Source organism: Streptomyces sp. NPDC048258, from assembly GCF_043201995.1.
Classification (GTDB): domain Bacteria; phylum Actinomycetota; class Actinomycetes; order Streptomycetales; family Streptomycetaceae; genus Streptomyces.
This window is the reverse complement of record NZ_JBICZH010000001.1, coordinates 426,129-482,625: the sequence shown is the minus strand read 5'-3', so window position 1 is coordinate 482,625 and position 56,497 is coordinate 426,129. Positions and strand designations below refer to the sequence as shown.

The 56,497-nt window shown below is 72.0% G+C and carries 52 protein-coding genes and 2 pseudogenes (2 of these 54 only partly in view); 26 read left to right on the top strand and 28 right to left on the bottom strand.

Annotated features, from left to right (window positions below):
• On the top strand, positions 1–645 hold the 3' end of the coding sequence (locus ACGFYQ_RS02290) for an ABC transporter ATP-binding protein (protein WP_393739011.1). The gene continues 1,278 nt to the left of window position 1, outside the view; only the last 645 of its 1,923 coding nucleotides appear in the window; the start codon falls outside the window, past its left edge; it ends in the stop codon at positions 643–645.
• 75 nt (positions 646–720) lie between these two features.
• Here the strand turns inward: ACGFYQ_RS02290 and ACGFYQ_RS02285 are convergent, their stop codons facing one another.
• The 5 genes from ACGFYQ_RS02285 to ACGFYQ_RS02265 form a co-directional block, all read right to left on the bottom strand.
• The gene (locus ACGFYQ_RS02285; protein ID WP_393739009.1) at positions 721–1,851 is read right to left on the bottom strand and encodes an RNA polymerase sigma factor; all 1,131 of its coding nucleotides are present in this window, start codon (positions 1,849–1,851) and stop codon (positions 721–723) included.
• A 148-nt stretch (positions 1,852–1,999) separates the two neighbouring features.
• On the bottom strand, positions 2,000–4,141 hold the full coding sequence (locus tag ACGFYQ_RS02280) for a molybdopterin oxidoreductase family protein (protein WP_393739007.1): 2,142 nt from the start codon (positions 4,139–4,141) through the stop codon (positions 2,000–2,002).
• Positions 4,142–4,165: 24 nt separating this feature from the next.
• Positions 4,166–4,309: a hypothetical protein gene (locus tag ACGFYQ_RS02275; RefSeq protein WP_393739005.1), complete on the bottom strand. Its 144-nt coding sequence runs from the start codon at positions 4,307–4,309 to the stop codon at positions 4,166–4,168.
• A gap of 266 nt (positions 4,310–4,575) precedes the next feature.
• Positions 4,576–5,400 (bottom strand): glucose 1-dehydrogenase, encoded by an 825-nt coding sequence (locus ACGFYQ_RS02270; RefSeq protein WP_393739003.1) that lies wholly within the window; start codon positions 5,398–5,400, stop codon positions 4,576–4,578.
• 14 nt (positions 5,401–5,414) lie between these two features.
• Positions 5,415–6,029, bottom strand: a complete 615-nt coding sequence (locus ACGFYQ_RS02265) for a vancomycin high temperature exclusion protein (protein WP_393739703.1) — start codon at positions 6,027–6,029, stop codon at positions 5,415–5,417.
• A gap of 452 nt (positions 6,030–6,481) precedes the next feature.
• Here ACGFYQ_RS02265 and ACGFYQ_RS02260 point away from each other — a divergent pair, with 452 nt between their 5' ends.
• The 4 genes from ACGFYQ_RS02260 (at position 6,482) to dnaG (ending at position 11,885) form a co-directional block, all read left to right on the top strand.
• Positions 6,482–7,201, top strand: coding sequence for a sirohydrochlorin chelatase (locus tag ACGFYQ_RS02260; RefSeq protein ID WP_393739001.1), 720 nt, complete (start codon positions 6,482–6,484; stop codon positions 7,199–7,201).
• Between the two features lie 36 nt (positions 7,202–7,237).
• A complete protein-coding gene (locus ACGFYQ_RS02255) occupies positions 7,238–8,563 on the top strand; it encodes a deoxyguanosinetriphosphate triphosphohydrolase (RefSeq protein ID WP_393738999.1) in 1,326 nt (441 codons plus the stop codon).
• A gap of 93 nt (positions 8,564–8,656) precedes the next feature.
• Positions 8,657–9,931 (top strand): NAD(P)/FAD-dependent oxidoreductase, encoded by a 1,275-nt coding sequence (locus ACGFYQ_RS02250; RefSeq protein WP_393738997.1) that lies wholly within the window; start codon positions 8,657–8,659, stop codon positions 9,929–9,931.
• Positions 9,932–9,965: 34 nt separating this feature from the next.
• Positions 9,966–11,885: a DNA primase gene (dnaG, locus tag ACGFYQ_RS02245; RefSeq protein WP_393738995.1), complete on the top strand. Its 1,920-nt coding sequence runs from the start codon at positions 9,966–9,968 to the stop codon at positions 11,883–11,885.
• Between the two features lie 51 nt (positions 11,886–11,936).
• Here dnaG and ACGFYQ_RS02240 read toward each other — a convergent pair whose 3' ends face one another.
• Positions 11,937–12,383 (bottom strand): gamma-glutamylcyclotransferase family protein, encoded by a 447-nt coding sequence (locus tag ACGFYQ_RS02240; RefSeq protein ID WP_393738993.1) that lies wholly within the window; start codon positions 12,381–12,383, stop codon positions 11,937–11,939.
• A gap of 423 nt (positions 12,384–12,806) precedes the next feature.
• On the opposite strand from ACGFYQ_RS02240, the gene ACGFYQ_RS02235 reads away from it, so the two are divergent.
• The gene (locus tag ACGFYQ_RS02235) at positions 12,807–13,349 is read left to right on the top strand and encodes a hypothetical protein (protein ID WP_393738991.1); all 543 of its coding nucleotides are present in this window, start codon (positions 12,807–12,809) and stop codon (positions 13,347–13,349) included.
• A gap of 318 nt (positions 13,350–13,667) precedes the next feature.
• The gene (locus tag ACGFYQ_RS02230) at positions 13,668–14,255 is read left to right on the top strand and encodes a class F sortase (RefSeq protein WP_393739701.1); all 588 of its coding nucleotides are present in this window, start codon (positions 13,668–13,670) and stop codon (positions 14,253–14,255) included.
• A 4-nt stretch (positions 14,256–14,259) separates the two neighbouring features.
• Here ACGFYQ_RS02230 and ACGFYQ_RS02225 read toward each other — a convergent pair whose 3' ends face one another.
• The 4 genes and pseudogenes from ACGFYQ_RS02225 to ACGFYQ_RS02210 form a co-directional block, all read right to left on the bottom strand.
• Positions 14,260–15,042 (bottom strand): sulfite exporter TauE/SafE family protein, encoded by a 783-nt coding sequence (locus ACGFYQ_RS02225; protein WP_393738989.1) that lies wholly within the window; start codon positions 15,040–15,042, stop codon positions 14,260–14,262.
• Between the two features lie 31 nt (positions 15,043–15,073).
• Entirely contained in the window at positions 15,074–15,304 is a 231-nt protein-coding gene (locus ACGFYQ_RS02220) for a hypothetical protein (protein ID WP_393738987.1), read from the bottom strand.
• 24 nt (positions 15,305–15,328) lie between these two features.
• Positions 15,329–15,691, bottom strand: a complete 363-nt coding sequence (locus ACGFYQ_RS02215; RefSeq protein WP_393738985.1) for a hypothetical protein — start codon at positions 15,689–15,691, stop codon at positions 15,329–15,331.
• Between the two features lie 526 nt (positions 15,692–16,217).
• A pseudogene (locus tag ACGFYQ_RS02210) lies at positions 16,218–16,481 on the bottom strand (ferric reductase); the annotation flags it as partial.
• Positions 16,482–16,823: 342 nt separating this feature from the next.
• Between ACGFYQ_RS02210 and ACGFYQ_RS02205 the strand changes: the two are divergent.
• The 3 genes from ACGFYQ_RS02205 to nirD are packed head-to-tail and all read left to right on the top strand — an operon-like array spanning position 16,824 to position 21,128.
• A complete protein-coding gene (locus ACGFYQ_RS02205; RefSeq protein ID WP_393738983.1) occupies positions 16,824–18,275 on the top strand; it encodes an NAD(P)/FAD-dependent oxidoreductase in 1,452 nt (483 codons plus the stop codon).
• 1 nt (position 18,276) lies between these two features.
• Entirely contained in the window at positions 18,277–20,799 is a 2,523-nt protein-coding gene (gene nirB, locus ACGFYQ_RS02200) for a nitrite reductase large subunit NirB (RefSeq protein ID WP_393738981.1), read from the top strand.
• A complete protein-coding gene (nirD, locus tag ACGFYQ_RS02195; RefSeq protein ID WP_393738979.1) occupies positions 20,796–21,128 on the top strand; it encodes a nitrite reductase small subunit NirD in 333 nt (110 codons plus the stop codon). Before nirB ends, nirD begins: the two co-directional genes overlap by 4 nt.
• 16 nt (positions 21,129–21,144) lie before the next feature.
• On the opposite strand, the gene ACGFYQ_RS02190 is transcribed toward nirD, so the two are convergent.
• On the bottom strand, positions 21,145–21,552 hold the full coding sequence (locus ACGFYQ_RS02190) for a VOC family protein (protein ID WP_393738977.1): 408 nt from the start codon (positions 21,550–21,552) through the stop codon (positions 21,145–21,147).
• A 113-nt stretch (positions 21,553–21,665) separates the two neighbouring features.
• Positions 21,666–22,133: a group III truncated hemoglobin gene (locus tag ACGFYQ_RS02185; RefSeq protein ID WP_393738975.1), complete on the bottom strand. Its 468-nt coding sequence runs from the start codon at positions 22,131–22,133 to the stop codon at positions 21,666–21,668.
• A 163-nt stretch (positions 22,134–22,296) separates the two neighbouring features.
• On the opposite strand from ACGFYQ_RS02185, the gene ACGFYQ_RS02180 reads away from it, so the two are divergent.
• Positions 22,297–23,457, top strand: a complete 1,161-nt coding sequence (locus ACGFYQ_RS02180; protein ID WP_393738973.1) for an alkaline phosphatase PhoX — start codon at positions 22,297–22,299, stop codon at positions 23,455–23,457.
• A gap of 65 nt (positions 23,458–23,522) precedes the next feature.
• Here the strand turns inward: ACGFYQ_RS02180 and ACGFYQ_RS02175 are convergent, their stop codons facing one another.
• From ACGFYQ_RS02175 to dusB, 3 genes are all read right to left on the bottom strand, one after another.
• Positions 23,523–24,575 (bottom strand): helix-turn-helix domain-containing protein, encoded by a 1,053-nt coding sequence (locus ACGFYQ_RS02175; protein WP_393738971.1) that lies wholly within the window; start codon positions 24,573–24,575, stop codon positions 23,523–23,525.
• Positions 24,576–24,962: 387 nt separating this feature from the next.
• Entirely contained in the window at positions 24,963–27,671 is a 2,709-nt protein-coding gene (gene ppdK, locus ACGFYQ_RS02170) for a pyruvate, phosphate dikinase (protein WP_393738969.1), read from the bottom strand.
• A gap of 364 nt (positions 27,672–28,035) precedes the next feature.
• The gene (gene dusB / locus ACGFYQ_RS02165; protein WP_393738967.1) at positions 28,036–29,196 is read right to left on the bottom strand and encodes a tRNA dihydrouridine synthase DusB; all 1,161 of its coding nucleotides are present in this window, start codon (positions 29,194–29,196) and stop codon (positions 28,036–28,038) included.
• A gap of 34 nt (positions 29,197–29,230) precedes the next feature.
• Between dusB and ACGFYQ_RS02160 the strand changes: the two genes are divergently transcribed.
• Positions 29,231–30,685, top strand: a complete 1,455-nt coding sequence (locus ACGFYQ_RS02160; protein WP_393738965.1) for an MFS transporter — start codon at positions 29,231–29,233, stop codon at positions 30,683–30,685.
• Positions 30,686–30,946: 261 nt separating this feature from the next.
• Here the strand turns inward: ACGFYQ_RS02160 and ACGFYQ_RS02155 are convergent, their stop codons facing one another.
• A complete protein-coding gene (locus ACGFYQ_RS02155; RefSeq protein WP_393738963.1) occupies positions 30,947–31,402 on the bottom strand; it encodes a MarR family winged helix-turn-helix transcriptional regulator in 456 nt (151 codons plus the stop codon).
• Between the two features lie 91 nt (positions 31,403–31,493).
• On the opposite strand from ACGFYQ_RS02155, the gene ACGFYQ_RS02150 reads away from it, so the two are divergent.
• The 4 genes from ACGFYQ_RS02150 (at position 31,494) to ACGFYQ_RS02135 (ending at position 34,422) form a co-directional block, all read left to right on the top strand.
• A complete protein-coding gene (locus ACGFYQ_RS02150; RefSeq protein WP_393738961.1) occupies positions 31,494–31,838 on the top strand; it encodes a DoxX family protein in 345 nt (114 codons plus the stop codon).
• Between the two features lie 63 nt (positions 31,839–31,901).
• Positions 31,902–32,936, top strand: coding sequence for an aldo/keto reductase (locus ACGFYQ_RS02145; protein ID WP_393738959.1), 1,035 nt, complete (start codon positions 31,902–31,904; stop codon positions 32,934–32,936).
• 20 nt (positions 32,937–32,956) lie between these two features.
• A complete protein-coding gene (locus ACGFYQ_RS02140; protein ID WP_393738957.1) occupies positions 32,957–33,550 on the top strand; it encodes a TetR family transcriptional regulator in 594 nt (197 codons plus the stop codon).
• A 137-nt stretch (positions 33,551–33,687) separates the two neighbouring features.
• Positions 33,688–34,422, top strand: coding sequence for a VC0807 family protein (locus tag ACGFYQ_RS02135; RefSeq protein WP_393738955.1), 735 nt, complete (start codon positions 33,688–33,690; stop codon positions 34,420–34,422).
• 75 nt (positions 34,423–34,497) lie between these two features.
• On the opposite strand, the gene ACGFYQ_RS02130 is transcribed toward ACGFYQ_RS02135, so the two are convergent.
• Entirely contained in the window at positions 34,498–35,880 is a 1,383-nt protein-coding gene (locus ACGFYQ_RS02130) for a glycine--tRNA ligase (protein WP_393738953.1), read from the bottom strand.
• A 154-nt stretch (positions 35,881–36,034) separates the two neighbouring features.
• On the opposite strand from ACGFYQ_RS02130, the gene ACGFYQ_RS02125 reads away from it, so the two are divergent.
• From ACGFYQ_RS02125 to ACGFYQ_RS02110, 4 genes are read left to right on the top strand one after another with little or no spacing between them, the layout of a single operon-like run.
• Positions 36,035–37,012, top strand: a complete 978-nt coding sequence (locus ACGFYQ_RS02125) for a metal ABC transporter substrate-binding protein (protein ID WP_393738951.1) — start codon at positions 36,035–36,037, stop codon at positions 37,010–37,012.
• 29 nt (positions 37,013–37,041) lie between these two features.
• Positions 37,042–37,833 (top strand): metal ABC transporter ATP-binding protein, encoded by a 792-nt coding sequence (locus ACGFYQ_RS02120; protein WP_393738949.1) that lies wholly within the window; start codon positions 37,042–37,044, stop codon positions 37,831–37,833.
• Positions 37,833–38,696 (top strand): metal ABC transporter permease, encoded by an 864-nt coding sequence (locus ACGFYQ_RS02115; RefSeq protein WP_393738947.1) that lies wholly within the window; start codon positions 37,833–37,835, stop codon positions 38,694–38,696. Before ACGFYQ_RS02120 ends, ACGFYQ_RS02115 begins: the two co-directional genes overlap by 1 nt.
• 51 nt (positions 38,697–38,747) lie before the next feature.
• Positions 38,748–39,176 carry a Fur family transcriptional regulator gene (locus tag ACGFYQ_RS02110; RefSeq protein ID WP_393738945.1) on the top strand — a complete coding sequence of 143 codons (429 nt, stop codon included), beginning with the start codon at positions 38,748–38,750 and terminating at the stop codon, positions 39,174–39,176.
• Between the two features lie 9 nt (positions 39,177–39,185).
• Here the strand turns inward: ACGFYQ_RS02110 and ACGFYQ_RS02105 are convergent, their stop codons facing one another.
• From ACGFYQ_RS02105 to ACGFYQ_RS02085, 5 genes are all read right to left on the bottom strand, one after another.
• Positions 39,186–39,746 (bottom strand): YcxB family protein, encoded by a 561-nt coding sequence (locus tag ACGFYQ_RS02105; protein WP_393738943.1) that lies wholly within the window; start codon positions 39,744–39,746, stop codon positions 39,186–39,188.
• Between the two features lie 37 nt (positions 39,747–39,783).
• Complete coding sequence (locus ACGFYQ_RS02100) at positions 39,784–40,605, bottom strand: isoprenyl transferase (protein WP_393738941.1); 822 nt, start codon at positions 40,603–40,605, stop codon at positions 39,784–39,786.
• An 11-nt stretch (positions 40,606–40,616) separates the two neighbouring features.
• Positions 40,617–41,363, bottom strand: coding sequence for a DNA repair protein RecO (gene recO, locus ACGFYQ_RS02095; RefSeq protein ID WP_030757462.1), 747 nt, complete (start codon positions 41,361–41,363; stop codon positions 40,617–40,619).
• Positions 41,364–41,485: 122 nt separating this feature from the next.
• Entirely contained in the window at positions 41,486–43,051 is a 1,566-nt protein-coding gene (locus ACGFYQ_RS02090) for a nucleobase:cation symporter-2 family protein (RefSeq protein WP_393738939.1), read from the bottom strand.
• A 589-nt stretch (positions 43,052–43,640) separates the two neighbouring features.
• Positions 43,641–44,336 carry a TerB family tellurite resistance protein gene (locus tag ACGFYQ_RS02085; RefSeq protein WP_393738937.1) on the bottom strand — a complete coding sequence of 232 codons (696 nt, stop codon included), beginning with the start codon at positions 44,334–44,336 and terminating at the stop codon, positions 43,641–43,643.
• 158 nt (positions 44,337–44,494) lie between these two features.
• Here ACGFYQ_RS02085 and ACGFYQ_RS02080 point away from each other — a divergent pair, with 158 nt between their 5' ends.
• Positions 44,495–45,253, top strand: coding sequence for an SDR family NAD(P)-dependent oxidoreductase (locus ACGFYQ_RS02080; RefSeq protein WP_393738935.1), 759 nt, complete (start codon positions 44,495–44,497; stop codon positions 45,251–45,253).
• Positions 45,254–45,317: 64 nt separating this feature from the next.
• On the opposite strand, the gene leuA is transcribed toward ACGFYQ_RS02080, so the two are convergent.
• A complete protein-coding gene (gene leuA, locus ACGFYQ_RS02075) occupies positions 45,318–47,081 on the bottom strand; it encodes a 2-isopropylmalate synthase (protein WP_393738933.1) in 1,764 nt (587 codons plus the stop codon).
• Positions 47,082–47,444: 363 nt separating this feature from the next.
• Between leuA and ACGFYQ_RS02070 the strand changes: the two genes are divergently transcribed.
• From ACGFYQ_RS02070 to ACGFYQ_RS02055, 4 genes are all read left to right on the top strand, one after another.
• A complete protein-coding gene (locus ACGFYQ_RS02070) occupies positions 47,445–48,521 on the top strand; it encodes a M4 family metallopeptidase (RefSeq protein WP_393738931.1) in 1,077 nt (358 codons plus the stop codon).
• 10 nt (positions 48,522–48,531) lie between these two features.
• Positions 48,532–48,801 carry a protealysin inhibitor emfourin gene (locus tag ACGFYQ_RS02065; protein ID WP_393738929.1) on the top strand — a complete coding sequence of 90 codons (270 nt, stop codon included), beginning with the start codon at positions 48,532–48,534 and terminating at the stop codon, positions 48,799–48,801.
• Between the two features lie 27 nt (positions 48,802–48,828).
• Positions 48,829–49,647: a GNAT family N-acetyltransferase gene (locus tag ACGFYQ_RS02060; protein WP_393738927.1), complete on the top strand. Its 819-nt coding sequence runs from the start codon at positions 48,829–48,831 to the stop codon at positions 49,645–49,647.
• A gap of 112 nt (positions 49,648–49,759) precedes the next feature.
• Positions 49,760–50,407 (top strand): class I SAM-dependent methyltransferase, encoded by a 648-nt coding sequence (locus ACGFYQ_RS02055; RefSeq protein ID WP_393738924.1) that lies wholly within the window; start codon positions 49,760–49,762, stop codon positions 50,405–50,407.
• A 49-nt stretch (positions 50,408–50,456) separates the two neighbouring features.
• On the opposite strand, the gene era is transcribed toward ACGFYQ_RS02055, so the two are convergent.
• The 4 genes and pseudogenes from era to ACGFYQ_RS02035 all read right to left on the bottom strand — a co-directional run bounded on the left by era (position 50,457) and on the right by ACGFYQ_RS02035 (position 54,952).
• Complete coding sequence (gene era, locus ACGFYQ_RS02050; protein WP_376678468.1) at positions 50,457–51,407, bottom strand: GTPase Era; 951 nt, start codon at positions 51,405–51,407, stop codon at positions 50,457–50,459.
• Positions 51,408–51,914: 507 nt separating this feature from the next.
• Positions 51,915–52,226, bottom strand: a pseudogene (locus ACGFYQ_RS02045) (WxL protein peptidoglycan domain-containing protein); the annotation flags it as partial.
• Positions 52,227–52,504: 278 nt separating this feature from the next.
• A complete protein-coding gene (locus ACGFYQ_RS02040) occupies positions 52,505–53,806 on the bottom strand; it encodes a beta-xylosidase (RefSeq protein ID WP_393739699.1) in 1,302 nt (433 codons plus the stop codon).
• Positions 53,807–53,914: 108 nt separating this feature from the next.
• Entirely contained in the window at positions 53,915–54,952 is a 1,038-nt protein-coding gene (locus ACGFYQ_RS02035) for a GlxA family transcriptional regulator (RefSeq protein WP_393738922.1), read from the bottom strand.
• A gap of 71 nt (positions 54,953–55,023) precedes the next feature.
• Here ACGFYQ_RS02035 and ACGFYQ_RS02030 point away from each other — a divergent pair, with 71 nt between their 5' ends.
• Positions 55,024–56,370 (top strand): MFS transporter, encoded by a 1,347-nt coding sequence (locus tag ACGFYQ_RS02030; protein WP_393738920.1) that lies wholly within the window; start codon positions 55,024–55,026, stop codon positions 56,368–56,370.
• 9 nt (positions 56,371–56,379) lie between these two features.
• Here the strand turns inward: ACGFYQ_RS02030 and ACGFYQ_RS02025 are convergent, their stop codons facing one another.
• A protein-coding gene (locus ACGFYQ_RS02025) for a cytidine deaminase (protein WP_393738918.1) crosses the window boundary here: on the bottom strand, positions 56,380–56,497 show its 3' portion. Its footprint extends 236 nt past the window's final position; only the last 118 of its 354 coding nucleotides appear in the window; the start codon falls outside the window, past its right edge; it ends in the stop codon at positions 56,380–56,382.

Sequence of the window (56,497 nt, the reverse complement as noted above, 5' to 3'; positions counted from 1 at the left end):
GTCGGCCCGACGGGCGCCGGCAAGACGACGCTCGTGAATCTGCTGATGCGGTTCTACGAGGTCACGGGCGGCGAGATCGCCCTGGACGGCGTGGACATCGCGAAGATGACGCGCGAGGAACTGCGCGGCGGCATCGGCATGGTGCTGCAGGACACCTGGCTGTTCGGCGGCACCATCGCGGAGAACATCGCCTACGGTGCCTCGCGCGAGGTCACGCGCGCCGAGATCGAGGAGGCGGCGCGGGCGGCCCACGCGGACCGCTTCATCCGCACCCTGCCGGACGGCTACGACACCGTACTGGACGACGAGGGCGCGGGCGTCAGCGCCGGCGAGAAGCAGCTGATCACCATCGCCCGGGCGTTCCTGTCGGACCCGGTGATCCTGGTCCTCGACGAGGCGACGAGCTCGGTCGACACCCGTACCGAGGTGCTGATCCAGAAGGCGATGGCGCGCCTGGCGCACGGCCGTACGTCCTTCGTGATCGCGCACCGGCTGTCCACGATCCGCGACGCGGACGTGATCCTGGTGATGGAGAGCGGCTCGCTCGTGGAACAGGGCACGCACGAGGAGCTGCTGGCGTCGGGCGGCGCGTACGCGCGGCTGTACGCGGCGCAGTTCGCGCAGGCGGTCGTCGAGGTCGACTAGGACTGACGGTGGATCGGGGATCGGGGGCGCCCTGCGGGGCGCCCCCTTTCCCGTTTCCGCCTCGGTCCTTCCGGATCAGTCCAGGTAGCCGCGGAGCTGGTCGGCGAAGGCGTGGTCGCGCAGCTTGTTGAGGGTCTTGGACTCGATCTGGCGGATCCGCTCGCGCGTCACGCCGAAGATCCGGCCGATCTCCTCCAGGGTGCGCGGGCGCCCGTCGGCGAGCCCGTACCGCAGCTGGACGACCTTCCGCTCGCGCTCGCCGAGGGTCGACAGGACGGCTTCCAGGTGCTCGCGCAGCAGGAAGAACGCGGCGGACTCCACGGGGGAGGCGGCGTCGCCGTCCTCGATCAGGTCGCCGAGCGCGACGTCGTCCTCCTCGCCGACCGGGGCGTGCAGGGAGACCGGCTCCTGGGCGAGGCGGAGCACCTCCAGGACCCGCTCGGGGGTCAACTCCAGGTGGGCTGCGACCTCTTCGGCGGTGGGCTCGTACCCGCGCTCCTGGAGCATGCGGCGCTGTACGCGCACGACGCGGTTGATCAGCTCGACGACATGGACGGGGACGCGGATGGTCCGGGCCTGGTCGGCGAGGGCCCGGGACATCGCCTGCCGGATCCACCAGGTGGCGTAGGTGGAGAACTTGTACCCGCGGGCGTAGTCGAACTTCTCAACGGCCCGGATGAGCCCGAGGTTCCCCTCCTGCACGAGGTCGAGCATGGTGAGCCCGCGGCCCACGTACCTCTTCGCGACGGAGACGACGAGCCGCAGGTTCGACTCGATCAGCCGGCGTTTGGCCATGCGCCCCATGACGACGAGCTTGTCGAGGTCCAGGGCGAGCTGGGAGTCGAGGTCGGGGGTGCTGCCGAGTTTCTCCTCGGCGAACAGTCCGGCTTCGACGCGCCGCGCGAGGTCCACCTCCTCGGCGGCGGTGAGCAGCGGGATCCTGCCTATCTCGCGCAGGTACTGCCGGAAGAGATCGGCGGACGGACCCGCCGCGGAGTCCGCCGCGGCCCGTTTGCGCGGTGCGGGCACCGGCTCGATCAGCTCAAGTACCTCGGGCTCTTCGGGCTCTTCGTCCACGGTTTCGGCCTCTGCGGGTTCCGAGGACTCGCTCACGTTCACGGTCACGGTCAGGATCCGGGTCTGCACGGGGGCGACCTCCAGGGCTCCGAGGACGGGGGCACCGCACTTCAGTGTGGGGTACGACACACCGCTGCCACGAGGGGCGTGCGAACACTTTCTGCGTCCGGTGCGTGACCGGATGGTTACCCCCCGGCGGGAACGCCGAAGCGGATCGGACTCATGTCCGATCCGCTTCCTGGGCCATCCGGAAGAAGACGGCCTGCCGGGGCTCAGGTCAACGCGCCGGCGGGGAGGAATCCGGCAGGACATGGTCTTCGGAGCCGGGCGCCCGGGGGGCCGGTTCGACGCGGACCGCGCAGACCTTGAACTCCGGCATCCGGGAGATCGGGTCGAGCGCCGGGTTGGTCAGGGTGTTGGCGCGGCCCTCGCCCGGCCAGTGGAACGGCATGAAGACGGTGTCCGCGCGGATGGCGTCGGTGATGCGGGCCGGGGCCACGGCGCGGCCGCGGCGGGAGACCACCGCCAGGGGGCTGCCGTCGACGGCGCCGATGCGGGCGGCGAGGCGGGGGTGGAGTTCCACGAACGGGCCGGGGGCGGCTTCGTTGAGCTCCGCGACGCGGCGGGTCTGGGCGCCGGACTGGTACTGGGCGACCACGCGCCCGGTGGTGAGCAGCAGCGGGTAGTCGGCGTCGGGGACCTCGGCGGCGTCCCGGTGGGTGACGGGGACGAAGCGGGCCCGGCCGTCCTCGGTGGCGAAGCGGTCCAGGAAGAGGCGGGGCGTGCCCGGGCTCTCCTCCGGGCAGGGCCAGAAGACGCCCTGTTCGGCTTCGATGCGGGCGTAGGTGATGCCCGAGTAGTCCGCCGGGCCGCCGGCCGAGGCGCGGCGCAGTTCGTCGAAGACCTCCTCGGGGGCGGTGGGGAAGCCCTTCTCGATGCCGAGGCGGCCGGCGAGGCCGTGCAGGACCTCCAGGTCGGTGCGGACTCCCGGCGGCGGGGTCAGGGCCCGGCGCCGGAGCAGGACGCGGCCCTCCAGGTTGGTGGTGGTGCCGGTCTCCTCCGCCCACTGGGTGACCGGGAGGACCACGTCGGCGAGGGCGGCGGTCTCGGAGAGGACCACGTCGGCCACGGCGAGGAAGTCCAGGGAGCGGATGCGGTCCTCGATGCGGGAGGCGTGCGGGGCCGACACCACCGGGTTGGAGCCCATCAGGAGCAGGGCCCGGACGTCCGTGCCGAGGGCGTCGAGCAGTTCGTACGCGCTGCGGCCCGGGCCGGGGAGGTCGGCGGGGTCGACGCCCCAGACCCCGGCCACGTGCGCCCGGGCCGCCGGGTCGGTCAGCTTCCGGTAGCCGGGGAGCTGGTCGGCCTTCTGGCCGTGCTCGCGGCCGCCCTGGCCGTTGCCCTGGCCGGTGAGGCAGCCGTAGCCGGAGAGGGGGCGGCCGGCCCGGCCGGTGGCCAGGCACAGGTTGATCCAGGCGCCTACGGTGTCGGTGCCCTTGGACTGCTGCTCGGGGCCGCGGGCGGTGAGGACCATCGCGGAGGAGGGAGCGCAGAACATGGCGACGGCCTCGCGGAGCTTGGGCACGGGGACGCCGGTGATGCGTTCCACCAGCTCGGGCCAGTGGGCCATCGCGGCGGCCCGGGCCTCCTCCCAGCCGGCGGTGCGGCCGGTGATGAACTCCTCGTCCGTGCGCCCTTCCGCCACCACGAGGTGCAGCATGCCGAGGGCGAGCGCGAGGTCGGTGCCGGGGCGCGGGGCCAGGTGCAGGTCGGCCTGTTCGGCGGTGCGGGTGCGGCGGGGGTCGATGACGATCAACGTGCCGCCGTTGGCCTTGAGCTCGGTGAGGTAGCGCAGGGCGGGCGGCATGGTCTCGGCCAGGTTGGAGCCGACGAGGATCACGCAGCCGGTGCGGGGGATGTCCTCCAGCGGGAAGGGCAGGCCCCGGTCGAGCCCGAAGGCCCGCTGGTGCGCGGCGGCGGCCGAGGACATGCAGAAGCGGCCGTTGTAGTCGATCTGCGAGGTGCGCAGGGCGACGCGGGCGAACTTGCCGAGCGCGTACGCCTTCTCGTTGGTGAGCCCGCCGCCGCCGAAGACGCCGACCGCGTCCGGGCCGTGGGCGCGGCCCGTGCGGGCGAGGCCCTCGGCGACGGCGTCGAGGGCCTCCTCCCAGGTGGCCGGTTCGAGCCGCCCGGCGTGGGTGCGGACGAGCGGCCCGGTCAGGCGCACCCGGGAGGAGAGCACGGCGGGGGCGGTGCGGCCCTTGCCGCACAGCGCGCCCCGGTTGACGGGGAAGTCCGGCCGCTCCTCCACCGTCACGCCCACGCCGCCGGCACCGCCCGGTGCGGGGCGGAGGTTCATGCCGCACTGCAGCGCGCAGTACGGGCAGTGCGTGGCGGTGACGGAGTCCGAGGTGTGCATGCACGCCAGCGTGCGTCGGCGGTGTTACGCCGGCCGCCGCCCCGCGTTACAGCCCGGGGTGCTCTGCCTCAGCGCCCTCCGGCGGCCGTGGTGAGGCCCGGCGCATCGGGGGCGGTCGAAGATCTCGACGTACTCGATCCGGCCGTCGACGACGTCGAGGATCAGCATGCCCCGCTCCGGAAGGACCGCGGAAGGAGGAGCGCATTGCGGCGGCCGGGGCCGTAGGGAGTGCCCGGTGTGTGGGCGCCGGTACGGACGCTCCGGCAGAAGTCGTCCCCGTAGCCGCACGGCCCGACCAGGCGCAGGTCGTACGCGCGGATGGCGAGATCGCGCTCGCCCTCCTCCTCCAGCAGGCGCGCGAGCTCGGCCGTCAGGTCGGGGAAGACGTCCCGTACGGGGGGGGTGCGGCGTCCTGTTCCATGGCCCGACCGGGATCACCGGCCCGTCAGGTGCTTCACCGTGAGGCCCGCGGTCCAGCCGCCGTCGACCGCGAGTTCGGCGCCCGTCATGTACCCGGCGGCGTCCGACAGCAGGAACGTGACCGCGGCGGCGATCTCCTCGGGGACGCCGACGCGGCCCATCGGGGTACCGGGGTAGTTGCCCTCGCCCGCCTGGATGCCGACGGGGGCGGTCATCGGGGTCAGCGTCATGCCGGGGTGCACCGAGTTGACGCGGATCTTCGCCTCGGCGAGCTCGACCGCGCCGATCTTCGACAGGCCGCGCACGCCCCACTTCGAGGCTCCGTACCCGGCGGTGAGCGCGAGCCCGGTCAGGCCGGCGGCCGAGGAGATGTTGACGATGGAGCCGCCGCCGTTCGCCCGCAGCAGCGGGATCGCGGTCTTGATGCCGATGAACACACCGACCAGGTTGATCTCCACGACCTGCCGGAAGTGCTCGACGCTCTCGTGCTCCAGGAACTGGCCGGTGGCTATGCCGGCGTTGTTCACCAGGCCGTCGACACGGCCGTACTCGGCGACGGCGTACTCCAGCGCCGCCTGCCAGTCGGCCTCGCTGGTCACGTCGTGCCTGAGGAAGCGCGCCGAGCCGCCGAGCCGCGCGGCCGTCTCCGCGCCCTCCGCCTCCAGCACGTCGGTGATCAGGACCTGGCCGCCGCCGTCCACGACGGCCCGCGCCGTCGCAGCGCCCAGGCCTCGGGCTCCACCGGTGATGACGACGACCTTGCCGCTCAGATCCACAACAGCCACGGTTCCACACCTCTGATCCTCGGACGGACAGACCGGTATATGACTAATAGTCATAAGCCGACGCCGCGTCAGTCTGCCAGAGCGCCCAGGGCCCGCGACACCCCCTGCTCCTTCGGCCCCAGGAAGTGCGGCGCGGGCTTGAAGGCCGCGTCCAGCGCCGCCTTGCCGGCCGCGAACACCTCGCGGGTCCCGCCGTAGTACCAGGTGGAGTCGTGCTCGTCGTCCACGCCGACGCCGTATGACTCCAGGCCCGCCGCCTGGCACAGGGCGACGGCCCTGCGTATGTGGAAGCCCTGGCTGATCAGCACAGCCCGCTCGACCCCGAATATCTCCTTGGCCCTCACGCACGAGTCCCACGTGTCGAAGCCGGCGAAGTCGCTGACGATCTGCCCGTCCGGAACCCCGTGCTTGGCCAGATACGCGCGCATCGCGTCGGGCTCGTCGTACTCCCGGCGGCTGTTGTCCCCGGTGACCAGCACGACCTTGACCTTCCCCGCGCGGTACAGCTCGGCGGCCGCATCGAGCCGTCTGGCCAGATAGGGCGTGGGCTGCCCGTTCCAAAGGCCCGCCCCGAACACCACGGCCACCTCGGCGGCGGGCGCGTCGGCCGTGCTCCGCAGCCGGTCCGCGGCCGCCGCATGCGTCCACGCCGAGGGCAGCAGCGCCAACACGCAGCCCGCCATCACCACCTGCACGGCCCGCTGCCGCGCCCGCACCCCGCGCGGCAGCCTCGGCCGCCACCCCGCCGGCACCGACACAGACGCCGACACCGACGCCGACACCGACGCCGCCGCCGACCGCACCCGCTCCGTGACCTTCATGATCGCCCCCCTTGCACCACACGTTCCACACATCGTTCGCACGGATTGACGAGCGGGCCCCGCCCTCCAGTTCCGCCCTCCCCGCCATTCACCCGCACGAATGACCGAGCGGGCGGGTGAGCAACCGGAAAACACCCGTCACCCCGGCGCAACGCAGCGGCAACGTGCGGCGCGCAGGATCGGTTCATGACGGAGCCGGTGCACCCTCCCGACACCCCGCCCCTCCCCTTCGACAGCGCGGCCGAGCTGCTCAGCCTCATCACCGTCCAGCTGGGCACGCAGCTCAGCACCTTGCGCCGACCCGGAGTCCGCCCATGCAGCCCACCCTCGTCGCCGTCGCGCACGGCAGCCGCGACCCCCGTGCCGCGCACACCGCCCGCGCGCTCCTCGACCGCGTCCGCGAACTCCGGCCCCGCCTCGACGTCCGGCTCGGCCACATCGAGCTGAGCGATCCTCCGCTCGACGACGTCCTGCGGGAGCTGCGCGGCGAGGCGGTGCTCGTCCCGCTGCTCCTCGGCCGCGGGTACCACGTCAAGCGCGACCTTCCCGCGGCGGCCGCCCGCGCCCCGCACCTGCGGGTCGCCTTCGCCCGGCCGCTGGGCCCGCATCCGCTGCTCGTGGAGGCCCTCTACGAACGGCTCCTGGAGGCCGGCTGGACCCCCGGCGACGCCGTCGTGCTCGCCGCCGCCGGTTCCCGCGACCCCGACTCGGCGCTCGACACCCGCCGCACCGCCGACCTGCTCGCCGAACGCCTCGGCGGCGTCGCGGTGGTCCCGGCCTACGCCTCCGCCGCCGGGCCGAGCGCGCCCGACGCGGTCCGGGTGCTGGCCGCCCGAGGCCACCGCCGGATAGCCGTGGCCTCGTACTTCGCCGCTCCCGGCCGGTTCGCCGCGCAGACCGCCGCGGCGGCGCCCGCCCTCGCCGCGGCCCCGCTGGGCGACCACCCGGCCCTCGCCCGGCTGCTGCTGCACCGCTACGACCAGGCCCTGCTCCTGCCCCGCGGCGTCTCACGGCCGGAACTCGTCTCCGCCTGATCCCGGTTTGTCAGAGGTTCCGGTTACCGTCAATTCATGGAAGGCACCACGCACGCCCCCGCAGACGACCTCTACGCCCTCTACGACGCGGCCGACACCGAGCGCTGGGCCGCCGAGCCCGACAAACGGCCCGGCCGGACCGCCTTCCAGCGCGACCGCGCCCGCGTACTGCACTCCGCCGCCCTGCGCCGCCTCGCCGGCAAGACCCAGGTGGTCACCCCCGGCACCCGCTCGTACGACTGGGACGCGAGCCCACGCACCCGCCTCACCCACTCCCTGGAGTGCGCCCAGGTCGGCCGGGAACTCGGCGCCGCGCTCGGCTGCGACCCCGACCTGGTCGAGGCCGCCTGCCTCTCCCACGACATGGGCCACCCGCCTTTCGGCCACAACGGCGAGGAGGCGCTCAACGAGTTCGCCAAGGACTGCGGCGGGTTCGAGGGCAACGCCCAGTCGCTGCGCCTGCTGACCCGCCTGGAGCCCAAGCGGTTCGTTCCCGATCCGGCGAGCGGCGAGCTCGTCAGCGTCGGCCTCAACCTCACCCGGGCCTGCCTGGACGCCGCGACCAAGTACCCCTGGGCGCGCGGGGACCACCCCACCGACCCTGGCTCGGTCAAGTTCGGCGCGTACGAGGACGACCTGCCGGTCTTCGAGTGGCTGCGCCGCGGCGCGCCCGCCGACCGCAAGTGCTTCGAGGCCCAGGTCATGGACTGGGCGGACGACGTCGCGTACTCGGTCCACGACTTCGAGGACGGACTGCACGCGGGCCACCTCGACCCCAACCTGCTGTTCTCCGAGCCCGAGCGCACCGCGATCTGGCGGGTCGCCATCGGCCGCTACGTGCCCGCCGACACCGAGCCGGAGGAGCTGCGGGACGCGCTCGACCGGCTGATGGAGCAGGAGTGGTGGCCGCACGGGTACGACGGCTCGGCCGTCGCCCAGGCCCGCCTGAAGGACGCGACCAGCCAGCTCATCGGCCGCTTCTGCCTGGCCGCCGAGGGCGCCACCCGCGAGGCGTACGGCTCCGGCCGCCTGACCCGGTACGGCGCCGAACTGGTGGTCCCCCGCGAGGCGCGCAACGAGTGCGCGGTCCTGAAGGCGGTCGCCGATCTGTACGTCATGCAGCGCGACGAGCAGGAACGGATCCGGGCCGATCAGCGCATCGTCCTGGCCGAACTCGCGGAGGCGCTCAGCGCCCGCGCGCCCGAGGGCCTGGACCCGCAGTTCCGGGCCATCTTCGACGCCGCGCCGGACGACAGGGCCAGGAAACGGGCGGTCGTCGACCAGATCGCGTGTCTTACGGACGCGGCCGCCCGCTCCCTGCACGCACGCCTCACCCGGCGCACCCGACGCGCCGAAGGGTGAGCTGATCGGGCCACTCCCCCTTCACGCGGCAGGCTCGGTGCGGGACGCTCGCATGTGGTCGCATGTGGCGGAGAGGTTATGAGGAGGCATCAGGTGGTCGACGCACACCGGACATTCGTCATCGTCGGCGCGGGGCTGGCCGGGGCAAAAGCGGCCGAAACGCTGCGGTCCGAGGGGTTCACGGGGCGGGTGATCCTGATCGGCGACGAGCGCGACCATCCCTACGAACGGCCCCCGCTGTCGAAGGGGTACCTGATGGGCAAGGACGACCGCGACAGCGTCTTCGTCCACGAGCCGTCCTGGTACGCGGCCTCCGACATCGAGCTGCACCTCGGCCAGCCCGCGGTCCACCTGGACCGGGACGCCAAGAAGGTGGTCCTCGGCGACGGCACGGCGCTGCACTACGACAAGGTGCTGCTGGCCACCGGCGCGGAACCGCGCCGCCTGGACATCCCGGGCACGGGCCTGGCCGGGGTGCACCACCTGCGGCGCCTCGCGCACGCCGAGCGGCTGCGGAACGTCCTGGCCACCCTGGGCCGGGACAACGGCCACCTGCTGATCGCGGGCGCGGGCTGGATCGGCCTGGAGGTCGCCGCCGCGGCCCGCGGGTACGGCGCGGAGGTCACCGTGGTCGAGCCGGAGGCCACGCCGCTGTACGCGGTGCTCGGCCCGGAGATCGGCCGGCTCTTCGGGGACCTGCACGCCGAGCACGGGGTGCGCTTCCACTTCGGGGCCAGGCTGACCGAGATCGTGGGCCACGACGGCATGGTGCTGGCCGCCCGTACGGACGACGGGGAGGAGCACCCGGCGCACGCGGTGCTCGCCGCGATCGGGGCCGCGCCGCGGACGGCGCTCGCCGAGACCTCCGGGCTGGCCCTGGTGGACCGGCAGCACGGCGGCGGGATCGCCGTGGACGCGTCCCTGCGCACGTCGGACCCGGACGTCTTCGCGGTCGGGGACGTGGCGGCCGCCCACCACCCGATCCTCGGGACCCGGCTGCGGGTCGAGCACTGGGCCAACGCGCTCAACGGCGGTCCGGCCGCCGCGCGGGCGATGCTGGGGCAGGAGGTCAGTTACGACCGGGTGCCGTACTTCTTCTCCGACCAGTACGACGTCGGCCTGGAGTACTCGGGGTACGCGCCGCCGGGCGGCTACGACCAGGTGCTGATCCGCGGGGACGCGGGCAAGCGGGAGTTCATCGCCTTCTGGCTCTCCGACGGCCGGGTGCTGGCCGGTATGAACGTCAATGTGTGGGATGTCACCGAGCACATCCAGGCTCTGATCAGGTCGAAGGCGCCCGTGGACCGCGACGCACTGGCGGACCCTTCCGTTCCGCTTGCCTCGCTGATCAAGGCCGAGGGGGCCTGACGGGTTTGTCGGCGTCCGGCCGTAGACTTCACGCGTGGCAGGACGGATCAACGACGACGACGTGAAGGCGGTACGGGACGCGGTCCCGATCGACGCCGTGGTCTCCGACTACCTCCAGCTGCGCAACGCCGGCGGCGGCAACCTCAAGGGCCTGTGCCCCTTCCACGACGAGAAGTCCCCGTCCTTCCAGGTCAGCCCCAGCAAGGGTCTCTACCACTGCTTCGGCTGCCAGGCGGGCGGGGACACCCTCGACTTCATCATGAAGATCGACCACCTCTCCTTCTCGGAGGCGGTGGAGCGCCTGGCCGGCCAGGCCGGCATCACCCTGCGGTACGAGGAGGGCGGCTACACCGCCGGCACCAGCGGCCGCGGCGAGCGCATCCGCCTGGTCGAGGCGCACAAGGCCGCCGCCCAGTTCTACGTCGACCAGCTCGGCGGCCCCGAAGCGGAGATCGGCCGCAAGTTCCTGGCGGAGCGAGGCTTCGACCAGGCCGCGGCCGCGCACTTCAGCGTGGGTTACAGCCCGGCCGGCTGGGACCACCTGACCCGCTTCCTGCGCGGCAAGGGCTTCAGCGACAAGGAACTGATCACCTCAGGGCTCGCCCAGGACAGCCGCAGCGGCAAGCCCATCGACCGCTTCCGCGGCCGGCTGATGTGGCCCATCCGCGACATCAGCGGCGAGGTGGTGGGCTTCGGCGCGCGCAAGCTGCGCGACGACGACAACGGCCCCAAGTACCTGAACACGCCCGAGACGGCGATCTACAAGAAGTCCCAGGTGCTGTACGGCATCGACCTGGCGAAGAAGGAGATCGCGAAGACCTCGCGCGCCGTGGTGGTCGAGGGCTACACCGACGTGATGGCCTGCCACATGGCCGGCGTCACCACCGCGATCGCGACCTGTGGCACGGCCTTCGGCGGGGACCACATCAAGATCCTCCGCCGGCTGCTGATGGACAACGCCACCGCCGAGGTGATCTTCACCTTCGACGGCGACGCGGCCGGGCAGAAGGCGGCGCTGCGGGCCTTCGAGGACGACCAGAAGTTCGCCGCCGAGACCTCGATCGCGATCACCCCGGGCGGCATGGACCCCTGCGACCTGCGCCTCGCCCAGGGGGACGCCGCCGTGTCCGGGCTGGTGGAGTCCCGTACTCCGCTCTTCGAGTTCGCGCTGCGGCACATCGTCGCCCGGCACAACCTGGAGAACCCGGCGGGCCGGGCGGCCGCGCTGGACGAGGCGGCTCCGGTCGTCGCCAACATCAAGAACATCGCGATCCAGCACGAGTCCGCGGTCCAGCTCGCGGGCATGCTGGGCATCCGCGACGAGCAGTTCGTGGTCAAGCGCGTCGCGCAGCTGGCGCGCTGGGCCCGCGAGCGCGGCGGCCAGGGCGACGGCCGGCCGCAGCGGGGCGGCGCCCGCCCGTCCCAGTCCTACGAGGCCTCCCCCGCGTCCGCCGCCCAGCAGTCCGGCGGCGGCCCCGCCCTGAACCTGCGCAGCCCGGCCCACCGCACCGAGCGCGAGCTGCTGAAGCTGGCCCTCCAGCGCCCGGCGCTGGTCTCCCCGGCCTTCGACGCGTACGGGATGGACGAGTTCACCGCCCCGCCCTACGCGGCCGTGCGCCAGGCCATCCAGGATGCGGGCGGCGCCTCGCTCGGCACCGAGGACTACCTCGCCCGCGTACGTGACGCGGCCCCGAACGACACCGTCCGCGCGCTCGTCACGGAGCTGGCGGTCGAGGCCATCCACGCGAAGACGGTGGACGAGATCTACGCCGGGGTCCAGCTGGTCCAGGTGCGGCTGCGCGCCGTCGACCGCCGGGTCCACGAGATCCAGGGCACCCTGTCCCGGCTGGGCCCGCAGGCCCCGCCGGAGCAACTGGCCGCGGTCCAGGAGGAGCTGTGGGTGCTCCAGCAGTACGGCCAGCGGCTGCGCAACCGCGGCGCCGAGGGCCTGTAGGACGACGGCGCCGTTGGCGCCGGGGACCGATCGCCCCAAGGACGGCGGGCCCTAGATCCGCTTCAGCCAGTCGCCGCCCGGTATCTCGGTGCCGGACTCCCGCAGGTCACGGGCGAGCAGCGGGGACGCCAGGTAGACCCAGGCGAGCACCGGCGTGCCGTCGGGGCGCAGGGCCTCGCGGGCGATCCGGTCGTAGACGTTCCCCGGGCGGCCCGGGCCCCCGTACTCCTCCAGCCGGTCCAGCGCGGCCAGCAGTTCCCCGTACGCGCCCGGCGCCGCGGTGACCAGCTCCCCGACGACGGTCGAGCCCGGGCCGTCGACCGCGAAGGGATAGCCGGGGCCGTCGTAGAGCGCCGCGTCCGGGAGGGTGGCGGGCTCCTCCGCGACGGTGCGGCCGCGCAGGAACAGGTCGTGGTTGACCTCACCCGGACGCAAGGTCCCGTAGACGAAGAACGGGAGCGGAGCGGTCGGATCTTGTGGCCGAACGACCGATGTCACGGGGCCCTCCCTGGGGTACGGCGGAACACTCCGCAGGCGGGACGAGAGTCCCGACTCGGCTGCGGGGCACCACCGTACGCACCGCTGTTGCACAACCTTCCGGTGCCCGTGACCCTCGCCGTCCGGCGTCGGACACCTCCCTCCCCCACCCCACGGTTCCGCCCCATGACGCCTTCGTCCCGCCGCCTGCCCGCCGCCCTGCGGCGCCGCGGCCACGGTGGTGCTTCCGGCGGTCTGACCGGCGCGCTGTCCGGTCACCCGGACGGCGCGGGCGGCCCGAATGGCGGTAATGGCGCCCTTGACCTGCGGAAACGACTGCGGGACGGGCCGCCCACAGGCGGACCTGACGGGACATCAGCAGGCGCGCGGCGGGCGGGCCGGGTTATCTCGGAAACACGACCCCGTTTCTCCAGGGAGAGTCCGATGCGCCGACGTACCGCCCACGCGCTGACCGCCGCCGCGCTGACCGGCGCCGCTTTCACCGGCCCGGTCGCCGGTGCGGTCGCCGCCGCGGATCTCGGCATGGTGAGTTTCGCGCCCGGCGACTTCGCCGCGCTGGAGGTCTGGCCCAAGTCCGCCGGCCCCGGCACGACGGTCACCGTGAACACCAACGCCTGCGGGCCGGGCAGTCACGCCGACGGGGACGCCACCACGGTGGGCGGCGGCCGGTTCAAGCTGGCCCCGGGCACGCACAAGGAGGTGGTCGTGGGGCAGTTCCAGGTCTCCCCCGGCACCCGCCCCGGCACCTACGGCATCGGGGTGACCTGCGCGAACGGCAAGTTCGCCACCGGCGACCTGACCGTCACCGAACGCGGCCCGCAGGGCCACGTCCACACCGGGGTGGGCGGTGGCACGACCACCACCACCGACCCCGCCAAGATCGCGGCGGGAGCGGCTGTGCTGGCCGCGACCGCCGCCGGCGGTACCTGGCTCCTGCGTCGCCGGGCGAGCGGCACGCGGAGCTGACGGACGCCCACCGCGGCTTCGGCCGCGGTCCGACCGGTACCGTCCCCCGTCGCCCGCCCCGCGAGGTCCCCCCGTTCGCGGGGCCGGGCGACGGCCAGTCACCCCGAAACGGAAGCCGAGGGGGTACGCATGGGTGGCGATTTCGGAGGTGTCCGGGGCCACGACCGGCAGCCCTGGCCCACGACCGGCCCTATCTCCGGCCCCGCCACCGGCTCCAGGACCGGCTCCACGGCCGGGGACCGCCGCGGACCGGGTGCCGTCTCCCCGGGCCGGTCCGGCCGCACCCTCCGCACCCCCACCGCCCGTCACGGGGGCCTCGTGGCACTCGCCGCCTGCGTCGGCATCTGGCTCGTGACCAGCGGTTCCCGCGAGCCCGTCGGCCCGCCGCTGCCCTCCCCCGCCGAGGCCCTGAACGCCTCCAGTGCCGGTGGCCCCGGTATCGCGCCGCTGACCGGATCCCCGCCCACCCGGATCCGGATCCCCTCCATCCATGTCGACGCGCCCTTGACCGGGCTCGGCCTGCAGCCGGGCGGCAGCCTCGAAGTGCCCCCGCCCGACCGGCGCGACCTGGCCGGCTGGTACCGCGACGGCATCACCCCGGGCGCCACCGGTACCGCCGTCATCGCCGGGCACGTGGACGACTCCGCCGGGCCGGGGGTCTTCTACCACCTGGGGGCGCTGCGCCGCGGGGCCGCCGTCGAGATCCCGCGCGCGGACGGCCGTACCGCCGTGTTCACGGTCCACGCGGTCGAGGTCTTCGACGCCAAGGCCTTCCCCGACACCCGCGTGTACGGCCCTTCGGCGCGCGCCGAGCTACGGGTGATCACCTGCGGCGGCGGCTTCTCACCGCGCACGGGCTACCGCGGCAACGTGGTCGTCTTCGCCCACCTCACCGGGACGTACTAGAGGCCTAGCCCCACTGCTCGAAGCCGAGCTTGATCACCAGCGCGCCCACCACCGTCAGCAGCACGCCCCGGACGAAGCCGCTGCCCTTCTTGAGGGCCATGCGGGCGCCGATCATGCCGCCGGCCAGGTTGAACACCGCCATCAGCGCGGCCAGCTGCCACAGCACCATGCCCTGGTACGCGAACATCGCGAGCGCCCCGGCATTGGTGCAGCAGTTGACGATCTTGGCGGTCGCGGAGGCGGTGACCAGGTCGAGGTGGAGCAGCGCGGTGAGCGCGAGCACCAGGAAGGTGCCGGTGCCCGGCCCGATGAGGCCGTCGTAGAAGCCGATGCCGAGGCCGGCGAGGCCGATGGCGAGCAGCACCCGCTGCCTGCTGACCGGCGAGGTGCTCGGGGCGGTGCCGAAGGCGGGCCGGAAGAGCACGAAGGCCGCGACGACCACGAGCACCACCATGATCAGCGGGCGGAGGGCGTCCTTGCTGATGCCGCCGGCCAGCGCGGCGCCGCCCATCGAGCCGGCGAGCGCCGCCAGGCCGATGCGGACGGCGAGCTTCACGTTCACCGGGGCCTTGCGGACGTACGTGACGGCCGCGCCCGCGGTGCCGACGATGGCGACGGCCTTGTTGGTGCCGAGGACGGTGGCCGGGTGGGCGCTGGGCAGGCCCAGGAGCAGGGCCGGCAGGAGCAGCAGGCCGCCGCCGCCCACCACCGCGTCGATCCAGCCGGCCGCGGCTGCGGCCACGCACAGCACGATGATCATGGTTGTCGATATGTCAGGCACGGTCATGACCCTATGGAGCGGTTGGGTGCAGGTGCCATCAATCCACGGAAACTTGCGCAAAGGTTGAGCTTCGCCCGGCCGGCGCCCGGTCCGGGGCCGCCGGAACCGCCGGGTCCACGGCCGCCGTCAGCACGCTCGCGGCCAGCACGCCGGCCAGCCCCAGCCCGGTCACCAGCCGCAGGGGGGACGGTTTGCGGTGGCGGGCCGCGGCCCGTTCCGGCACGGCGGGTGCGGGCACGGACAAGGTGATGTGCAGCGGGTGGCGCACGGCGCGGCGGGTCCTCTCGGAAGGTCAGAAGCTGAAGCACTCGGAATGGATACGTCCGGCCGGCACCCCGGCCCGCAGCAGTGCGGTCCAGGCCGCCTCGGCCATGCCGGGCGGCCCGCACAGGTACACGTCGTGCTCGGCCAGGTCCGGCACCAGCGCGGCCGGCGCCTGCGGGGCGAGCGGGTCGAAGGCCGCGCCGGAGGGCCCGAGCAGGTAGTGCAGCCCGGCCTGCCGCTCGGCGGCGATCGCCTCCAGCTCGGAGCGCAGTACGAGGTGCTCCTCGGCCCCGGCACGGTAGAGCAGGGTGATGTCCCCGGGGCCGCCGGGCAGCGTCTCGAACAGGGCCCGCATCGGGGTGATCCCGACCCCGCCCGCGATCAGCAGCACCTTGGGCCGCGTCCGGCGGGCGGCGGTGAGCGCCCCGAACGGCCCCGTGGCCAGGACCCGCGTGCCGGGGCGCAGCCGGCGGATCCGGCGGGAGTGGCCGCCGAGCCCCTTGACGGTGATGCGCAGGGTGTTCCCTCGGACCGGCGCGGACAGCGAGAACGGCAGGGCGGTGTGCCACAGCCTCCGCTGCTGGGGGCACCTCCCAGCGGTAGCTGGGGGAGAACCGCCAGCGCAGGAACTGGCCCGGCTCCGCGCGCAGTTCCGCGAGGTGCTCCCCGTACATGACGACGGAGACCACCCCGGGCCCCTCGGCCCTGACCTCCGCGACCCGCAGCGCGTGCCGCAGGGCCTGCCGTACGGGGACCACGGCCCGGTACCAGAGGAGGAGGACGGCGACCACGGTGTGGGCGAGCGCCCAGAACCAGCCGGCGAGGGCGAGATCGGGCCCGGCGAGCTGATGGCCGAAGGCGAGGGCGGCGGCCAGGTAGACGAGCAGGTGCACCCCGCGCCAGGTTTCGTGCGGCACCAGGCGGCGTACCGCGCGGGCGGAGGTCACACCGACCGCGGCCAGGAGGACGGTCCCGGCAGCGGCGGCGGCGGCGAGCGCGGGGTAGCCGAGCAGCTCCCGGACGGCGGAGACCACGTCGACCTCCTCGTGCACGGCGTATCCGAGCAGGGCGAAGAGCCCGTGCCCGAAGCAGAGCAGCAGCACGTGACGGCCGCCGAGCGCGTGCCAGCGGGCGAGCCGGTCGGCGCCGACCCCGTGCTCGACGGCGGGCACCCGGGCCATCAGGAACAGCAGCACGAGAACCCCGTACCCGGCGAGCAGGCCGGTCAGGTGGGCGGCGGTGGCGAACAGGGCGTCGGGCCGGGCCGAAGGCCGCACCTGCGCCGCCCAGAGCAGGACCACCACCCCCGCCCCGCCCAGCATCCCGCCCCTGACCCGCACCGCCGCATCTCGCATACGGGCCACGCTAAAGGCCCGTACGAGGCTCGTACGACGCCCGTGATGATCCTTAAGGCCGCCTTGAGGAAAGCCTCACGGGCGCTTAACCCGCGCGCTGAGGTGGGCGTTCCCGCCGGGTAACAGCGGCGATCCGGCGGGGAAACAGCGGGCGCGCACGCTCGGGGCATGACCTCGAAGCAGCGTGTGGTGGTGATCGGCGGCGGCCTCGCGGGCCTGCGGCTCGCTGCGCGGCTGGGCGGGGGTGCCGAGGTGACCGTGGTCGGCGAGGAGTCGCACGTCCCGTACAACCGGGTGCTGCTCGCCGAGATCCTGGCGGGCCGGTACGCGCCGGAGGTGGCTGCCCTCCCGGCGCCCGGCCCGGTGCTGCGGCAGGGTGTGCGGGCGGTCCGCGTCGACCGGGCCGACCGGCTGGTGCACTGCGACGACGGCGCGGCGCTGGCGTACGACACGCTGGTGCTGGCGACCGGATCCAACCCGGTACTCCCTCCCCTGCGCGGCTTGTTCGAGCCGGGCGGACGGGAACTCCCCGAAGGGGTCCACGCGTTCCGCACGATGGACGACTGCCTGGCCCTTTCGGCGGCGGTACGCCCCGGGGTGCGGGCGGTGGTGATCGGCGGGGGCCTGCTGGGGGTCTCGGCGGCGCGGGCGCTGGCCGCGCGGGGCGCGCAGGTGGTCCTGGCGCAGCAGTCGGAGCGGCTGATGGAACGCCAGCTGAACGCGGACGCCTCTGTCTTGCTGGCCACGCACCTGACCGACCTCGGGATCGAGATCCACACGGAATGCCGGGTCCGGGGCCTGACGACTTCGGCTGCAGCGCCGCTGCCGGGGGCTCTGCCCCCGGACCCCCACGCCTCAAACTCCGGCGAGGCTGGAATTTCCCTCCGGGCAATCCAACCGGGTCAGGCGGACGGCAGCAGCCAAAATCCAGCCCCGCCGGCGTTTGGGGCGACCTTTCAACCTCGCCTGGGGGTACCTCCCAGCGGTAGCCGGGGGAGTTTGAGGCTCGGGGTCCGGGGCGGAGCCCCAGCAGCGGCGCCGCGCCCGGACAGCCCCCGCCGGATCACCGGCGTGGAGCTCGCCGACGGCTACCGGCTCGACGCCGAGCTCGTCGTCCTCGCCTGCGGTGTCCGCCCCCGCACGGGACTGGCCCAGGCCGCCGGCCTCGACGTCCGCACCGGCATCGTGGTCGACGACCATCTCCGCACCAGCGACCCCCGCATCCACGCCATCGGCGACTGCGCCGAACACGCCGGCCAGGTGTACGGCCTGGCCGGCCCTGCGCTGGAGCAGGCCGACGCCCTCGCCGCCACCCTCACCGGCTCTCCCACGGAGTACGCCGGCACCCGCGCCCTCACCCGCCTCACCCTCGGCGGAGCCGACGGGCACTTCGACCTCGCCGCCTTCGGCGAGCCGACCCCCCGCCCCGGCGACGACGTGGTCCGCCTCGCCGACGCCACCCGCCGGACCTACCGGACGGTCGTCGTCCGCGGCGACCGCCTCGTCGGCGGGGTGCTGCTCGGCGAGCTCTCCACCGTGGGCGCCCTCGCCCGCACCTGGGAGGGCGACGAACCACCGAACGACCTGTTCCACCTGCTCACCGACGACGGAGGCCACTGACATGACCGAGCCCCTGCCCGCGATCGTGCTCATCGGGCACGGCATGGTCGGCCAGCGCTACCTGGAGGCCCTGGCCGAACGCGGCGCGACGCGGACCCACCGGATCACCGTGCTCTGCGAGGAGCCCCGGCCCGCCTACGACCGCGTACACCTGACCTCCTACTTCTCCGGCAGCACCGCCGAGGACCTGTCCATGACGCCCCCCGGCTTCATGGCCGAGAACGGCATCGACCTCCACCTCGACGACCCCGCCGAGCACATCGACCGGGCCGCCCGCACCGTCACCTCCCGCTCCGGCCGCGTCTTCCCGTACGACGTCCTGGTCCTGGCCACCGGCAGCTACCCCTTCGTGCCGCCCGTCCCGGGCAAGGACGCCCCCGGCTGCTTCGTCTACCGGACCATCGAGGACCTCCTCGCCATCGAGGAGTACGCGAAGGACCTCTCCAGCGGCGCGGTCGTCGGCGGCGGACTCCTCGGGCTCGAAGCCGCCGGCGCCCTCCAGGGGCTCGGCCTCGCCACCCGCGTCGTCGAGTTCGCCCCGCGCCTGATGCCCGTACAGGTCGACGAGGGCGGCGGCGCCGCCCTGCTGCGCACCATCGAGTCCATGGGCCTCACCGTCCACACGGGTGTCGGCACCCAGGAGGTGCTGACCGGCGAGGACGGCCGGGTCAGCGGGATGCGGCTCTCCGACGGCTCCACCGTCGAGACCGGCCTCGTCGTCTTCTCCGCGGGTGTCCGTCCCCGCGACCAGCTGGCCCGCGACGCCGGGCTGGACGTCGGCGAGCGCGGCGGCATCACGGTCGACGCCCGCTGCCGCACCTCCGACCCGCACGTCTACGCCATCGGCGAGTGCGCCCTCGCCTGCGACGGCCGCGTCTACGGACTGGTCGCGCCCGGCTACGAGATGGCCGAGACCGCCGCCGACGATCTGCTGGGCCGCGAGAAGGAGTTCACCGGAGCCGACCTCTCCACCAAGCTCAAGCTGCTCGGCGTGGACGTGGCCTCCTTCGGCGACGCCCACGGCAGCGCCCCGGGCAGCCTCGACGTCGTCTGGTCCGACTCCCGCTCCGGGGTCTACAAGAAGCTGGTCGTCTCCCCCGACGGGGTCCTCCTCGGCGGGGTCCTGGTCGGCGACGCGGACTCGTACGGCCTGCTGCGCCCGCTCACCGGCAGCGTGCCGCCCGTCGCCCCCGAGCAGCTGGTCCTGCCCGCCGGTCTCGGCGCGCCCGTCGCACTCGGCCCGTCCTCGCTCCCCGACCACGCGGTCATCTGCTCCTGCCACAACGTCACCAAGAAGGCCATCACCGCCTGCGCCACCCTCCCCGAGGTCAAGAAGTGCACCAAGGCGGGCACCGGCTGCGGCAGTTGCATCAAGGTGATCGGGCAGCTGCTGCCCGCCGCCGCCGACAAGGGACTGTGCGACTGCTTCCCGTACACCCGTGCCGAGCTCTACGAGATCGTCCGCACCCGCCGCCTGACCTCGTACCAGGAGCTCCTCGACGGCCACGGCCGCCCCGAGGCCCGCGGCGGCGACGGCTGCGAGGTGTGCAAGCCCACCGTCGGCTCGGTCATCGCCTCGCTCGCCCCGACCGTCGGCGTGAGCGGCTACGTCCTGGACGGGGAGCAGGCCGCCCTCCAGGACACCAACGACCACTTCCTCGCGAACATGCAGCGCAACGGCTCGTACTCGGTCGTCCCCCGCATCCCCGGCGGTGAGATCACCCCCGACAAGCTGATCGTGATCGGCGAGGTGGCCCGCGACTTCGGCCTCTACACGAAGATCACCGGCGGTCAGCGGATCGACCTCTTCGGCGCGAGCGTGGACCAGCTCCCGCGGATCTGGGCCCGGCTCGTCGACGCCGGATTCGAGTCCGGGCACGCCTACGGGAAGGCCCTGCGGACGGTGAAGTCCTGCGTGGGGCAGACCTGGTGCCGGTACGGGGTGCAGGACAGCGTACGGATGGCCATCGACCTGGAGCTGCGCTACCGGGGGCTGCGCGCCCCGCACAAGCTCAAGTCGGCCGTCTCCGGCTGCGCCCGCGAGTGCGCGGAGGCGCAGAGCAAGGACTTCGGGGTCATCGCGACCGCGAGCGGCTGGAACCTCTACGTCGGCGGCAACGGCGGGGCCACCCCGCGCCACGCCGACCTCCTCGCCCAGGACCTGTCGGACGCCGAACTGATCCGGCTGATCGACCGGTTCCTGATGTTCTACATCCGCACCGCCGACCGGCTGGAGCGGACCTCCACCTGGCTGGAGCGGCTGGAGGGGGGCCTGGCCCACCTGCGGGACGTGGTCGTGCACGACTCGCTCGGGCTGTGCTCGGAGCTGGAGTCGCTGATGGCCGACCACGTGGCGCACTACCGCGACGAGTGGGCCGAGACGCTCGAGGACCCGGAGCGGCTGCGCCGGTTCGTGTCCTTCGTCAACGCGCCCGGCGCCCCCGACCCGACCGTGAAGTTCGTCCCCGAACGCGACCAGGTCAAGCCCGACCTGGCCGTCCTGACGATCGGAGGAGTCCGATGACCGTGGAACTGCAGGTGGCGGAAGGCTGGCTGACGGTGTGCGAACTGTCCGCGCTCACCCCCGGGCGCGGGGTGGCGGCCCTGCTGCCCGACGGGAGCCAGGCCGCGGTGTTCGTCGACCGCGCGGGGCGTACGTACGCCATCGGCAACCAGGACCCCTTCACCGGGGCGCAGGTCCTGTCGCGGGGACTGCTGGGAGCCGCGGCGGGCCGGCCCTTCGTGGCCTCGCCGCTGCTGAAGCAGCGCTTCGACCTGGAGTCGGGGCGCTGCCTGGACGACGAGGAGGTGGCGGTCCGGACCTACCGGGTGCGGACCGCCGCGACCTCGTGACCACGGGGTAGGGCGCTCAGCCCTGGACGGCGGCCGGGTCCATCCACATGATCTCCCAGGTGTGGCCGTCGAGGTCGTCGAAGGCACGGCCGTACATGAAGCCGTGGTCCTGGGCGGGGCGGGGCTCGGTGGCCCCGGCCGCCAGGGCCCCGTCGACCAGCTCGTCGACCGCGGCGCGGCTTTCGGCGCTCAGACAGATCAGGACCTCGGAGGTCTTGGTGGCGTCCGCGATCTCCTTGTGCGTGAAGTCCTTGTAGCGGGCCTCGGTGAGGAGCATGGCGACGATGGTGTCGCTGATGACCATGGCGGCGCCGTTCTCGTCGGAGAACTGGGCGTTGAAGGAGTAGCCGAGCTTGCCCCAGAAGGCCTTGCCGGCGTCCAGGTCCTTGACGGGCAGGTTGACGAAGATCATGGTCGCGGACATCTCGGTCTCTCTTCTCTCGTGTGCACTTCGGCGCTTTCGAGAGGTAGACCGGGGCGTCCCGGGAAACTCATCGCTCCTCGTGAACCTTTTTTGAGATTTTCCGAAACCGCAGGTCAGGCCGCCGACGAGCGCAGTTTCAGGGCCGCCAGCGGTACGAAGCCCACCGCGCCGTCGCCGCGCGGCAGCTCCGCGTCCGCGCCGGCCAGCCGCTGGTGGAGGGCCAGTGCGATCCGCTCGCCCTGCGCCTTGGCGCGCTCTGCGTTCGGCCCGCGGTGCCGGCCGTCGATCGTCGCGCGCCACAGCTGTACCCAGCGCCCGAAGTCCGCGGCGGTCATCGCCCGGGCGGAGTTCAGGGCGGCGTGCGGGGCGAAGGCGTCGCGCCGGTAGTCGGCGGTGCGGAAGAGGGCCCGCTCCCAGAAGTCGGTGATCCGGGGCAGGTGGACCTCCAGGTCCGTGCCCGCGATCTCGGTGAAGAAGGGGCCGATCCGCGGATCCGCGAAGGCGGCCGTGTAGAAGCGGCGCAGCACGACGTCGAGGTCGGCGCGGCCCGCGATGTCCTCGGCGGCGGCGAACGGGTTCATGACTCCACCATCCTCCCTCAGGACGTGCCTCCCCAGAGGAGAAAGTCCCGCTGTACGTCATGAGGAATTGATGTCGCGTCAATTCGGTGCCCCTAGGTTCCCGGGTGCGTGCGACCCCGCGTCCGACCGGACGCAGGGCCCTCCCCCTCCCACAGGAGTGACCGTGGAACGTCGTACCTTCCTGCGCGGCGCAGTGATCGGTTCGTCGGCCGCCGCCTTCGGCGGCACGTTGATGCACGGGGCCGCCTACGCCGCCCCCGCCCAGCCCGGTGCCGGGCCCTACGGCGCCCTCGGCGCGGCGGACGCGAACGGCATCCAGCTGCCCGCCGGCTTCAGCAGCCGGGTCATAGCCCGGTCCGGCCAGAACGTCGGACCCACCAGCTACAAGTGGCACAGCGCCCCGGACGGCGGCGCGTGTTTCGCGGACGGCACGGGCTGGATCTACGTGTCGAACTCGGAGATCAACCCCTCCGGCGGCGCGAGCGCGGTCAAGTTCAACTCCTCGGGCACCATCACCGGCTCCTACCGGATCCTCTCCAACACCCGGCAGAACTGTGCGGGCGGCAAGACCCCCTGGAACACCTGGCTGTCCTGCGAGGAGGTCAGCCTCGGCTACATGTACGAGACCGACCCGTACGGCGTGAACGCGGCCGTGCAGCGCCCGGCGATGGGCCGCTTCAAGCACGAGGCCGCCGCCGCCGACCCGGTGCGCCAGGTGATCTACCTGACCGAGGACGAGACCAGCGGCTGCTTCTACCGCTTCATCCCCACCACCTGGGGCAACCTCTCCTCCGGCACCCTCCAGGTGCTCGTCGCCGGAACCGCCACTTCCGGGTCCTTCACGTGGCAGAACGTCCCGGACCCGGACGGCTCCCCGACCACCACCCGCACCCAGGTCTCCGGCTCCAAGAAGTTCAACGGCGGCGAGGGCTGCCACTACGCCAACGACACGGTCTGGTTCACCACCAAGGGCGACAACCGGGTCTGGCAGCTCAACCTGGCGAGCAGCACGTACGAGCTGGCCTACGACGACTCGCTCGTACCCGGCGGCGCGGCCCCGCTGACGGGCGTGGACAACGTCACGGGCTCCTCGTACGGCGACCTGTACATCGCCGAGGACGGCGGCAACATGGAGATCTGCCTGATCACCCCCGACGACGTGGTCGCCCCCTTCCTGCGCATCACCGGCCAGTCCTCCTCGGAGATCACCGGCCCGGCCTTCTCCCCCAACGGCAGCCGCCTCTACTTCAGCAGCCAGCGCGGCACGAGCGGCAGCTCGACCGGCGGCATCACGTACGAGGTGACGGGCCCGTTCCGCACCTGAGGCCCTGCACCACCGCACCACCGGCCGCACCCCGGCGGGTTCGTCCCGTCGGGGTGCGGCCGCGGTCACGAGGCCACGGCCCCACCCCTGAGCAGCGCGGCCCCCAACGGCGTCACCGTGTGCAGCACCGCGTTCCCGTGGCGCAGCGTGGTGACCAGCCCCGCCTCACGCATCACGCAGGCGTGCTGGCTCGCGGAGGCCAGCGAGACCCCGGCCCGGCGGGCCAGCTCACTGGTGGTGGCGCCGTCGCCGATGGCCCGCAGCACCACGGAGCGGGTGTGCCCCACCAGTTTGCCCAGCGTGCGCTGGCGGTGCTCCTCCACCGGCCGGGCCGACTCGCCGCCCGCGGGCGCCGAGGCCAGGTGCGCGGCGGCCGGATAGACCAGCACCGGCGGCAGCTCCGGGTCGTGCAGGGTCACCGCGGTGCGCCGGCAGAAGAACGACGGCTGGAGCAGCAGCCCGCGCCCCCGCAGCCGTACGTCCCGGTCCACCGGGTAGTCGCACTCCAGCACCGGCGCCCGCCACCGCAGCATCGGCGGCAGCGAGGCCAGCAGTTCGTCCGCGCCCCCGTCCAGCAGGGCCCGGCCGCGCGCGGCCCGCTCGGCTTCGATCTGGGCCTGTATGTGGGTCCAGTACGGCTCCACGGCCGCCCGGTGGTATCCGCGCAGCTCGCCGAGCAGCCTCGGCAGCTGCTCGGTACCGCCGTCCATGAACTCGCGCAACCGCCGCGGGACCGAGGTGTCAGGGCCCCCGCTCACGGCGGAGGGCATCCCGAAGGCCGCCCCCAGACCCGTTCCCGCGCCCAGCAGCGACAGCTCCTGCCGCATCCGCTCGGGGCGGATGGCGCGCAGGGCGTCGAGGCCCAGGTCCCACCCGTACTGCCCCTCCACAGGGGTCAGGAAATCGGGGAAATAGCCGCGACTCGGTATGAGCGCACCGAGCAAGCGTGTTTCACTATTCAACCTGCTCCGGGTTTCCGTCCGCCATTCACCGAACAACCGGGCATCGCGCCGGTCTCTTAAGCGGTGAAAGCTGAGAATCGTTTCCCACAACGCATCGGGACGCCCTGCCATCCGTACGCGTGCCAGGTCCACTCCAGTGAAATGGATACGCAGCACCGAACCCCCACCTGTGCAACCGCAATCCCCCCGCCCCATGAGTATGCATGCCGTCACACGTGGTCACCACGCCCTTTCGGCCACAGTTGAAACCCCTTTCGGCAGGGGCGTGACAACCGAAATCCTGTACTCCGCCGGGCACACTCCGATGCGACCGAAACGCTCCGTGAAGGCCGTGGGGGGCTTTGCGGGGCCTGGCGGTCGGTCGCACCGGGAAGCGCCGACGTGCCCGGCAGAATGACAGCGGCGGTGGACGGGTGGGGATCCGTCCACCGCCTGCTGGCGTAAAGATTTGTTGAACAGCAAAAAATTAGGCGCGCCCGCCCCCAGGGCGTCAGGGAACCCGGGGGCAGGCGCGGTCTGTGGGGCCCTTCTCAGGGCCGGGGGTCAGCGGCTGTCGCTGCCCTTCGCCTCGGCGGCCGCGCGACCGGCCTCCAGGCGCGCCACCGGAATCCGGAAGGGCGAGCAGGAGACGTAGTCGAGGCCGACCTCGTGGAAGAAGTGGACGGACTCGGGGTCGCCACCGTGCTCGCCGCAGACACCGAGCTTGAGGTCCGGGCGGGTGGCCCGGCCGGCCTGGACGGCGCTGCGGACCAGCGCGCCGACGCCGTCCTTGTCGATGGTCTCGAAGGGCGAGACCCCGAAGATGCCCTTCTCCAGGTACGCGGTGAAGAAGCTGGCCTCGACGTCGTCGCGGGAGAAGCCCCACACGGTCTGGGTCAGGTCGTTCGTTCCGAAGGAGAAGAACTGCGCGGCCTCGGCGATCTGTCCGGCCGTCAGCGCGGCGCGCGGCAGCTCGATCATGGTGCCGATGGACAGCTTGAGGCTGGTGCCGGTGGCGGCCTCGACCTCGGCGATGACCTGGTCGGCCTCGTCGCGGACGATCTCCAGCTCCTGGACGGTGCCCACGAGCGGGACCATGATCTCGGCGCGCGGGTCGCCCTTGGCGTTCTTGCGCTCGGCCGCGGCCTCGGCGATCGCCCGGACCTGCATCTTGAACAGGCCGGGGATGACCAGGCCGAGGCGGACGCCGCGCAGACCCAGCATCGGGTTCTGCTCGTGCAGCTTGTGCACGGCCTGGAGCAGACGCAGGTCGTTCTCGTTCGCGTCCTTGCGGGACTCGGCGAGGGCGACGCGCACCGACAGCTCGGTGATGTCGGGCAGGAACTCGTGCAGCGGCGGGTCGAGCAGGCGGACGGTGACGGGCAGGCCGTCCATCGCCTCGAACAGCTCGACGAAGTCCTTCTTCTGCAGCGGCAGGAGGGCACTGAGTGCCGCCTCGCGCTCTTCGTCGGTGTCCGCGAGGATCAGTCGCTCCACCAGTTCACGGCGCTCACCGAGGAACATGTGCTCGGTGCGGCACAGGCCGATGCCCTGGGCCCCGAAGCGGCGGGCGCGCAGCGCGTCCTCGGCGTTGTCGGCGTTGGCGCGCACCCGCAGGCGGCGGACGCGGTCCGCGTAGGCCATGATCCGGTGCACGGCGGCGACGAGCTCGTCGGCGTCGTCGGCGCCGGCGTGCATGCGGCCCTCGAAGTACTCGACGACCGGGGACGGTACGACGGGTACCTCACCCAGGTACACCTTGCCGGTGGAGCCGTCGATGGAGACGACGTCGCCCTCTTCGATGACCGTGTCGCCGACCGTCATGCGGCGGCGCTTGGTGTCGACGTCCAGCTCCTCGGCGCCGCAGACACAGGTCTTGCCCATGCCGCGGGCGACGACGGCCGCGTGCGAGGTCTTGCCGCCGCGCGAGGTCAGGATGCCCTCGGAGGCGATCATGCCGTCCAGGTCGTCCGGGTTGGTCTCGCGGCGGATCAGGATGACCTTCTCGCCGGAGCGGGACCACTTGACGGCCGTGTAGGAGTCGAAGACGGCCTTGCCGACGGCCGCACCCGGGGAGGCGGCGATGCCGCGGCCGAGCAGGGTGGTCTTGGCGTCCTCGTCGAAGCGCGGGAACATCAGCTGCGCCAGCTGGTGGCCGGTGACGCGCTGGAGCGCCTCGGCCTCGTCGATCAGGCCCTGGTCCACGAGCTGGGTGGCGATGCGGAAGGCGGCGCCGGCGGTGCGCTTGCCGACACGGGTCTGGAGCATCCACAGCTGGCCGCGCTCGATGGTGAACTCGATGTCGCAGAGATCCTTGTAGTGGGTCTCCAGCGTCGTCATGATCGTCATGAGCTGGTCGTACGAGGCCTTGTCGATGGCCTCCAGGTCCGCGAGCGGCACGGTGTTGCGGATGCCCGCGACCACGTCCTCGCCCTGGGCGTTCTGGAGGTAGTCGCCGTAGACGCCCGCGTGGCCGCTGGCGGGGTCGCGGGTGAAGGCGACGCCGGTGCCGGAGTCGGGGCCCAGGTTGCCGAAGACCATGGAGCAGATGTTGACCGCGGTGCCCAGGTCGCTCGGGATGCGCTCCTGGCGGCGGTACAGCTTGGCGCGCTCGGTGTTCCACGAGTTGAAGACGGCCTCGACGGCGAGGTCCATCTGCTCGCGGGCGTCCTGCGGGAACTCGCGGCCGGCTTCCTTCGCCACGATCTTCTTGAAGACCTTGACCAGCTTCTTCAGGTCGGCGGCGTCGAGGTCGGTGTCGACGGTGACCTTCTTGGCGGCCTTGGCCTCGTCGAGGGCGTCCTCGAAGAGCTCGCCCTCGACGCCGAGGACGGTCTTGCCGAACATCTGGATGAGGCGGCGGTACGAGTCCCACGCGAAGCGCTCGTCACCGGCCTGGGAGGCGAGGCCGGTCACGGACTCGTCGGAGAGGCCGATGTTGAGGACGGTGTCCATCATGCCGGGCATCGAGAACTTGGCGCCGGAGCGGACGGAGACCAGCAGCGGGTCGTCCGACTGGCCGAGCTTCTTGCCCATCTTCGCCTCGAGGGCCGCAAGGTGGGCGCTGACCTCGTCGCGCAGCGCGGCCGGGGCCGTGCCGCTCTCGAGGTAGACCTTGCAGGCCTCGGTGGTGATGGTGAAGCCGGGAGGGACGGGGAGACCAAGGTTGGTCATCTCGGCGAGGTTGGCCCCCTTGCCGCCGAGAAGGTCCTTGAGGTCCCGGTTGCCCTCGGTGAAGTCGTAGACGAACTTCTGATCTTTGTTTTCCGACACGGGTCTCGACTCCTCGAGGCTCGGTGGCTGCCCTGACGGCCAGGAACATACCCAGATCGAAGGCTTCTGGGTACGTCCACTTGGTCGTCATACGGCTGTAACCACCCGTGCGCCAGCAGATCGAAAGTAACTCATGGGTAATCAGAAGGTACGAAGAGTCTTCACATCCCGAAGCCCGAAGGGGCTTTTGAGGCTTGATCACGCTCGGATGAGCGATCATCGATCCATTTGCGTTCAAGTGTTGAACGCACAAAGGGTGGCACCCAGTGCCACCCTTTGAAAGTCTTACCCGTGATCTTCGCGCTCATCTGAGCGAAACCTCTCCCATGCGTGGCGTATATCACGCGACACGGAGGGCGATTTGTCAGCCTCCGGAGGTGTCCAGTTCGGCTTCCTCACTGATGCCCGCGCAGTCGTACGGGTCCTTCAGCCAGCCGTCCGGCAGGACAACTCGGTTGTTTCCGGACGTCCGGCCCCGCGGGCCGTCCGCGCTCTCGGGCCAGGACTGATCCAGATCAAGCTCGCTCAGATGAGCGTCCAGTTCGGCCAGGGAGGAGGTGACCGCCAGCTTCTTGCGCATCTCGGACCCGACCGAGAACCCCTTGAGGTACCAGGCCACGTGCTTACGGAAGTCGATCACCCCGCGCGCCTCGTCACCGATCCACTCCCCCAGCAGCTGCGCGTGGCGGTGCATGGTGCCCGCGACCTCGCGCAGCGTGGGCTTGTGGAAGTCCTCGGGGCGTCCCTCGAAGGCCGCCACCAGGTCGTTGAACAGCCACGGCCGCCCCAGACAGCCCCGGCCGACGACCACGCCGTCGCAGCCGGTCTCGCGGACCATGCGCAGCGCGTCCTCGGCGCACCAGATGTCGCCGTTGCCGAGGACCGGGATCTCCGGCACGTGCTCCTTGAGCCGCGCGATGGCGTCCCAGTCGGCGGTGCCGCCGTAGTGCTGGGCTGTGGTGCGCCCGTGCAGGGCGATGGCGGTGACCCCCTCCTCGACGGCGATCCGGCCGGCGTCGAGGTAGGTGAGGTGGTCGTCGTTGATGCCCTTGCGCATCTTCATGGTCACCGGCAGGTCGCCGGCGCCGGCGACGGCCTCGCGGAGGATCGCGCGCAGCAGGTTCCGCTTGTACGGGAGGGCCGAGCCGCCACCCTTGCGGGTGACCTTGGGGACCGGGCAGCCGAAGTTGAGGTCGATGTGGTCGGCGCGGTCCTCTTCGACGATCATGCGGACCGCCTTGCCGACCGTCACGGGGTCGACTCCGTACAGCTGGATCGAGCGGGGCTTCTCGGCCTCGTCGAAGTGGATCAGCTGCATGGTCTTCTCGTTGCGCTCGACCAGGGCGCGGGTCGTGATCATCTCGCTCACGAACAGCCCCTTGCCGCCCGAGAACTCCCGGCAGAGGGTACGGAACGGGGCATTGGTGATGCCGGCCATGGGGGCGAGCACCACCGGGGGCTGCACGGTGTGCGGGCCGATCGCGAGAGGCGGAGGGAGCGTGGTCATCCGCCCATTGTCCCGCATGCCGGGGCCGTCGGGCAGACGTACGATCGGCGGCATGATCGAGCCGAGTCAGCCGGGTGAGCCGAGTCGCCGCCAGCGCATGATCGTCCTGGCGGTCTGCTGCATCAGCCTGCTGATCGTCAGCCTCGACAACACCGTGCTGAACGTCGCGCTTCCCTCGATGCGCAAGGATCTGGACGCCTCGGTGGCGGGCATGCAGTGGACGATCGACGCCTACACCCTGGTCCTGGCCTCCCTCCTGATGCTCGCGGGATCCACCGCCGACCGGATCGGCCGCCGCAAGGTGTTCGTCGCGGGCCTGGTGCTCTTCACCCTGGGCTCGCTGCTGTGCTCCCTCGCCCCCAGCCTCGACTGGCTCATCGCCTACCGGATGGTCCAGGCGGTCGGCGGCGCGATGCTCAACCCGGTGGCGATGTCGATCATCACCAACACCTTCACCGATCCCGCCGAGCGGGCCCGGGCCATCGGGATCTGGGGCGCCGTCGCGGGCATCTCCATGGCCGCGGGTCCCCTGATCGGCGGAGTGCTGGTGGACTCCGTGGGCTGGCGCTCGATCTTCTGGATCAACCTGCCCGTGGGCCTGGTCGCCCTGCTGCTGACCCTGCGCCACGTCCCCGAGTCCCGGGCGGCGCGGCCACGACGGGCGGATCCGGTGGGCCAGCTGCTGATCATGGCCCTGCTGGGCTGTCTGACGTACGGGATCATCGAGGCGCCGGCCGCGGGCTGGCGATCGCCGCTGATCATGGGCTGCGCCCTGGTGGCCGTCGCCGCGCTGGTGGGGCTGCTGCTCTACGAGCCCCGGCGCGAGGAGCCGCTGATCGATTTCCGGTTCTTCCGGAGCGCGCCCTTCAGCGGGGCCACGGTGATCGCCGTGAGCGCCTTCTCCGGGATGGCCGGGTTTCTCTTCCTGAACACCCTGTACCTGCAGGACGTACGGGGGCTGGACGCGCTGCACGCCGGGCTCTACATGCTGCCTATGGCCGCGCTGACCATGCTCTTCGCGCCGCTGTCGGGCCGGCTGGTGGGCAGCCGGGGGCCGCGGCTTCCGCTGCTCATCGCGGGCGTCGCGATGGCCGCGAGCGGGCTGCTCTTCGCCGCCTTCCGGGCCGAGACCTCTACCCCTCTCATGTTCACCGGGTACGTGCTGTTCGGGCTCGGCTTCGGCATGGTGAACGCGCCCGTCACCAATACGGCGGTGTCCGGGATGCCGCGGTCCCAGGCGGGTGTCGCGGCCGCCATCGCCTCCACCAGCCGGCAGACGGGCAGCACGCTGGGCGTCGCGATCGTGGGCGCGGTCCTGGCGGCCGGACTGGCGAACGGCTCCGACTTCGCCGGGGCGACCGGCCCGGCGTGGTGGATCATCACGGCCTGTGGCGTGCTGGTCCTGGTGGTGGGCGCGGCGACGAGCGGCCCATGGGCCCGCGCGACGGCGGCCCGCACGGCCCGCACCCTGGACCCCACGGCTCCCCGTACCCGAGCGGACGCCTGACCGGGACCGGGACCGGGACCGGGACCGCTCGCCCGCCCGCCCGCCGGGCACGGGAGCCGGAGGCGGCGCAGTGAGACGGGCCCGGCGGGATCCCGCGTTTCCGCCCGCAGTTCCCGGGCGCGCAAACGCACCCATGATCCGACGCTGACCTGCGGATAGGCCCGAGGTGGCGGGCCGGCCCGCCGTCGCGCACCGCAGGCCGGCGCCCGGCGTAGCCGAGCGGCCGACCCGGGCCACCGGTGCCTCCGACGGGAGCGGCGGCTACTCCTGGCAGTCGAAGTCGTCCGCGTGGGTGTCGATACGCGCCAGCAGGGCGCGCAGGGTCTCCTGGTCACCGGGCGACAGGCTCGCGAACAGGCCCTGCTCGACCTCGTCGAGCGCCGCGTTCGTCTTGCCCAGCGCGGTCGATCCGGCGGCGGTGATGGCCACGTTGTGGCGACGGCGGTCGGCCGGGTCCCGGCGGCGTTCGGCCAGCCCGTCGCCTTCCAGGTCGTTCAGGATCCCGACGAGCACGCTCGGGTCGACCTCCAGCCGCTCGGCGAGGGCCCGCTGGCTGATGGGGCCGTCCTCCAGGTGCATCAGCGTCATCGCGTGCCGCGGGGTGAGCCCCGCCGCGCTGAGCGCCTTCTTCATCCGGGTCTGGGTGACCGATCCGTGCCAGGCCAGCAGCAGGCCCAGCCGCTGCGGAGGGTGCGATCCGTCCTGATCTGCCGTCATGTCCCACATCGTAGCAATCGAGAAATGATTGCGTCGGAGATATCGTTGATGCTATTCAATGATTTGACACCACCGACTGTTGGAGAACTCCATGTTCATCGCCTACGCCGTCGTCGGCGGCCTCCTCGCCCTCGTCCTCACCGCCTCCGCCACCTTCACGCTCCAGCGCAACGACCAGATCGTCGCCGGCATGCGGAAGGTCCAGGTCCCGGACTCCTGGCTGCCACGCCTGGCAGCCCTCAAGGCCGCCGGCGCGATCGGCCTGGTCGCGGGCCTGTGGGTCACTCCCCTCGGCATCGCCGCCGCCGTCGGCGTGACCCTCTACTTCGTCGGCGCGGTCATCACCCACCTCCGAGCCAAGGACTACGAGCTCGCCCCGGCCGCGATCCTGACCCTGATCGCGGCCGCCGCCCTGGTCCTGCGGGTCCTGTCGTAGCCCACCTCACACTGACGAGTGACAGATATTGAAATCTGTCACTCGTCATGCCATTCTCGTTTCATGACCACGAACGAGAACCTCACCGTCACTGCCACCACCCGCACCCTCGGGACCACCGGGCCGTCCGTCTTCCCGCTCGGCCTCGGCTGCATGGGGATGTCCGCCCTGTACGGGCAGGCCGACCGCGCCGAGTCCGTCGCCACCCTCCACGCCGCCCTGGACGCCGGCGTCACGCTCCTCGACACCGGCGACTTCTACGGCATGGGCCACAACGAACTGCTGATCAACGAAGCCCTGCGCACCGCGCCCGCCGCGGCCCGGGAGCAGGCGCTGACCAGCGTCAAGTTCGGCGCCCTGCGCACGGTCGAGGGCGGCTTCACCGGCTACGACGGCCGGCCCGAGGCCGTCAAGAACTTCCTGGCCTACTCGCTCCAGCGGCTCGGCCGGGACCACATCGACATCTACCGGATCGCCCGCGTGGACCCGGACGTCCCGATCGAGGAGACCGTCGGGGCCATCGCCGAGGCGGTCGAGGCCGGGCACGTGCGCCACATCGGCCTCTCCGAGGTCGGCGCGGACACCCTGCGCCGGGCCGCCGCCGTGGCCCCGATAGCCGACCTCCAGATCGAGTACTCGCTCATCTCCCGCGGCATCGAGGACGAGATCCTGCCGACCGCCCGCGAGCTCGGCATAGGCATCACGGCGTACGGAGTGCTGTCCCGCGGCCTGATCAGCGGCCACTTCACCCGGGACCGCGCGCTGGCCCCGGGCGACTTCCGCGGCATGAGCCCCCGCTTCCAGGGGGACAACCTCGACCGCAACCTCGACCTGGTGGACGCCCTGCGCAAGGTCGCGGACAGCAACGGCGTGAGCGTGGCCCAGACCGCCATCGCCTGGGTGCTCTCGCGCGGCGAGGACATCGTGCCGCTGGTGGGCGCCCGGCGCCGGGACCGGCTCGCCGAGGCACTGGGTGCCATGGAGATAACGCTGAGCGGCGCCGACCTGGCCGCCATTGAGGAGGCCGTTCCCGTCGGCGCCGCGGCGGGCGAGCGGTACCCGGCGGCCCAGATGGCCCACCTCGACAGCGAGCACTGAGCTGGCGGTACGGTCGTACCATGCCTCCCACCGCTGCCGAACCCCTGACACCCGAGCGCATTCTCGAAACCACCGAGGAGGTGCTGCGCCGGTTCGGTCCCACCAAGGCGACCGTGGTGGACGTGGCCCGCGCGCTGGGCGTCAGCCACGGCAGCGTGTACCGGCACTTCCCGTCGAAGGCGGCGCTGCGCGAGGCCGTCACGGACCGCTGGCTCGCCAAGAGCGTCGTCATGCTGGAGGAGATCGCCTCGGCGCCCGCCGAGAGCGCGCCCTCCAAGCTGGAGGCGTGGCTGGAAGCGCTCTTCGAGGCCAAGCGCCACAAGGCGGGTGACGACCCGGAGCTGTTCGCCACCTACACCGTGCTGCTCGCCGAGAACAGCGGGATCGTGGACCACCACCTGACCGAGCTGATCGACCAGTTGGCCCGGATCATCGCCGAGGGCGTCGCGGCGGGCACGCTCGCCGCCACGGACGTACCGGCCGCGGCCCGCGCGGTCTTCGATGCCACCGGCCGATTCCACGACCCGCAGTACGCGGCCGACTGGCTCTCGCCCACGATCCTCACGGAGTTCGAGGCGGTCACCTCGCTGATCATCCGGGGTCTGCGCGCCTGACGCGGGGTCCGACCAATCCGGAATCATCCCCTCCGGACACTTTGGCGATCATTTTGGCTTGCCCGGCTTGTACATGTCATCAACATGTCCATACGGTCCCCCTTACCGCACTCATCAGGCATGTTCCAGGGGGAACCTTGTCCGCCCAAGAAGCACGACCCGCACCTCCCACCCGCTCCGGCGCCGCCACGGCCATCGGCTGGGTCCTGACCATCGGCCTCAACGTGGTCGCGCCGATCATCACGTACAACACGCTCGTCGAGGACCACGGCTGGAGCGAGTTCTCGGCGCTCCTCCTCAGCAGTGCCTGGCCGGTGCTCGACAGCGCCATCAGCGTGGCCTGGCGGCGCAAGCTCGACGAGTTCGCCGTCGTCACGCTGGTGTTCATCGTGATCACGGCCGTCGTCTCGCTCGTCGGTGCCCACTCGGCGCGCGCCCTGCTGATCAAGGACTCGGGCGTGACCGGGCTGTTCGGCCTGCTCTGCCTGGCCACCCTGCTCGCACCGCGCCCGCTGATGTTCTACTTCGGCCGCAAGTTCGCCACCGACGGCACTCCGGAGAGCACGGCCTGGTGGAACGCCCTGTGGCAGTTCGAGGGCTTCCGCACCACCATGCGCACCATGACCCTGGTCTGGGGCGTGGCCTACGTCGCCGAGGCGCTGATCCGGATCGGCCTGGCGTACGTCGTGGACACCAAGACCATGGTGACCCTCAGCCCGATCATGATCTACGGGGTGCTGGGCGCCCTGGCCGTGTGGACGGCGCTCTACGGAAAGCGGTCACGGCGGGAGGGCGAGCGCCGCGCGGCCGAGGCGGAGGCCGCCGCAGCCGCCGGGGCCGCGACGACCGCGACGACCGCGACGACCGCCTGAGCGGAGCCGGAAAAGACCGGTGGCCCGGTGCGCACACTGCGCACCGGGCCACCGGTCTTTTTGCCGAGGCGGAACCTAGCAGCCGAGCAGGCGGCTGCCGAGGTAGCTCTGGATCTGGTCCAGGGAGACGCGCTCCTGCTTCATGGTGTCGCGCTCGCGCACGGTCACCGCGTTGTCGTCCAGGGTGTCGAAGTCGACGGTGACGCAGAACGGCGTACCGATCTCGTCCTGGCGGCGGTAGCGGCGGCCGATGGCGCCCGCGTCGTCGAACTCGATGTTCCAGTTCTTGCGCAGGTCGGCGGCGAGGCCCTTGGCCTTCGGCGACAGCTGCGGGTTGCGGGACAGCGGCAGGACGGCGACCTTGATCGGGGCCAGGCGCGGGTCGAGGCGCATCACGGTGCGCTTCTCCATGACGCCCTTGGCGTTGGGGGCCTCGTCCTCGTTGTACGCGTCGAGCATGAAGGCGAGCATGGCGCGGTTGACACCGGCCGCCGGCTCGATGACGTACGGGGTGTAGCGCTCGCCGGCCTCCTGGTCGAAGTACGTGAGGTCCTGGCCGGAGGCGGCGGAGTGGGCCTTGAGGTCGAAGTCGGTGCGGTTGGCGATGCCCTCGAGCTCGGAGAACTCATTGCCGCCGAAGTTGAAGCGGTACTCGATGTCGGCGGTGCGCTTCGAGTAGTGGGACAGCTTCTCCTTCGGGTGGTCGAACCAGCGGATGTTCTCCTCGCGGATGCCGAGGTCGCGGTACCAGTTCCACCGCTCCTGCATCCAGTACTCCTGCCACTGCTCGTCCTCGCCCGGCTTGACGAAGAACTCCATCTCCATCTGCTCGAACTCGCGCGTGCGGAAGATGAAGTTGCCCGGAGTGATCTCGTTGCGGAAGGACTTGCCCATCTGCGCGATGCCGAAGGGGGGCTTCTTGCGCGAGGTGGTCTGCACCTGGGCGAAGTTGGTGAAGATGCCCTGGGCGGTCTCGGGGCGCAGGTACGCCTTGGAGCCGGTGTCCTGGGTCGGGCCGAGGTGGGTCTCCAGCATGCCGGAGAACTGCTTGGGCTCGGTGAACTGGCCCTTCACACCGCAGTGGGGGCAGTTGATGTCGGCAAGACCGTTGGCGGGCAGGCGGCCGTGCTTGGCCTCGTACGCCTCTTCCAGGTGGTCCGCGCGCTGGCGCTTGTGGCAGGAGGTGCACTCGGTCAGCGGGTCCGAGAAGGTCGCGACGTGGCCGGAGGCCACCCAGACCTCGGGGGCCAGGATCACGGACGAGTCGAGACCGACGATGTCCTCACGCCCGGTGACCATCGCCTTCCACCACTGGCGCTTGATGTTCTCCTTGAGCTCGACACCGAGCGGACCGTAGTCCCAGGCAGCCCTGGAGCCGCCGTAGATCTCACTGCACGGGAAAACGAAGCCACGGCGCTTGCTCAGGCTGACGATGGTGTCGATCTTGTCGGCGGCCACGGTGCTCTCTTCATTACGAGGACGAACGGCGAAGTCTTTAGGTTACCGGCGCCCGCACCCCCGCTTTCAAATCGGATCCCCTTCCACGGTCCCACCCCGGGCCCCTCACCTGGGTTTTTGACAATCGTTTCCATTTTTGATGAAAATGGATGTCATGAACGTACGACGCCTCATACCCGCCACCGCCCTCGCCGGAGCCGTCGCCCTCGGCGCCACGGCCCTCACCGCCTGCTCCGGAGCCTCCGCGAGCGGCAGCCAGGACGGCAAGCTCGACGTGATGGCGTCGTTCTACCCGATGCAGTTCCTCGCCGAGCAGATCGGCAAGGACCACGTGAAGGTCGGCACCCTGACCAAGCCGGGTGTCGAACCGCACGACTTGGAGATCACGCCGAAGCAGACCGCCCAGCTGGGCGAGGCCGACGTGATCCTCTACCTCAAGACCCTGCAGCCCGCCGTCGACAAGGCCGTCGCCCAGTCCGGCGGGAAGAACATCGTCGACGCCGGCACCCTCACCACGATGGAGGCCCACGGCGCCTCGGGCCACGACCACGGCCACGAGGGCGAGGCCGCGGGCGAGGAGGGCCACGACCACGCCCACGAGGGCGCGGCCGGCGCGGACCCGCACATCTGGCTCGACCCCGCCAAGTACGCGGAGGTCGCCAAGGGCGTCGGCGCGGCCCTGGAGAAGGCCGACCCCGACCACGCCGCCGACTACAAGAAGAACACCGACGAGCTGGTCGGCAAGCTGACCGGGCTCGACACCGAGTTCAAGGACGGCCTGAAGAACACGGCCACCAAGACCTTCATCACGACCCACTCCGCCTTCGGCTACCTCGCCGAGCGCTACGGCCTGGACCAGGAGGGCATCGCCGGCCTCGACCCCGAGTCCGAGCCGAGCCCGGCCCGGATCAAGGAGATCCACGAGATCGCGAAGAAGGAGAATGCCACCACGGTGTTCTTCGAGACCCTGGCCAGCGACAAGACGGCCAAGACCCTCGCGGCGGACACCGGCCTGAAGACCGACGTCCTCGACCCGCTCGAGGGAATCACCGACAAGTCCCAGGGCGCTGACTACTTCGCGGTCATGCGGTCCAACCTGAAGAACCTCCAGAAGGCACTCGGTAGCAAGTGATGGCAGTAGCAGCAACGGAGGCGCGAGCCATGCAGTCCACGCCCCGACAGGCAGATGACCAGCCCGTCATATCCCTGCGCGGGGCCACGGCCTCGCTCGGCTCGCGCCCCGTGCTGCGCGGGATCGACCTCACCGTCCGCCGCGGTGAGGTCGTCGCCCTGCTCGGCGCCAACGGCTCCGGCAAGTCCACCGCCGTCCGCGCCGTGGTCGGCCAGGTCCCGCTGACCGACGGCGCCCTGTCCCTCTTCGGTACGGACTTCAAGCGTTTCCGCGACTGGTCGCGCATCGGGTACGTCCCGCAGCGCACCACCGCCGCCAGTGGCGTCCCGGCCACCGTCCGAGAGGTCGTCTCCTCCGGCCGCCTCGCCCGTACCCGCTTCGGTCTCCTGCGCAAGGCGGACAAGGCCGCCGTCGAGCGCGCCCTGGCCCTCGTCGACATGGACGGGCACGCCGACGCCTCGGTCGACGCCCTCTCCGGCGGCCAGCACCAGCGCGTCCTCATAGCCCGGGCCCTCGCCGTCGAACCCGAGCTGCTGATCATGGACGAGCCGATGGCGGGCGTGGACCTCGCCAACCAGGAGGTCCTCGCGCACGCCCTGCGCGAGCAGGTCGCCGCCGGCTCCACCGTCCTGCTCGTCCTGCACGAGCTGGGCCCGCTGGAGCCGCTGATCGACCGCGCCGTCGTCCTGCGCGACGGCTGCGTCGTCCACGACGGCCCGCCCCCGGAGGCCGTCGGCCAGCACGCCCTGCCCGGCCACGACCACGTACACCCCCACGCCGGGCACGACGCCGGGCCCCTGCGGACGGGACTGCTGAGCTGATGGACATCCTCGACTACGCCTTCATGCAGCGGGCCCTGATCGCGGCCGCCCTGGTCGGCATCACGGCCCCCGCCATCGGCACGTACCTCGTCCAGCGCCGCCAGGCGCTCATGGGCGACGGTCTCGGCCACGTCGCCATGACCGGCGTCGCCCTCGGCCTCGTGCTCCACACCAGCCCGGTCTGGATGGCCACCCTCGTCGCCGTCCTCGGCGCCGTCGGCATGGAGCTGATCCGCGCCCGCGGCAGGACCAGCGGGGACGTGGCCCTCGCCATGCTCTTCTACGGCGGCCTCGCCGGCGGCGTCATGATCATCAACCTCGGGGGCGGCCAGACGGCCAGCCTCCTGGGCTCCATGTTCGGCTCGATCACCACGGTCGCCGCCGAGGACGTGACCGCGATGGCGATCCTTGCCGCGTTCGTCCTCGCCGTCGCCATCGGCCTGCGCAGGCAGCTCTTCGCCGTCTGCCAGGACGAGGAGTTCGCCCGGGTCACCGGCCTGCCCGTGCGCGCCCTGAACCTGCTGATCGCCGTCACCGCGGCGGTCACCGTCACCGTCGCCATGCGCATCGTCGGCCTGCTGCTGGTCAGCGCGATGCTGGTGATCCCGGTCGCCGCCGCCCAGCGGCTGACCCGCAGTTTCGCCACCACGCTGGGCCTGGCCATGGCCATCAGCGTCGGCGTCTCCGTGACCGGCACGGCGGCCACGTACTACATCAACGTGCCGTCGGGCGCCACGATCGTGCTGCTCGCGATCGGCGTCTTCATGGTGCTGACGGCCCTGTCCGCCCCACTGGCCCGGCGCCGGGCGAAGGCGGCCCGCGCCGCCGAAGGGGTGTGCACTCGGGACGACGTAAAGGTCTAGAGGCCTCCGCCGCCTGGCACAATGGCGGCAGGCCGATACGAGGAGGAACCGGTGGCGACTGCGCCTGGCGAGACGAATACCGCGCCAGTACGAGGACGATCCACCCGGCAGCGGGCCGCCGTGGCGGCGGCGCTGGACGAGGTGGACGAGTTCCGCAGCGCCCAGGAACTCCACGACATGCTCAAGCACCGTGGCGATTCCGTGGGCCTGACCACCGTCTACCGCACCCTCCAGTCGCTCGCCGACGCCGGTGAGGTCGACGTGCTGCGCACCAGCGACGGCGAGTCCGTCTACCGGCGCTGCTCCACCGGGGACCACCACCACCACCTGGTGTGCCGCAAGTGCGGCAAGGCGGTCGAGGTGGAGGGCCCGGCCGTGGAGAAGTGGGCGGAGTCCATCGCGGCCGAGCACGGCTACGTGAACGTGGCCCACACGGTGGAGATCTTCGGCACCTGCGCGGAGTGCGCGGCCGCCGGCTAGGCACTGTTTTCAGAGCCTGCGCAGGTTCCGGTCGAGGATCGCCCGCAGGCGGTCGACGTCGGCCGGGTCCTGGACGCCCCGCTTGGGCAGGACGGTCATGGCCACCGCCCCCTTGTCGTCGCTGAGCATGACGAACGCCTCGGCCGTCTCCGCGTACCTCGGCTGCGCCGCCCAGCCGATCCGCGTCTGGGTGGCGGTCGCCGCCACCTGGACCCCGGACTCGTCCACGACGGCACGGATCTCCCCTGCCTTCTCCAGCAGCCCGCCGAAGGCACGCGCCTGGAGCTGCGGGCCGAACAGCACGAAGGCCCACAGCACCGTCCCGCCGACGAGGAAGCCCGCCGGTCTCCCCGGCGCGCTCTCCGCATCCACCAGCGCCAGCAGGCCGAGCCCCAGCAACAGCGTCCCGGCGAAGACGAACACCCCCCGCCGGCGGCGTCCCTGGGCCGTGCGCGCGTCCCGGACGCGCAGCGCGTGCGCGATGTCCGCCCTGGTCGCCCGGTAGACGAGCTCGACCGCCCGCCCGTCCTGCCGGGCCGCCTCCGCTGTCATGTCCACATCCATGTCCATGACAGCGGAGCCTATAGCCGGGACGCGCGGCCGCCCGTCAGCCGGCGGAGCCCTCCGGCTGGTTGGGCACGGCCCCGCCGAAGCGGCGGTCGCGCTGGGCGTACTCCAGGCAGGCCGCCCAGAGGTTGCGGCGGTCGAAGTCCGGCCACAGCACGTCCTGGAAGACCATCTCGGCGTACGCGCTCTGCCAGAGCAGGTAGTTGGAGGTGCGCTGCTCGCCGCTCGGGCGCAGGAACAGGTCCACGTCCGGCATGTCCGGGTAGTACATGTACTTCGCGAAGGTCTTCTCGTTGACCTTCGACGGGTCCAGCTTGCCGGCCGCCACATCGCGGGCGATGGCCTGCGCCGCGTCCGCGATCTCCGCGCGGCCGCCGTAGTTCACGCAGAAGTACAGCGTCATCGCGTCGTTGTCGACGGTCTGCTCCTGGGCGACCTGGAGCTCCTGGACGACCGACTTCCACATCTTCGGCATGCGGCCGACCCAGCGGATGCGGATGCCGAGCTCGTTCATCTCGTCGCGGCGGCGCCGGATGACGTCGCGGTTGAAGTTCATCAGGAAGCGGACCTCGTCGGGCGAGCGCTTCCAGTTCTCCGTCGAGAAGGCGTAGAGGGAGAGGTTCTTGACGCCCATCTCCAGGCAGCCCTTGAGTACGTCGAGCACGACGCCCTCGCCGACCTTGTGGCCCTCGGTGCGCGGCAGGCCGCGCTCCTTCGCCCAGCGGCCGTTGCCGTCCATGACGACCGCGACGTGGTTCGGGACCAGCTCGCCGGGGATCTTCGGCGGGCGCTCACCGGACGGGTGCGGCTCGGGAACCTTGTACTCGCGGCGAGAGCGTCCCAGAATCCCGCGTCGTGCCATGTGCCCAGCTCCTATTTCTCGACGTATCGCAGGGAGCGTAGCCCGCGCTCCAGATGCCAGTGCAAATAGGCCGAGACCAGCCCGCTGCCCTCCCGCACGTGACGCGCCTCGCAGGCGTCGGCATGCCCCCAGTCGCCCGTCAGCAGCGCGCTGAGCAGGGCGATGGCCTCCGACGAGGGTACGACGCTGCCGGGCACGCGGCAGTCCCCGCATATCACCCCGCCCGCGGCGACGGAGAAGTGCCGGTTGGGGCCGTGGATCCCGCACTTCGCGCAGTCCTCGAAGCTGGGCGCGTAGCCGTTGACGGCGAGGGAGCGCAGCAGGAAGGCGTCGAGGATGAGGTGCGGTTCGTGTTCGCCGCGCGAGAGCGTGCGCAGGGCGCCGACGAGCAGCAGGTACTGCTGTACGGCGGGCTCGCCCTCGTTCTCGGTGAAGCGCTCGGCGGTCTCCAGCATGGCGGTGCCGGCGGTGTAGCGGGCGTAGTCGGTGACGATGCCGTTGCCGTAGGGGGCGATGATCTCGGTCTGGGTGCAGAGCGGCAGGCTGCGGCCGATCAGCTCGCTGCCGCGGGCGAAGAACTGCACGTCGGCGTGGGAGAAAGGTTCCAGCCGGGCGCCGAATTTGGACTTCGTACGCCGCACCCCGCGGGCGACGGCCCGTACCCGGCCGTGGCCTCGGGTCAGCAGCGTGATGATGCGGTCCGCCTCACCCAGCTTCTGGGTGCGCAGCACGATGCCGTCGTCGCGGAACAGACTCATGCGCCCATTGTCGCCTGTACGCAGACCCGTACGGGTCCGCGCGACGACACCTCCGGGGACGGCGACGGCCCCTCGTCCGGCCGGGGGGTGCCAGGCGAGGGGCCGTCACCCCTTGGGAGGGGTCAGGGGGCCGGCGTTCCCGCGTCGTCGGCCTTCTCGGCCCCGGCCGGGGCCGCGGCCGCCTGGGCGGGCACCGCCGGGGAGACGGGCTCGGCCGCGGCGGCGGACTCCTCCGGCTCCGCCGGAACCTCGGCGGACTCGGCGGACTCGGCGGACTCGGCGGACTCGGCGGCCTCAGGGGCAGCCGGGACGGCGGGGACCGCGGGGACCTCGTCCTTGGCCAGGCCGTTGAAGATCAGGTTGAGGACGATGGCGGCCGTGGCACCGAGGGTGACACCGCTGTTGAGGAGCGAGGACAGGTCCGCGTCCATGTGCTTGGTGAAGAAGACCGGCACGGTCGCGGGGAGCAGGGCGAAGGCGAGGGAGACGCCCACGATCAGCGCGTTCTTCTCCTCCTTGAGCTCCACCTTGCCCAGGGTCTGGATACCGGCCAGGGCGACCATGCCGAACATGACGGTCGCGGCGCCGCCGAGGACCCCGTGCGGGACGGCGGCGACGATCGCCGCGGCCTTGGGCAGCAGACCCAGGATGATCATGAAGACACCGGCGGCGACGACCACGAACCGGCTCTTGACCTTCGTCATCCGCACCAGGCCGACGTTCTCGGCGAAGGCCACGTACGGGAAGGAGTTGAGGACACCACCGAGGGCGGTCGCCGCGCCGTCGGCACGCAGGGCGCGGGCCACGGTCTCGCTGTCGACGTCCTTGCCGACGATGTCGCCGACCGCGTACGTGTCACCGGTCGTCTCGACCATGGTGATCAGCATGACGATCAGCATCAGGACGATCGGGAACCACTCGAACTTCGGGACGCCGAAGTGGAAGGGCGTGGTGACCCCGATCCAGCCGGAGTTGCCGACGTCGCCGAACTTCGCGTCGCCGAGGAGGAAGGCGACCGCGGTGCCGCCGACCAGGCCGAGCAGGATGGAGATGCTGGAGAGGAACGGCTTGCCGATCTTCATCAGGACGAGGATGAAGAGCATCGTGCCGCCGGCGTACGCGAAGTGCTTCGGGTCGCCGAAGTCCGGGCTGCCGAGGCCGCCGGCCGCGTCGTTGAGACCGACCGGGATCAGGACGATGCCCAGCACGGTGATCACGGTGCCGGTGACGACGGGCGGGAAGAGCCGCATGACCGTCCGGAACGCCTTGGCGGGCAGCCAGGCGAAGGCGAAGGTCGCGATGCCGGCGGTGATGACCGCGCCGTAGATCACCAGCAGCGCGGCGGTTCCGCCGCCCGCGCCGAGGCCGATGGCGATCATCGGGGAGACGGCGGTGAAGGTCACGCCCTGGATCAGCGGCAGTCGCGCGCCGATCCGGCCGATGCCCCAGGCCTGGATGATCGAGGCGATACCGCAGGTGAACAGGTCCGCGTTGATCAGGTAGACCAGCTGTTCAGGGCTCAGCTTCAGCGCGTTGCCCACGATGATCGGAACGATCACCGCACCGGCGTAGAAGGCGAGTACGTGCTGGAAGCCGTACAGCGCGAGCTTGGGGAGGGGGAGCACCTCGTCGACCGGGTGCGTGCTCTGCTCTCCGTCAACGGAAAGCCGGGCGGCGACACGTGCCATCTCTGCCTTGCCCTTCAAAGAGGTGAGGTAAGTGAGAGGAGATCTGGTTATCCCTGGCCGGAGTGGGTCGCTAACCCGTTGATCCGCCAGGGTTGTCAGTGCGTTCACGTGAATCGAAGCCCCGCTGTGTTACAGCCGGCGTCTCGTCGTGTGACCGGAATTGAACGCCTGTGGGGGGCCTCACAGATATCGTCGACTTCTACAAATTGTTGACGCTCATAGGTCCGTGATTTTGTGGTTCCTCCAGTAGCGGGAGCACCCGAGGAGGGGTAAGGCGGGCGGCCGCGCACGGACACCCGCTCGCCGCGCACCGTCCCGATCCATGGGCTGTGACCTGGTGTTATGCGCTGCGCGCTGGTCCCCGCAGGCACATGCCGACATGGACCGGGCACCGTCCAAGGGGTGGACGCGCCGCTCCCGGAGCGATCGGCTCCAGCCCGCGGAAGGCGTGATTTCGGTCGTGCGAGGCCGGATCGTTACGTCCACCGGGGCCGTTTCGGACGGATTCGGCGAGCCCGCCCGTACACAAGCCAGGGCCCGGCGGAAACCCGCCGGGCCCTGGGAGTGCCTCTCGGCCCCGCGTCCGCGCTCAGGGCGCCCGTACCGCCGACAGCAGCCGGGTCACCTCGTCCGTGTCGATGCGCAGCGCCGCGCCGACGGTGGAGAGCACCTCGCGCTCCGCCGGGATGTACGGGCCGTCCGCCAGCGCGATACGGGCACCCTGCAGCAGGATCGACTCGCGGCCCGGCCCCGCCAGGTGCGGGGCCAGCGGCTCCAGGGCCTCGTGGAGCTCGATCGACAGCGCGGCACCACAGCATTCCGGGACGTCGTACAGCCCGAGCCGCCCCTCGTCGGTGGACAGCGCCTCCACGAGGGACTCCAGCTGCTCCTCCGCGCAGTCCTGGAAGCCCGCGGCCCGTACGGCGCTCACCGCCGTCTCCAGCGCGCTGCGCGAGGCGGTCCCGCCCGCGGCGAGCACCGCCAGCGCCACGGTGTGCACGGCGTCGCGCAGCATCGCGGTGAAGCGGGCGGTGGTGAGGTGGTCCAGGACGTCGGTGTCGAAGCGCTCGCGGCAGCCCTGGCACTCGACGACGGGCCCGGCGCTGCCGCGCGGCAGCAGCGGCACCCCGAGGACGGTGAACCGGCGGCGCCCGGTGCGCCTGCGGTAGTTGCGGTCTCCACCGCAGGCGGGGCAGAAGAACTCCCCGTCGCCCACGGTGCTCCAGGTGGTACGGGTACCCCAGACCGTCAGCTTCCGGCCGTCCCCACCCCGAACTGGCAGCACGTCGCACCTCCGCGCGTAACCTTCCGGCAACGTCGCCGGGTTGGCGTGATGTTAGCCACATCGATGAGGATGCGTCAGTCGTGTGACAGGACAACATGTCGCGGGACACGGACTTGGCCGATCTGCGCCCCCCGCGAGCGCCCCCTAGGGTCGGCGGCATGAATGAGAAGTCCTGCCTGGTGACCGGCGCCGCGAGCGGGATCGGCCGGGCCACCGCCCTGCTGCTGGCCCGCTCGGGGGCCCGGGTGACCGCGGCCGACGTCAACGGCCCCGGGGTCGAGGCCCTGCGTACGGAATTGGCCGACGAGGGGCACGCCATCACGGCGGTCACCGGTGACGTCGCCGATCCGGAGGCCAACCGCGCGATGATCGCCGCCGCGGTCGAGGCGTACGGACGCCTCGACGTCGCCGTGGCGAACGCCGGGGTGCTCCCCCTTTCGGATGTACGGGAGACCAGCCCCGAGGACTGGGACCACGTCATGGCCGTCGACGGCCGGGGGATGTTCCTGACCTGCAAGTACGCCATCGAGGCGATGACCGCGCAGCCACGGCCCGGCGGGGCGCTGGTCTGCGTCTCGTCGATCTCGGGCGTGGCCGGGCAGGCCCGGCAGGCGGCGTACGGACCGGCGAAGTTCGTCGCCTCGGGGCTGACCAAGCACCTCGCGGTGGAGTGGGCGGCGCGCGGGATCCGGGTCAACGCGGTGGCCCCGGGCACCATCCGAACGGAGCGGGTGGTCGCGCTGCGGGACGAGCCGGGCGGGCCGGAGTACCTGGAGGAGATCACGGGGGCCCACCCGATGGGCCGCCTCGGCGAGCCGGAGGAGGTGGCCCGGGTCATCGCCTTCCTGGCCTCCGACGCGGCCTCGTTCGTGACGGGCGTGGTCCTGCCGGTGGACGGCGGCTACCTGGCCCGCTGAGACCCCGGGAACGGCGGAACCCCGCCCCTCCGGGTGGAGGGACGGGGTTTCACGTACGAGCGGGTCAGCGGCCCGCGCGGTTGACGGCGGAGATGACCGCCTTCAGGGAGGCGCGGGTGGTGTTGGCGTCGATGCCGATGCCCCACAGGACGCGGCCGTCGATCGCGCACTCGATGTACGAGGCGGCCACGGCGGAGGCGCCCTCGCTCATGGTGTGCTCGGTGTAGTCCAGCAGGCGGGCGTCGACACCGATGCCGGCCAGCGCGTCGAAGAAGGCCGAGATCGGACCGTTGCCGGTACCGTTCAGGACCGTCTCCACGCCGTCCACGACCGCCTCGACGGTCAGCGTGTCCGTTCCGTCCTTGTCGGTGGCCGTCGAACCGGAGCGCAGCTGGATGCGGCCCCACGGGTTCTCGGGGTTGGGCAGGTACTCGTCGGAGAAGACGTCCCAGATCGCCTTCGGCGTGACCTCGCCGCCCTCGGCGTCGGTCTTGGCCTGGATGATCCGCGAGAACTCGATCTGCATGCGGCGCGGCAGGTCCAGCTTGTGGTCGTTCTTCAGGACGTAGGCGATGCCGCCCTTGCCGGACTGCGAGTTGACGCGGATGACGGCCTCGTAGGAGCGGCCGACGTCCTTCGGGTCGATGGGCAGGTACGGGACCGCCCACTCGATGTCGTCGACGGTCTTGCCCTGGGCGGCCGCGTCGGCCTCCATGGCGTCGAAGCCCTTCTTGATGGCGTCCTGGTGGGAGCCGGAGAAGGCGGTGTAGACCAGGTCGCCCGCGTAGGGGTGGCGCGGGTGGACCTCCATCTGGTTGCAGTACTCGCTCGTGCGGCGGATCTCGTCGATCTGCGAGAAGTCGATCTGCGGGTCGATGCCCTGCGAGAACAGGTTCATGCCCAGCGTGATCAGGTCGACGTTGCCGGTGCGCTCGCCCTGCCCGAACAGGCAGCCCTCGATGCGGTCGGCGCCGGCCATCAGGGCCAGCTCGGCGGCGGCGACGGCGGTGCCGCGGTCGTTGTGCGGGTGCACGGAGATGCAGATGTGCTCGCGGCGGGTCAGGTTGCGGGCCATCCACTCGAAGCGGTCCGCGTGGGTGGAGGGCGTCGAGCGCTCCACGGTGGCGGGCAGGTTCAGGATGATCTCGCGGCCCTCGGCCGGCTGCCAGACGTCGCAGACGGCCTCGCAGACCTCCAGGGCGAAGTCCAGCTCGGTGTCGGTGAAGATCTCCGGGCTGTACTGGTAGCCGAAGACGGTCTCGGGACCCAGCAGCTTCTCGGCGTACTCCATGACCAGGCGGGTGCCGTCGACGGCGATCTGCTTGATCTGCTCCTTGGAGCCGCGGAAGACGACCCGGCGGAAGGTCGGGGCGGTCGCGTTGTACAGGTGCACGGTGGCGCGCTTGGCGCCGACCAGGGACTCCACGGTCCGCTCGATCAGGTCCTCGCGGGCCTGGGTCAGTACGGAGATGGTGACGTCGTCCGGGATCGCGCCCTCTTCGATGATGGAGCGCACGAAGGCGAAGTCGGTCTCGCCGGAGGACGGGAAGCCGACCTCGATCTCCTTGTAGCCCATGCGCACCAGCAGGTCGAACATCTCGCGCTTGCGGGCGGGGGTCATCGGGTCGATCAGCGACTGGTTGCCGTCACGCAGGTCGGTGGACAGCCAGCGGGGAGCCTTGGTGACGCGGGCGTCCGGCCAGCCGCGGTCGGGGATGTCCACCTGCTCGTACGCGCCGTACTTGTGGATCGGCATCCCGGAGGGCTTCTGGGTGTGGGTCGCGTTGGTGATGGGCGTGGGGCGACCGACAAAAGTGTGCTGACTCATGGCGTTGGGCTCCTCGCGTGTCCGCGTGTAGTTCGCTGGGACGGCCGACAACGGTCGCAAAACCGCAACACCAAACTCCGCGGGGAGGGGGTCGGCCTACGACTACAGACCCTCGCCGCGGCAGCTAAGGAGAAGCAGCCCGAAACGCATGATGGGCCGAGCCTAGCCGAGCCGCGCCGTAAAGCGAGGACCTGTTTCAGTATGCAAGACCCCCTGTCCGATTTGTACTCAATGTGAGCTACACCCCTTTCGGTCCCGCCAAGTCCGGCCGATCCGTCAACCTCGCGCTACCGCTTTCAGACAAGTGAATGAATCATGGTCGCAGGTAGTGACACGACGATGACCCACTGCCACATTGCCGGGATGGATGCCTCCCACGCTCACCACCGCCACCCCGTCTTCTGCACCGTCGTGCCGCCCCACCTGCTCGACAAGGCCGCCCGGTCCGCGGACTCGCGGCGCGCCGATCTCGCGCAGCGCACCCTGGAGCGCGACTCCCTCCTGCGGACCCGGCGCCGGGTCACCGCCGTGCGGGGGATCGTGCCCACGCTCGGGGCGCCCGCATCCGAGGAACCGGACCGGACCATTTACGACGCCCAGCACCGCACCCGGCTGCCCGGGAAGAAGGTGCGCGCGGAGGGCGACCCGGTGGGCAAGGACGCCACCGTCAACCGCGCGTACGCGGGGCTCGGGGCCACCTTCGAACTGTTCCTGCAGGGCTTCGGGCGACGCTCGATCGACGATGCCGGGCTGCCGCTGGACGCGACCGTCCACTACGGCGAGGACTACAACAACGCCTTCTGGGACGGGCAGCAGATGGTCTTCGGCGACGGGGACGGGGACCTCTTCCTCGACTTCACGGTGTCGGTGGACGTCATCGGGCACGAGCTGACCCACGGGGTCACGCAGTACTCGGCGAATCTGGAGTACCACCAGCAGTCGGGCGCCCTGAACGAGTCGATGTCGGACGTCTTCGGCTCGCTCATCAAGCAGCACTCGCTGGAGCAGACGGCCGACCAGGCCGACTGGCTGATCGGGGCCGGGCTGCTGGGGCCGAACGTGACCGGGGCCGCGCTGCGGTCGATGAAGGCGCCGGGGACGGCGTACGACGACGACGAGCTGGGCAAGGACCCGCAGCCGGCGACCATGGACGACTACGTGAACACCTCGCGCGACAACGGCGGGGTGCACATCAACTCCGGCATCCCCAACCACGCCTTCTACATCGTGGCGACCGAGCTGGGCGGCAAGGCCTGGGAGCGGGCCGGCCAGATCTGGTACGACACCCTCACGGGCGGGCAGCTGGCCTCGGACGCGGACTTCGCGGACTTCGCCCGGCTGTCGACCGCCGCTGCCGTCGCCCGGTACGGGGACGGGGGCGCGGAACACCAGGCGCTCCAGAAGGCGTGGTCGGCGGTGGGCGTCCCACTGGCGGGGTAGAAGGGCACGCATGCGGATTCAGGTGGTACGGACGGGCGGTTTCGCGGGCATCGAGCGCCGGGTCGAGGTGGACACCTCGGGCCTGGAGGACGAGGCCGAGTGGCAGGCCCTGGCCCAGCTCGCGCTGCGGCCCGGTCCGCCGGGGCACGCGGCGGGCCGGATCCGGGACGGGTTCTCGTACCGGATCACGGTGGACGGGCGGACGGTGTCCTGCCAGGAGCCGCACCTGTCGGACGCGCAACGGGCACTGATCACACGCGTCCTGAAAGAAGGTGCCTGAGAACTGCCGTTTTGCTTGGATGGCCCGATGACCGACCACATGATCGATTCACTGCTGTCCGAGCTGGAGCGGTACTACGACACGGTGCCGCGGGTGGGCGGGGCGCGGGCCGAGGACTTCGGGCCGCTGACCCTGTTCGTGCAGGAGGGCGCGGGCTGGCCGTACTACGCGCGGCCCGCGCTCGGCGGCACCGGGGCGACCGCGGCGGACGTGGAGCGGGTACGGGCCCGGCAGCGCGAGCTGAAGGTGCCCGAAGCCTTCGAATGGGTGGCCGAAACCAGCCCCTCCCTGCGGGCCGCGGCGGAAGCGGCGGGTCTGCACGTCCACGCGCACCCGCTGATGGTGCTGGACCCGGCCGCGGCGGTCGTCCCCGCGCATCCGGAGGTACGTCTCCTCGACGCGGACGACCCGCTGCTGACGGCTGCGGTCACGGTGCCGGCCCTGGCCTTCGGCGCGCCGGGGACGGCGGTGGGCGAGGCCGGCCCGGCCGAGCTGGCGGTGGCGACGGCCGATCCCGCGTCGGCGGAGCGACGGGCGCGGGTGTCGGGGATGCTCGCGTCGGGCCGTACCGGCATGGCGGCGGCCGTGCGGGACGGCGTGGTGCTGTGTTCGGGCCAGTACAACCCGGTCGGGGACGTCGCCGAGGTGGTGGGCGTCGGCACCCTCCCGTCCGCGCGCCGTCAGGGCCTGGCCCTGGGGGTCACGGCGGCCCTGGTCGCGCGGGCCCTGGAGCGGGGCGCCCGTACGGTCTTCCTCTCCGCCGGCGACGAGGACGTGGCCCGTGTCTACGGTCGCATCGGCTTCCGCCGCGTGGCGACGGCCCTGATCGCGGAGCCCCCGGCCTGAGGCAGGCGGTCTTCCGGACGGGTTTTGCCGGAACGGCAACGGTATTTGCCCGCGCGGGCGATACCGGCGCAGCATCGGCCGTACCGGCAGACCCCTACTGGAAGAGGCCCCCATGTCCGACCACCAGCACCAGGATCACGCCGCCGCGGGCGAGGAGTTCTGGGACGCCCGCTACCGCGAGAGCAACCGCATCTGGAGCGGCAAGGCCAACGCCGTCCTGGTCCGCGAGGTCGCGGACCTGACCCCCGGCCGCGCCCTGGACCTCGGCTGCGGCGAGGGCGCCGACGCGGTGTGGCTGGCCCGGCAGGGCTGGCGGGTCACCGGGACCGACATCTCCGGCGTGGCCCTGGAGCGGGCGGCCCGGCACGCCGATGAGGCGGAACTCGCCGACCGCGTCGAGTGGCAGCGGCACGACCTCGCGGAGTCCTTCCCCGCCGGGGAGTTCGACCTGGTCTCCGCGTGCTTCCTGCATTCGTACGGGGACTTCCCCCGCGAGCGGATCCTGCGGACGGCCGCCGCGGCCGTGGCCCCCGGCGGGATCCTGCTGATCGCGGGTCACGCGGGCGGGCCCTCGTGGGACCCCGAAAAGCACGCGGAGATCGGCTTCCCGACCCCGGACGAGGTCCTGGCACAGCTGGAACTGCCCGAGGGCGACTGGGAGGTCCTGCTCGCGGCGGAACACGTGCAGCCCCTGACCGCGCCCGACGGCCGGCCCGGGACCCGCCCGGACAACGCGCTGAAGGTACGGCGGCTGCGCTAGGACAGCCCGCCCGCGCCCTCGCCGGACGGAGTCCGGCGCGTCGAGGGGATCAGAACCCGAGCTTGCGCAGCTGCTTGGGGTCCCGCTGCCAGTCCTTGGCGACCTTCACGTGGAGGTCGAGGAAGACCGGGGTCCCGAGCAGCGCCTCGATGTGCTTGCGCGACTTCATCCCGACCTCCTTCAGGCGGGCGCCCTTCGGGCCGATGATGATGCCCTTCTGGCTGGGCCGCTCGATGTACACGTTGGCGTGGATGTCGAGCAGCGGCCGGTCGGCCGGGCGGTTCTCGCGCGGGATCATCTCCTCGACGACCACGGCGATGGAGTGCGGGAGCTCGTCCCGTACGCCTTCCAGCGCGGCCTCGCGGATCAGCTCCGCGACCATGACCATCTCGGGCTCGTCGGTGAGGTCGCCCTCGGGGTAGAGCGGCGGGCTCTCCGGCAGCAGCGGCGCGATCAGGTCGGCCAGCAACTGGACCTGGCTGTCGCCGACGGCCGAGACGGGCACGATCTCGGCCCACTCGAAGCCGAGCTCCTCGGCGAGCTGGTTGATGGCGAGGAGCTGCTCGGCCAGCTGCTTGGACTCGACCAGGTCGGTCTTGGTCACGATGGCGATCTTGGGGGTCTTCTTGATCCCCGCGAGTTCCTTCGCGATGAACTTGTCGCCGGGGCCGAGCTTCTGGTCGGCCGGCAGGCAGAAGCCGATCACGTCGACCTCGGCCCAGGTGGACCGCACGACGTCGTTGAGGCGCTCGCCGAGCAGGGTGCGCGGCTTGTGCAGGCCGGGCGTGTCGACCAGGACGAGCTGCGCGTCGGGGCGGTGCACGATGCCGCGGACGGTGTGGCGGGTGGTCTGCGGCCGGTTGGAGGTGATCGCGACCTTGGTGCCCACGAGTGCGTTGGTGAGGGTCGACTTCCCCGCGTTGGGGCGGCCGACGAAGCAGGCGAAGCCCGCACGGTGCGGGGCGGTGGACTCGGGGGAACGATCGCTCATACGGGCCATTCTCCCCGATGCGGCTCCCAGCGCCGACCAGCCCATGGCGGCGAGGACGCTCGCGGCCGCGAGGAGGGTGCCGAGGGAGGGGTGGACGGCGTAGGCGGCACGGCCCTGAGCTGTGGTTCCGTCGGCCGTGGCCCGTACCGTCACGTCGGCCCATTCCGCCGCGGAAGGGCCGTCCCAGGGGGCGCTGAGCCGGACTTCCTGGCCGGGCAGCAGCTCGGCGGGCAGGCCGGTGAGGCCGAGGGCGGGCAGGGGCCGGCCGAGGGCGCCGGAGGCGGTGAGGGCGGCGCGGGGGCGGAGGGTGACGTTGCCGAGGTTGTGGAGCGTGTACGAGACCACCGCGCCGGCGTCGGCACCGCGACGGCGGACGGAGACGTCCCGGACGGCGAGGGCCGGAGCGGTGGGGCCGGTCACCCGCAGGTACAGGCGGGCGGCGACGGCCTGCCGCACGCCGATCCCCTGGGCCGTGGTGGCGGCGGGCCGGTCCTCCAGGGCCACGATGGCGCCGGGGTGGTCTCCGGGTTCCGCCCGGTCGGGGACGGCGAGGGTGAAGGCGACGCTGACGGACGCCCCGGCCGGTACGGTGACCCGCTCCCGGTCGAGCCTGACCCAGGCGGCCGTGGCCAGGCGCGGCTCGTCGGGGCCGCGGAGCGCGAAGCCGCCGTCCCGGGCGGTGTTGTAGGCGTCGGCGGCGTAGAGCCGGAAGGTGCGGGGGCGGTCGGAGCGGTTGGTGACGGTCACGGTGTCGGCGGCGGCCTGGCCGGGGGCGGCGGCCAGATAGAAGTACGGCCGCTGTCCCAGGGCGTTGGCGGCGGGCAGCACGGACCACTGCCCGTTGTCGGCCGCCGCGGCCGTCCCTGCGGGCGCGAGCCAGACGGCGGCCAGCACGGCCCCCACGACCGGCAGCGCCCGCCGGATCCGGGCAGCCGCTGCGCGGGGCCGTTGCCCACCCCGCCCCTTCCCGTTTCCTGGGGCTCCGCCCCAGACGCGAGCCACATCCAGCCTCGCCGGCGTTTGAGGCGCGGGGTCTGGGGCGGAGCCCCGGTTTCGGGAAGGGGCGGGGTGGGGGAAGGCCCCGCGCAGCGGCACCCGCACCGTCGTCACGACAGGGTCAGCGTCAGGACCGCCGTGTACGCCCCCGGCGGGGTGTACGGGGGCACCCGGAGGGTGACCGCGGCGTCGACCGTGAACGTGCCGCCGACCAGCGGGCCGTCGGGGGTGGAGGCCAGCACCGCCCCGTCCGGGCCGACCGAACCCGCGCTGCCCGCCGTACAGGGACTGGGGCTGCCCGCCGCGGCGGCGCACGTCGGGGTCCAGGAGAGGGAGCCGCCCGGGATGCGGAGTCCGCCCGGTCCGGTGAAGTCGGTGACCTTGCCGATCAGGGACCAGCCGGCCGGGCCGCCACGGGCGTCCTTGACGGTGACGGTGCCGATCCGGCCGGGGGCGGCGCCGCCGTCGCCGTAGGGCACCGCGCCCAGGGTGACGGCCTCGCCCGCCTGGGTCATGCCGAGGGCCCCGGGCTCCACGGTGGCGGTGATCTTCTGGGTGCCGGGCGGCGGCGGGGTGGCGTCAATGACGGTGTACGCGGCCGGGCCCGAGCCCTGGCTCGCCGACCAGGCCGTGCCCTCGTAGGCGACGACCGCGGTGGTGGCCTTGTCGGTGACCGGCAGCTCGGCCAGGGCCACGCCGTGCTCGTCGGCGGTGGCGGCGACCCGGTCGGCGGTCTCGGCGGCGCCCGCCCGCCCGGCCACCGTCACGGCCGCGCCCGGAGGGAAACCGGCGGCGGTGACCTTGACCTTGGCGCCCGGTCCGCCGGAGGCCGCGGCGAGGAAGACGCTGCGCAGGTTGGCCAGGGGCAGCGGGGTCGCGGTGAGGCGTCCGGAGACGGGCGCCGCGGCGGCCGTGCACACGGTGTCGAGGTCCATCGGGTGGCTGGTGTGCAGGGTGTAGCCGCCGGGGGCCAGGGTGGTCTCGCCGGGCGCGGTGACGGTGAAGGTGCCGGTCATGGTGACGGCGGGCAGGGCCGCGCCCGCCGGGACGGGGTCGTCGCGCCGGTCGCCGACCACGGTGACCTCGCCGCTCTGGGCGCCCGCCAGCAGGATCCGGCCGGTCACGGTCAGCGCGCCGGCGGGGAGTTCGGCGCCTGCCGCGGCCGGCGTGGCGAGCACCTGGTAGGTCACGGTGACGGTGTCGCCGACCTGCGGAGCCGGGTTGTCGACGGTGATCCGGGCGGTGGTCGGCCCGTCGGCGGGCGGGAGTCCGGCCTCCTGGGGCGGCAGGCAGTGGGTCGGGAAGTCCACCTGCCCCGGGACCTGGCCCCGGACCTGGCCCGGGGGCGTCTCCCCGTCGGCCGCGGCCGGTGCGCTCAGCGCGCCGCCGGCCGCCGCCGCGAGCACGGCCATGCCGACGGCTGCCGACCATCTCCTGCTGCGCGCGCCTGTTCGCACTGCCCGCCCCCTGGGTTCCGTCGCCCCGACAGGGGGCCATTCACGAGCGGGCGGCGGGAGAAGTCAATGCACGGGCCCGGCATCAACTGATGGCCCATCAGGAGATGACAGGGTGCCGGTGCCGGCGGCCGCGCGGAAGGTCCGCCGGTAGGCCGTCGGGCTCACCCCCAGCGCCGCCTGCACGTGCTTGCGCAGCGACTGCGCCGTCCCGAAGCCCGCCTCCCGCGCCACCTGTTCCATCGGCAGCTCCGTCTCCTCCAGCAGCCGTCGGGCCCGCTCCACCCGCTGCGCCACGATCCACTGGCCGGGGCTGACGCCCGACTCCTCCCGGAAGCGGCGCGTGAAGGTCCGCACCGACACGGCCTCCTTCCGCGCCAGGTCGGTCAGGCGCAGCGGTTCGTGCAGCCGGTCCATCACCCACGCGCGGGCCGCCGTGGTGCTGGCGAGCTGCGGCTCGGGCACCGGGCGCTCGATGAACTGCGCCTGCCCGCCGTCCCGGTGGGGCGGTACGACGGTCTTCCGGGCCACGTCGTTGGCGACGGCCGCGCCGTGGTCGCGGCGCACGATGTACAGGCAGAGGTCGATCCCGGCGGCGACGCCGGCGGAGGTCAGCACGTCCCCGTCGTCGGTGTAGAGCACGCCGGGGTCGACCCGGACGGCCGGGAACAGCTGCTGGAAGTGGTCGGCGGAGGCCCAGTGGGTGGTGGCCCGGCGGCCGTCCAGGTAGCCCGCGGCGGCCAGGACGTAGCCGCCGGTGCAGATGGAGACGAGCCGTGTGCCGGGCCGGATGTACCCGAGGGCCGCGGCGAGTTCCGCGCTCAGCCGGCCGTGCTCGTAGATCGGCCCCAGCTCGTAGGAGGCCGGCACCACCACGGTGTCCGCGGTGGCCAGCAACTCCGGGCCGTGCTCGACGTGGATCGCGAAGTCGGCGTCCGTGGGCACCGGTCCGGGGGCGAGCCCGCAGGTCAGGGTCTCGTAGAGCGGCCGCCCGGCCGGGTCCTTGGCGCGCCCGAAGATCCGGTGCGGGATGCCGAGCTCGAAGGGCAGCAGCCCGGCGAGTGCGAGGACGACGACGCGGTGGGTCGGGGCGTGTGGCTCCATGGCCCGATCATATCGAAGGGTGACAGTCAGGCCACTGTCGTACGGGGGCCCGCGGGCCGGAAGCTGTCGGCGTGACGCAGACAGCCCCCACCTCCACGACCTCCCGGCAGGCCCCGCCGCACCCCGGACGCATCCACCGCGCCTGGTTCGTCGCGGCCGTCTCCTTCGTGACGATCATCGGCGCGGCCGGCTTCTCCTCCCTTCCCGGACTGCTCATCGAGCCGCTTCACGAGGAGTTCGACTGGTCGCGCGGCACGATCGGCCTCGCCGTCTCCGTGAACCTCGCGCTGTACGGGCTGACCGCACCCTTCGCGGCCGCGCTGATGGACCGCTTCGGCATCCGCAAGGTCGTCGCGTGCGCGCTGACGGTCATCGCCGGCGGCTCGGCCGCCACGGTGTGGATGACCGCCTCCTGGCAGCTGGTGCTGTTCTGGGGCGTGGTGATGGGCCTGGGCAGCGGCTCGATGGCGCTGGCCTTCGCGGCGACGGTGACCAACCGGTGGTTCACGGCCCGGCGAGGCCTGGTCACCGGGATCCTGACGGCGGCCGGGGCCTCCGGCCAGCTGGTCTTCCTGCCGCTGCTGTCCTGGCTGGTGGAGCACCACGGCTGGCGCCCGGCGACGGTGACCGTCTCCCTCACATCCCTGTGCGTGGTCCCGTTCGTGTGGCTGCTGCTGCGCGACCACCCGGCGGACGTGGGCCTGGCCCCGTACGGGGGCACGTACGCGCAGAAGCCCGCCCCGGTGCCGGGAGCCGCCCGCCGGGCGGTCACCGTCCTGTTCAAGGCGGCCCGGACCGGCTCCTTCTGGCTGCTCGCGGGCACCTTCGCGATCTGCGGCGCCTCCACGAACGGCCTGGTCAGGACCCACTTCGTGCCGGCGGCCCACGACCACGGCATGCCGGTGACGGCGGCGGCCGGGCTGCTGGCGGTGATCGGCGTGTTCGACGTGGTCGGCACGGTGGCGTCCGGCTGGTTCACGGACCGCTTCGAGGCGCGGCGGCTGCTGGCGGTCTACTACGCCCTGCGGGGGATCTCGCTGCTCTTCCTGCCGATGCTGCTGGCCCCGTCGGTCCACCCGCCGATGGTCTTCTTCATCGTCTTCTACGGCCTGGACTGGGTCGCGACCGTCCCGCCGACGATCGCCCTGTGCCGTGAGCAGTACGGGGACGACAGCGCGATCGTCTTCGGCTGGGTCCTGGCCTCGCACCAGGTGGGCGCGGCGGTCGTCGCCTTCCTGGGCGGCCTGGCGCGGGACGTGTTCGGCTCGTACGACGTCGTCTGGTACGCCTCGGGCGCGCTGTGCGCGATGGCCGCGCTGATGTCGATGGTGATCCGGCGTCGTCCCGCTCCGGCGGCGACGGCTGACACGGCCGGGACGGCCGAGACGGCGGGGACGGCCGTCCCCGCCGGAGCGTAGGACCGCCGGTCAGCCCGCCGGGGTCGTGGACTTCAGGGTGCCGTCCGGGGCGGCCAGCAGCACCGGGGTGTCCGGGCCGCCCAGGTCCCGTACGGCGGCCCGGTCGGCCTCGGCTGGGGCGTCGGAG

Coding starts and splice junctions, on each gene's coding strand:
- ACGFYQ_RS02155 (WP_393738963.1), bottom strand. CDS start 31,402: ATGACGGCAGATCAGGACGGATCGCACCCTCCGCAGCGGCTGGGCCTG.
- ACGFYQ_RS02275 (WP_393739005.1), bottom strand. CDS start 4,309: ATGCTGATCCTCGACGTCGTCGACGGCCGGATCGAGTACGTCGAGATC.
- ACGFYQ_RS02270 (WP_393739003.1), bottom strand. CDS start 5,400: ATGACTATTAGTCATATACCGGTCTGTCCGTCCGAGGATCAGAGGTGT.
- ACGFYQ_RS02255 (WP_393738999.1), top strand. CDS start 7,238: ATGGAAGGCACCACGCACGCCCCCGCAGACGACCTCTACGCCCTCTAC.
- ACGFYQ_RS02185 (WP_393738975.1), bottom strand. CDS start 22,133: ATGAACCCGTTCGCCGCCGCCGAGGACATCGCGGGCCGCGCCGACCTC.
- ACGFYQ_RS02150 (WP_393738961.1), top strand. CDS start 31,494: ATGTTCATCGCCTACGCCGTCGTCGGCGGCCTCCTCGCCCTCGTCCTC.
- era (WP_376678468.1), bottom strand. CDS start 51,407: ATGGCCCGTATGAGCGATCGTTCCCCCGAGTCCACCGCCCCGCACCGT.
- ACGFYQ_RS02145 (WP_393738959.1), top strand. CDS start 31,902: ATGACCACGAACGAGAACCTCACCGTCACTGCCACCACCCGCACCCTC.
- ACGFYQ_RS02160 (WP_393738965.1), top strand. CDS start 29,231: ATGATCGAGCCGAGTCAGCCGGGTGAGCCGAGTCGCCGCCAGCGCATG.
- ACGFYQ_RS02100 (WP_393738941.1), bottom strand. CDS start 40,605: ATGGCACGACGCGGGATTCTGGGACGCTCTCGCCGCGAGTACAAGGTT.
- ACGFYQ_RS02055 (WP_393738924.1), top strand. CDS start 49,760: ATGTCCGACCACCAGCACCAGGATCACGCCGCCGCGGGCGAGGAGTTC.
- ACGFYQ_RS02225 (WP_393738989.1), bottom strand. CDS start 15,042: ATGACCGTGCCTGACATATCGACAACCATGATCATCGTGCTGTGCGTG.
- ACGFYQ_RS02105 (WP_393738943.1), bottom strand. CDS start 39,746: ATGGACATGGATGTGGACATGACAGCGGAGGCGGCCCGGCAGGACGGG.
- nirD (WP_393738979.1), top strand. CDS start 20,796: ATGACCGTGGAACTGCAGGTGGCGGAAGGCTGGCTGACGGTGTGCGAA.
- ACGFYQ_RS02080 (WP_393738935.1), top strand. CDS start 44,495: ATGAATGAGAAGTCCTGCCTGGTGACCGGCGCCGCGAGCGGGATCGGC.
- ACGFYQ_RS02235 (WP_393738991.1), top strand. CDS start 12,807: ATGCGCCGACGTACCGCCCACGCGCTGACCGCCGCCGCGCTGACCGGC.
- ACGFYQ_RS02040 (WP_393739699.1), bottom strand. CDS start 53,806: ATGGCCGTGCTCGCGGCGGCGGCCGGCGGCGCGCTGAGCGCACCGGCC.
- ACGFYQ_RS02280 (WP_393739007.1), bottom strand. CDS start 4,141: ATGCACACCTCGGACTCCGTCACCGCCACGCACTGCCCGTACTGCGCG.
- ACGFYQ_RS02260 (WP_393739001.1), top strand. CDS start 6,482: ATGCAGCCCACCCTCGTCGCCGTCGCGCACGGCAGCCGCGACCCCCGT.
- ACGFYQ_RS02140 (WP_393738957.1), top strand. CDS start 32,957: ATGCCTCCCACCGCTGCCGAACCCCTGACACCCGAGCGCATTCTCGAA.
- dusB (WP_393738967.1), bottom strand. CDS start 29,196: ATGCGGGACAATGGGCGGATGACCACGCTCCCTCCGCCTCTCGCGATC.
- ACGFYQ_RS02265 (WP_393739703.1), bottom strand. CDS start 6,029: ATGGCGGGCTGCGTGTTGGCGCTGCTGCCCTCGGCGTGGACGCATGCG.
- ACGFYQ_RS02120 (WP_393738949.1), top strand. CDS start 37,042: ATGCAGTCCACGCCCCGACAGGCAGATGACCAGCCCGTCATATCCCTG.
- ACGFYQ_RS02205 (WP_393738983.1), top strand. CDS start 16,824: ATGACCTCGAAGCAGCGTGTGGTGGTGATCGGCGGCGGCCTCGCGGGC.
- ACGFYQ_RS02065 (WP_393738929.1), top strand. CDS start 48,532: ATGCGGATTCAGGTGGTACGGACGGGCGGTTTCGCGGGCATCGAGCGC.
- ACGFYQ_RS02060 (WP_393738927.1), top strand. CDS start 48,829: ATGACCGACCACATGATCGATTCACTGCTGTCCGAGCTGGAGCGGTAC.
- ACGFYQ_RS02190 (WP_393738977.1), bottom strand. CDS start 21,552: ATGTCCGCGACCATGATCTTCGTCAACCTGCCCGTCAAGGACCTGGAC.
- leuA (WP_393738933.1), bottom strand. CDS start 47,081: ATGAGTCAGCACACTTTTGTCGGTCGCCCCACGCCCATCACCAACGCG.
- nirB (WP_393738981.1), top strand. CDS start 18,277: ATGACCGAGCCCCTGCCCGCGATCGTGCTCATCGGGCACGGCATGGTC.
- ACGFYQ_RS02070 (WP_393738931.1), top strand. CDS start 47,445: ATGGATGCCTCCCACGCTCACCACCGCCACCCCGTCTTCTGCACCGTC.
- ACGFYQ_RS02115 (WP_393738947.1), top strand. CDS start 37,833: ATGGACATCCTCGACTACGCCTTCATGCAGCGGGCCCTGATCGCGGCC.
- ACGFYQ_RS02125 (WP_393738951.1), top strand. CDS start 36,035: ATGAACGTACGACGCCTCATACCCGCCACCGCCCTCGCCGGAGCCGTC.
- recO (WP_030757462.1), bottom strand. CDS start 41,363: ATGAGTCTGTTCCGCGACGACGGCATCGTGCTGCGCACCCAGAAGCTG.
- ACGFYQ_RS02090 (WP_393738939.1), bottom strand. CDS start 43,051: ATGGCACGTGTCGCCGCCCGGCTTTCCGTTGACGGAGAGCAGAGCACG.
- ACGFYQ_RS02035 (WP_393738922.1), bottom strand. CDS start 54,952: ATGGAGCCACACGCCCCGACCCACCGCGTCGTCGTCCTCGCACTCGCC.